Source organism: Bradyrhizobium sp. STM 3557, assembly GCF_045571465.1.
Lineage (GTDB): Bacteria > Pseudomonadota > Alphaproteobacteria > Rhizobiales > Xanthobacteraceae > Bradyrhizobium.
The window spans coordinates 171,816-227,891 of the sequence record NZ_CP120697.1 but is presented as its reverse complement, the minus strand read 5'-3'; the positions used below and the strand labels follow the sequence as shown (position 1 = coordinate 227,891).

Sequence of the window (56,076 nt, the reverse complement as noted above, 5' to 3'; positions counted from 1 at the left end):
CGCGCCCATATGGAGCGGCTTCTCGATCCATGAGCGGAGAAAGCGGACCTCGTCGTCAAGACGAAGAGGCTTTTTCGACGCACGCACGGACGATTGAAGTGGCATCTCACTACCGGACGGGACCGTGGTTGATCCACGGCGATGTCAGAAAAGAGTCACAAAGACGTATAGATCGCAAGCTGCACGGTCAAGCCGAACCGTAACGCGCGGCCAAGCCCAAAGGCTCCGCGGTTTGATCGTGCCGCCGGCAATTTTTTCGCCCGTCCGGCGCCAATGAGGCCATCGCTATCGCGCGCGATCCGCAAGTCCTGATCGCGGCTCAACTGGCGGCCTTGCCGAACAAATCCTTGACCTTGCTGAAGAAGCCTGCAGCTTCCGGCTGGGTCGCACCAGATGACAGCTTCTCGAACTCAGCCAGCAATTCCTGCTGCCTTTTCGTGAGGTTTTGCGGCGTCTCGACCACAACCTGGACGTACATGTCGCCAGTCTGGCGCGAGCGCAGCACTGGCATGCCCTTTGATGCGATGCGGAAGCGACGACCCGACTGCGTGCCGGCAGGGACTTTGACCTTGGTCTTGCCCTTGTCGATGGTCGGCACCTCGAACTCGCCGCCGAGCGCGGCCGTCACCATCGAGATCGGGACGCGGCAATGCAGATCGGCGCCATCGCGCTGGAAGATGTCGTGCGCCGATAGCGACAGGAAAATGTAGAGGTCGCCGGGCGGTCCGCCGCGAATGCCGGCCTCGCCCTCGCCGGCCAGCCTGATTCGCGTGCCGTCCTCGACGCCCTGCGGGATGTTGACCGACAGCGTGCGCTCGCGGGTGACACGTCCCGAGCCCGAGCAGGACGGGCAGGGGTCCTCGATCATCTGGCCGCGGCCCTGGCAGCCCGGACAGGTTCGCTCCAGGGTGAAGAAGCCTTGTGCCTGGCGGACGCGGCCGGCGCCGCCGCACATCGAGCAGGCCTTCGGCTTGGTGCCGGCCTTGGCGCCGGTGCCGGAGCAGGACTCGCAGGTGACCGAGACCGGAATCTCGATCTGCGCGGTCTTGCCGAGATAGGCCTCCTCCAGCGTGATCTCCATGTTGTAGCGCAGGTCGGCGCCGCGCTCGCGGCCCGAGCCGCGCCGCTGGCTCGCCATGCCAAACAGGTCTTCGAAGATGTCGGAGAAGGAGGAGGCAAAGCCGGCGCCGAAGCCGTGCGGGCCACCCATGCCGCCCTGCTCGAAAGCGGCGTGGCCGTAGCGGTCATAGGCCGCGCGCTTGTCGGCGTCGCGCAGCACCTCGTAGGCTTCGTTGATTTCCTTGAACTTCATTTCGCTGGACGCATCGCCCGGATTCTTATCCGGATGCCATTTCATTGCCAGCTTGCGGAACGCCGCCTTGAGCTTGCTCTCATCAGCGTCGCGGTCGACTTCCAGGGTCTCGTAATAGCAGCGCTTGGTGGACATCAGTCAAACCCGCCCGAACTTGTCTCTGCCCCGAAGGGCCGGCGCCAACAGGCAGCCTTCGGTCCAATGAAAATGACCCCCATCCAATGAGACGCGCTGCGCGCTCGCTGGCATGGGGGTCATGATCATAACCTCTGCGAATTAAGCAGATTTCTTCTTGTCGTCGTCGACCTCGGTAAATTCCGCGTCGACGACATCGTCCTTGGCCGCATCGCGAGCCGCGTCGCTCTCGGCCTGCTGCTTGTACATGGCCTCGCCGAGCTTCATCGAAGCCTGCGCCAGCGTGTTGCTCTTGGCCTTGATGGCCTCGGCATCATCGCCCTTCAGCGCTTCCTTCAGATCGCTGACGGCATCCTCGATGGCGCGACGCTCAGTGTCGGCGATCTTCGAGCCATGCTCGGCGAGTGCCTTCTCGGTGGAATGCACCAGGGCGTCGGCATGGTTCTTGGCGTCGACCGCCTCGCGGCGCTTCTTGTCGGCGGCGGCATTGGCCTCCGCGTCCTTGACCATCTTCTCGATGTCGGCTTCCGACAGACCGCCGGAGGCCTGGATGCGGATCTGCTGCTCCTTGCCGGTCGCCTTGTCCTTGGCCGAGACGTTGACGATGCCGTTGGCGTCGATATCGAAGGTCACCTCGATCTGCGGCATGCCGCGGGGGGCCGGCGGAATGCCCATCAGATCGAACTGGCCGAGCATCTTGTTGTCGGCCGCCATCTCGCGCTCACCCTGGAAGACCCGGATGGTGACCGCGTTCTGATTGTCTTCGGCGGTCGAGAACACCTGGCTCTTCTTGGTCGGGATCGTGGTGTTGCGGTCGATGATGCGGGTGAACACGCCACCCAGCGTCTCGATACCCAGCGACAGCGGGGTCACGTCGAGCAGCAGCACGTCCTTGACGTCGCCCTGCAGCACGCCGGCCTGAATTGCAGCACCGATCGCCACCACCTCATCGGGGTTGACGCCCTTATGCGGCTCCTTGCCGAAGAACTGCTTCACGACTTCCTGGATCTTCGGCATGCGGGTCATGCCGCCGACCAACACCACCTCGCCAACCTCGCCGGCGGTGAGGCCGGCATCCTTCAGCGCCTTGCGGCAGGGCTCGATGGTCTTCTCGACGAGATCGGCCACCAGCGCCTCGAACTTGGCGCGGGTCAGCTTCATCGTCAGATGTTTCGGACCGGACTGGTCCGCGGTGATGAAGGGAAGGTTGATCTCGGTCTGCGTCGTCGACGACAGCTCGATCTTGGCCTTCTCAGCCGCCTCTTTCAGGCGCTGCAGCGCGAGCTTGTCGTTGCGCAGGTTGATGCCCTGCTCCTTCTGGAACTCATCGGCCAGGTAGTTGACCAGCCGCATGTCGAAGTCTTCACCGCCGAGGAAGGTGTCGCCATTGGTCGACTTCACCTCGAACACGCCGTCGCCGATCTCCAGGATCGAGACGTCGAAGGTGCCGCCGCCGAGGTCGTACACCGCAATGGTGCCGGACTTCGACTTGTCGAGGCCATAGGCGAGCGCGGCCGCGGTCGGCTCGTTGATGATGCGCAGCACCTCGAGGCCCGCGATCTTGCCGGCGTCCTTGGTGGCCTGGCGCTGGGCGTCGTTGAAATAGGCGGGGACCGTGATGACCGCCTGATCGACCTTCTGGCCGAGATGAGCCTCAGCGGTCTCCTTCATCTTCTGCAGAATGAAGGCGGAGACCTGCGAGGGCGAATAGGTCTTGCCGTCGGCCTCGACCCAGGCGTCGCCGTTGCCGGCCTTGACGATCTTATAGGGGACGAGCTTCTTGTCCTTCTCGACCATCGGGTCGTCATAGCGGCGGCCGATCAGGCGCTTCACCGCAAAGAAGGTCCGCTCGGGGTTGGTCACGGCCTGGCGCTTGGCAGGCTGGCCTACGAGGCGCTCGCCATCATCGCTGAACGCGACGATCGAAGGCGTCGTGCGCATGCCCTCGGCATTCTCGATGACTTTCGACGTCTTGCCGTCCATTACGGCCACGCACGAATTCGTGGTGCCGAGATCGATCCCGATGACCTTTCCCATGGTCTCATATCCCTCTTTTTGCGGCAGGTTGGGAGGGGCCCTGACGGCGCCCCCATCCAAAACCCCCTCAGATCAAATGCTCGCGATATTGCGACGATGAGCCTCATATAGGAGGGGGGCACCGGCCCGCAAGGACCGGACCACTACCTCCGACATCGAAAACCCGCGCATTTTCAGGCTGTCGGACCAGCGTGGCCGGCGCACCGAACAAGCCCTTCGATCGGCCATTGGCCGAGCGCTGCGGCATCGATCGACGGTCCGGATTAAGGCCGTTTGAAGCTGGAACTTCAAATCGCGGGCACCGGCCTGTTGCTGGTCCGGCAAACCCGTTAAAAGCGTCCAACCGAACGGCAGCCCGGCTGTGGCGAAGAACAGCGTTTGGTAAATCAGGCAGGTTCTTCATGATGCTTTTCCGAATGCTCACCGCGGCTGTCCTTGTCTCCGCCATATTGCGGCCGGCCTGCGCCGCCGATGCGGTGTTTCCGCCCGGCGTCCGGGTCGGGCTGGCGCCGCTGGTGGGCTTAAGCGTCGCCAAGGCATTTCCCGGTTTCGAGACCGAGGACCACAGCGTCAAGGTGCTGCTGACCGAGCTGCCGGCCGCGGCCTATGGCGAGGTGAAGAACGCGTTCGCGGCCAACCCGGCCGGCACCGGCGGCATCAAGCCGGAGAGCATCGAGACATCGGCGGGGCTCGCTTATTACACGGTCGAGAACGGCAAGGACGGCGCAACACCGGTGCGGCGCTATTCCATGATCCTGTCGGGCAACACGTTCTCCGGCTACATCGCGGTGCAGATTCCCGAGACCGCCAGCAAGATTTACACCGACGATGCGGTCCGCCAAATGTTCGCCTCCGCCGCGATCCGCAAGGAGGTCCCTGTCGACGAGCAGCTCAGCCTGATGCCGTTCCAGCTGACCGAACGCAGCAACTTCAAGACCGTCCGCACGCTGGCGCCCGGCGCGGCGCTGATCCTTGCCGACGGCGACGAGACCAAGGGGTTCGAGGCCGCGCCTTTCATGGTCATCAGCATCATCGGCTCCGCCCCGCCTGAACCGGGTGATCGAGCGCGGTTTGCACAGCAGGCCGCCACCACGATCCCCGGCGTTCGGGACGCCAGGATCACGATGTCGGAGCCGATCCGGGTCGACGGCCTGCCGGCCTTTGAGACGCGGATCGATGCCACGAGCGGCAAGGATAATACCGCGGTGACGGTGGTGCAATGGCTGCGCTTTGGCGGCCCGAGCACGCTGCGCATCATCGGCAGCGCGCCGCGTGACCAATGGCCAGGTGCCTTTCCACGCTTCCGCGCCGTGCGCGATGGTATCCAGCCGCGCAGTTGATGCGCGCCGCGCAGATGCTGGGCACGCTGGCCACCGAAACGAGCTTTACGCCTGCCCGGCAAGCTGATTTGCTTTCGCCGTTGTCATCAACACGACGGGGGAAGCGCGATGTGGAATCGACGGCAGATTCTGGCAGGATTGGGCGCGGCGGGATTTGCGGCTGCGACCGGGCGCAGCACCTACGCAGCAGACGCGATCAAGCCGGGCGAGACGGCGGCGCTGCTCGTCATCGACGTGCAGAACTGTTTCCTCCCTGGTGGCAGCCTTGCCGTCAAAGATGGCGAGCAGGTGGTGCCGGTCATCAACAAGATCGCCAAGGCCTTCAGCAATGTCGTAATGACCCAGGATTGGCACACACCCGCGCATGTCTCCTTTGCGTCCACCCATTCCGGCAAGAAGCCATTCGAGGTGATCGATCTCGCTTACGGCAAGCAGGTGCTGTGGCCCGACCATTGCGTGCAGGGCACCGAGGGCGCGGCGCTGTCCAAGGACCTTTCGATCCCGCAAGCCGAGCTGATCATCCGCAAGGGCTTTCACAACGACGTCGATAGCTACTCGGCCTTCACCGAGGCCGACGGCAAGACCAGCACCGGCCTTGCCGCCTATCTGAAAGCGCGCGGGATCGATCGTGTCTTCGTTGCCGGATTGGCCACCGATTTCTGCGTGGCCTGGACCGCGCTCGACGCGCGCAAGGCCGGCTTCGAGACCTATGTCGTCGAGGACGCCTGCCGCGGCATCGACACCCAGGGCTCGCTGGCCAAGGCTTGGGCCGACATGGAAGCGGCGGGCGTCAAGCGGATCAAATCCGACGACATCGCGATTTAGAGTCTAAGCTGTCCGAAGCCTCTTGATCGGATCAAAACTGCATCCGCGGTCTCGGTTCACCTCTCCCCAGCGGGGAGAGGTCGGCGCGTAGCGCCGGGTGAGGGGGCGCTGCTCCCAAAAGGTGAACCGACGGGAGAGGTGTGCACCACCATTGCCGCACCCGATTCACCTATCGTGCCGAAAATGAGTTCATCCAATTGCACGAAAGCAAAGAGCCACGGAGTACGTCCCCGTGGCTCTCTTTTGATCGCTGCACGATGGCGGAAAGATCACGCGGCGCTGTCGGGCTCGTCATTGGCGGCCGCGGGTGCAGCCTTGGCGCCGCCCTTGGACACGCCGACCAGCGCCGGGCGCAGCACGCGCTCCCCGATCGTGTAGCCGGACTGCACCACCTGCACCACGGTGCCGGACGGCACCGAGGGATCCGGCACCTCGTACATCGCCTGCTGGAAGTTCGGATCGAACTTCTGGCCGCTGGGGTCGAACTTCTTGACGCCGTTCTTCTCCAGCGTCGCGTGCAGCGAGCGCTCGGTGAGTTCGACGCCCTCGATCAGCGCCTTGAGGCCGGGATCGGCCGCCGCGCGCGCTTCCGCCGGCACTGCATCGAGCGCCCGCTGCAGATTGTCGGCGATGTCGAGCACATCGCGCGCAAAGCCGGTAATGCCGTAGGTTCGCGCATCCGACACCTCGCGCGCGGTGCGCTTGCGCAGGTTCTCCATCTCCGCCAGCGTGCGCAGCATCTTGTCGCGCGCCTCAGCGGCTTCCTTGGCCAGTGCCTCGACTGAGCCGGTCTCGGGATCGTCCGGCATCACATAGGGCTTGGAGACGACGGGTTCACTGGCCTGCGCCGGGTTTGCCGGATCATTCTTCTGCAGGTCGGGATCGGTCATGGATAGACTTCTCGCAAAATTCGGCTGGAAGGGGAGGGGGTTCGTCGGCCGGGATATCGTGCTTTAGATGGCGAAAATCAAGCACGGCCTGCGATTTGCAGCCCGCCGCGGCGGATTCCGGCGCGCCTCTCAGCCACCCAAGATTCGGCTGACGATACGCGCGGCGTAATCCACGGTCGGGATCACCCGGGCATAGTTCAGCCGGGTCGGGCCGATCACGCCGAGCACGCCGACGATACGGCCAGCAGCGTCGGTATAGGGCGCCACGATGGTCGAGGAGCCCGACAGCGAGAACAGCTTGTTTTCCGAGCCGATGAAGATGCGCACGCCCTCTGCGCTCTCGGCGCGGCCCAAAAGATCGATCACGCCACGCTTGGTCTCGAGGTCGTCGAACAGCCGCCGCACGCGCTCGAGGTCATCCAGCGCGTGCAGATCCTCCAGGAGATTGGCGTGGCCACGCACGATGAGCTGCCGCTCCTCATTGTCGCCGCCCGACCAGCTCGCGATCCCCGCCGCGACCACCTTCTGAGTCAGCTGGTCGAGCTCGGCACGGTCCTGCGCCAGCGCGGTCTCGAGCTCAAGGCGGGCCTCGGCCAAGGTCCGCCCCCTGATCCGCGCATTGAGGAAATTGCCGGCCTCGATCAGGGCGGAGGTCGGAACCCCCGGCGGCAGCGTCAAAACCCGGTTCTCGACCTGCCCGTCCTCTCCGACCAGCACCACCAGCGCCCGCTCCGGTTCCAGGCGCACGAACTCGATATGCTTCAACCGCGAATTGGATTTGGCGGTCAGCACGACGGAGGCTGCACGAGTGAGGCCCGACAGCCGGGTCAGGGCCTCGTCCAGCGCCGCCTCGACCGATTGCGCGCGGCCGACCGAGGCGAGCTGGCCTTCGATCGACTGCCGCTCGGCTTCGGTGAGATCACCGACCTGCATCAGGGCATCGACGAAGAAGCGCAGGCCCAGTTCGGTCGGCAGTCGGCCGGCCGAGGTGTGCGGCGCATAGATGAGGCCAAGGTGCTCCAGATCGGCCATGACGTTGCGCACCGAGGCCGGCGACAAAGGAACCGCAATCAGCCGCGAAACGTTGCGCGAGCCCACCGGTTCGCCGGTGGCGAGATAGCTTTCGACGATCTGCCGGAAGATCTCGCGGGACCGCTCGTTGAGCTGCGCCAAACCGGCCGGCGGGGACATCAGATTGATCGGATCGTGGTGAGCCACCTGCACATTCCTCCCAGCTGACCATAATGTGTCGATGCGGCGGGCCGGTGGCAAGCCGCTTCGGACAGACGCATAAGCCCTTGCCGCTGCTCCCTCACCCTCCTACAAGGCGCCAACCCCGATTTTCGCCTTTGCCGGAGGATTCCCATGCGGCCAAGCCGCCGTGCTCCCGACGAACTGCGCGCCGTCAGCCTGGAACGCGGCGTCGTGAAATATGCCGAAGGTTCCTGCCTGGTGAAGTTCGGCGACACCCATGTGCTGGTCACCGCCACCTTGGAAGACCGGCTGCCGCCATGGCTGAAGGGGCAGGGCCGAGGCTGGGTGACGGCGGAATACGGCATGCTGCCGCGCGCGACGCTGGAGCGGACCCGCCGCGAGGCGTCGGCTGGCAAGCAGGGCGGCCGCACGGTCGAGATCCAGCGCCTGATCGGCCGCTCCCTGCGCGCCATCGTCGATCTCGAAGCGCTGGGCGAACGGCAGATCACGGTCGACTGCGACGTGCTGCAGGCCGATGGCGGAACCCGCACGGCCTCGATCACGGGCGCCTGGGTCGCGCTCGCCGACTGCATCAAATGGATGAAGGCGCGCAACATGATCAAGACCGAGGTCCTGCGCGACAACGTCGCCGCGATCTCCTGCGGCATCTATAACGGCACGCCGGTGCTCGATCTCGACTACGCCGAAGATTCGGAAGCGGATACCGACGCCAACTTTGTGATGACCGGCGACGGCCGCATCGTCGAGGTGCAGGGCACCGCCGAGAAGACGCCGTTCTCCGAGGCCGAATTGCTGTCGCTGATGGCGCTGGCGCGCAAGGGTGTGGCGCGCCTGGTCGACCTGCAGAAGATGGCGGTGGCGTAAGCACCATGCACCGCAAGCTCGAAGGCCGCATCGTCATCGCAACTCACAATCCCGGCAAGCTCGCCGAGATGCGCGAATTGCTGGCGCCCTACGGGGTCGAGGCGGTCTCGGCCGGAGAGCTCGGCCTCGGCGAGCCCGAGGAGACCGGCGACACCTTCGAGGCTAACGCCCGCATCAAGGCGATCGCTGCGGCACAGGCCGCACGGCTCCCCGCCTTCGCCGATGATTCCGGCATCGTCGTGGATGCGCTCGACGGCGCTCCGGGTATTTATTCCGCGCGCTGGGCCGGCGAGACCAAGGATTTCAATGCGGCGATGGCGCGCGTCGAGCGGCTGCTCGCCGAGCGCGGCGCCACCACACCGGACAAGCGGCGCGCGCATTTCGTCTCGGCGCTGTGTGTCGCCTGGCCCGACGGCGATCTCGAACAGGTGGAAGCGCGCGTCGACGGCACGCTGGTCTGGCCGCCGCGCGGCACCGCCGGCTTCGGCTATGATCCGATGTTCCTGCCCGACGGACATGCGCGCACATTCGGCGAAATGACGAGCATCGAGAAGCACGGGATGCCGCCGCTGGGGCTCGGCCTGTCGCATCGCGCACGCGCTTTCGTGAAGCTTGCGGAGATCTGCCTTGAGCGGCGCTGACGCGAACGCCTTCGCGGTCTATGTGCATTGGCCGTTCTGCCTGTCGAAATGTCCCTATTGCGACTTCAACAGCCATGTCCGGCATGCGGCGATCGACCAGGAGCGTTACGCACGCGCCTTCGCGCGCGAGATTGAAACGACCGCCGCGCGCACGGGTGCGCGCGAAGTCACCTCGATCTTCCTCGGCGGCGGCACGCCGTCATTGATGCAGCCGACCACCGTCGGCGCCATCCTGGATGCGATCGGCAAATACTGGCATGTCGCTGGTGATGTCGAAGTGACGCTGGAGGCGAATCCGACCAGCGTCGAAGCGACCCGCTTTGCCGGCTGTCGCGCCGCCGGCGTCAATCGCGTCTCGCTCGGCGTGCAGGCGCTCGACGACGCCTCGCTGAAAATGCTGGGCCGCCTGCACACGGCGCAGGAGGCGATGGACGCGGTCAAGATCGCACGGAGCGCGTTCGACCGCTATTCGTTCGACCTGATCTATGCCCGTCCCGATCAGACGCCGGCAATGTGGACCGATGAGCTGACGCGCGCAATCGGCGAAGCGGCCGAGCATCTGTCGCTCTATCAGCTCACCATCGAGGAAGGCACGCCGTTCTTCGGCCTGCACGCGGCGGGCAAATTGAAGACGCCGGATGAAGGCCTGGCGCGCACGCTCTATGACGTGACGCAGGAGGTCTGCGCCAAACACGGCCTGCCGGCCTATGAGATCTCCAACCACGCGCGTCCGGGTGCCGAATGCCGGCACAATCTGGTCTATTGGCGCGGGCAGGAATATGCCGGCATCGGACCCGGCGCGCATGGCCGGCTCGATATCGCTGGCCGACGGCACGCGACCGCGACTGATAAGCGCCCGGAGACCTGGCTGATGCGGGTCGAGGCCGGCGGCCACGGCATCACGAGCGACGACGAGCTCAATAGCGAGGAGCGCGCCGACGAATTCCTGCTGATGGGTCTCAGGCTTGCCGAGGGCATCGACCCCCGCCGCTACGCCGCGATCTCCGGCCGCACACTCGACCCTGATCGCATCGCGCTGCTGCGGGAGGAGGGCGCCATCATCGTCGATGAAGACGGCCGCCTGCGCGTCACGCAGGACGGTTTTCCGGTGCTCGACGCCGTCGTCGCCGACCTCGCCGCCTGAGTTTGCCTTTAGGTCGCGCTGAAGCTCTTTGGCGAGCCGGCCACCGCCTGGCCGCCGCCGGAGGCGACGCGCATCACCGCAAGGCCGCGCTCATTGGTGCCGTCGGGGCGAAACCGAAACAGCCCATCGATGCCGGCAAAGCCCGACGAATTGGTCAGCACGTCCGGCGCGAAGCGCTGCTGCCCCTGCGTGCGCGCCAGCGCGGCAACCAGAGCCACCGCGTCATAGGCGAGCGTCGCCGTCCGCACCGGCTCCGATCCGAAACGGGTGCGATAGCGCCCCGAGAAGGCGCGGAACCCGGATGGATCCGGCGCGGCATAGAGGCCGCCTTGCAGATTGGCGCTGGCATAGACCCGCGGATTGTCCCACAGGCCGGTGCCGAGCAGCTGGATGTTGCGCAGATTCGCGCCGGCTGCCGTCAGTGCATCTGCCGTCGCCACCACCGCGTCACCATCATCGGCCAGGAGCAGCGCATCGGCGCCGCCGAGCGCCTGCGCAACGGCGCGCGCCGGCGTGGCACGATCGGCACCATATTTCTCGAGCGCGACGATGCGGCCGCCTTTGCGGGTCACCGCGGTCTTGAACGCGCCCTCGACCACGGTGCCATACGCATTGTCGGGCAGCAGCGCCGCAAAGGAGCGCTTACCGACCCCGGCGGAATAGTCGACGATGCGGGTGACGTCGGACTCCGGCAGGAAGCTCAGGAGATAGACGCCGCGGCCGGCGACGCTGGAATCGGTCGAGAACGCGATCACCGAGATGTTGCGCGTGCGCGCGACCTGCGCCGTCGCCGGCACCGAACCTGCAAACAATGGCCCAAGAATGATTTCCGCGCCTTCGTCGCAGGCCTGTTGCGCGCCCTGCTGTGCGCCTTGCGGACTGCCGGCATCGTCCTTGATCAGGAGCTGGATGTTGGGATTCTGGAACTCCGCGAGCGCCATCTCAGCTGCGCTCTTCATCGATTGCGCGGCGAGCCCGGCATTGCCGGCGGCCGACAGCGGCAGGATCAGCCCGACCTTCACGTGGCCGCTGCCGGCCACCGCCGGCTCTTGCGGTGCGCCCGCCGGCTGTGAAAACTGGTTGAAACTCTGCTGTACGTTCGAGCACGCCGCAAGCAGCGGCGCGCCGAGCAGGAGCCCGAGCGCGGTTCTCCGGGCGACCCCTTCGGATGTCAGGCCGGGAGCGGACTCACCGGGAGGGGACTTACCGGAAGGGGACTTGGGATGACGCGAGCCCACCATGATGTCTCTTCGCTTGGCCGGATCGTGCCGAGCCGGGGGTCCTTCCGAGGAAGCCGGAGGGACGGCAGATTCACGCATATTGTCGACGAATAGTTAACCAAAACAAAAGGCTAAGGAACTCGAACACGCCACCGGCCGGTTCATTCCGTCCGACCACTCACCGTGAGCCAAACCACCCCCGGTGAAGGCTTATGGCGCTCGGGCAATCTACCTTTTAGATTGGCCCAATGCGCGCAAAGACAATCCCGACGAGCCCGGCCATCAACAGCAAAGACACCTCCCCCTCCAGCTATGCGGTGGCGGGGCAGCTTGTTGTGGCGCCAAAGGCGCGCCCCGGGCTCTATCTGGTAGCGACGCCGATCGGGAACCTTGGCGACATCACCTTAAGGGCGCTGGAGACCCTGGCTGGCGTGGACTTGATCGCCTGCGAGGATACCAGGATCACGCGCCGCCTGACCGAGCGCTATGCCATTGCCGCCGAGCTGACCCCTTATCACGAACACAACGCGGAAGCAGCCCGGCCGAAGATCCTGCAACGGCTGGCGGAGGGGGCGGCGATCGGCCTGGTTTCCGATGCCGGTACGCCGCTGATCTCCGATCCCGGCTACAAGCTGGTGCGCGAAGCCTGCGCCGCAGGTCACACCGTGACGGCGTTGCCGGGCCCGTCGTCGGTGCTGGCGGCACTCTCGGTGGCGGCGCTGCCGACGGACCGCTTTTTCTTCGAGGGTTTTTTGCCCGCCAAGCAGCAGGCACGCCGGCATCGGCTCACCGAGCTGGCCCGCATCGACGCGACGCTGGTGCTGTTCGAATCCGGCAGCCGCGTGCAGGACACGCTGGCCGACCTGGCCGCGATCATGGGCAGTCGCGAAGCTGCGATCTGCCGCGAGCTCACCAAGCTGCATGAGGAGATCAGCCGCGCGGCCGTGAGCGAGCTTGCAGAACGCGCCGACACTCTGGAGAAGCGCGGCGAGTTCGTGCTGGTGATCGGCCCGCCGCCGCGCGACGCCGATGTCATGACATCCGGCGACCTCGACGCGTTGCTCAAGGAGCAGTTGCAGATGCACAGCGTCAAGGACGCGGTGATGCATGCGGTCGAGCTATCAGGACGGCCGCGCCGCGAGGTCTACGCACGAGCGCTTGCGTTGGCCAAGGTGATCGAAGCGAGGGAGACCGATGGCCAAGATTGAGGTCGATCCCGAGCTCGCACCTGCGCGCAAGCCGGCGAAGGCAGCGGCCCCCGAGCGCCTCGCCGCGTTCCGGACCGGCCTCTCGGCCGAAGCCAAGGCGGCTGCGCTTCTGATGGCGAAAGGCTATCGCATTCTCGCCCGCCGCTTTCGCACCCCGCACGGCGAGATCGACATCATCGCGCGCAAAGGTGATCTGCTGGCTTTTGTCGAGGTCAAGGCGCGCGCCTCACTCGACGATGCAGCCTATGCCGTCACGCCGCGCCAGCAGCAGCGCATCATCGACGCCGCGCAGGGCTGGCTGATGGCACATCCCGAGCATGCCGAATTCGAGCTGCGTTTCGACGTCATTCTCGTTGCGCCCAAGAGCCTGCCGCGCCATCTGAAGGCGGCATTCGACGCCAGCACGTAAGAGACCTCACGTCAGAGAAGCGGAAACAGACCGATGACATTGAACGTCGCCGTCCAGATGGATCCCATCGCACGCATCAACATTCGCGGCGATTCCACCTTCGCGCTGCTGCTGGAAGCGCAGAAGCGGGGTCACAGCCTGTCCTACTACACGCCGGACAAGCTCTCGCTGCGCGGCGATGAGCTGGTCGCGCCGGTACAGCCTCTGAGCGTGCGCGATGAGGTCGGCGACCATTTCACCCTCGGCGAGCCCAAGCCGACACCGATCGAATCCTTCGACGTCGTGCTGCTGCGGCAGGACCCGCCCTTCGACCTCGCCTACATCACCTCGACCCATTTCCTCGAACGCATTCACCCCAAGACACTTGTGGTGAACGACCCGGCCAGCGTGCGCAACGCGCCGGAGAAGCTGTTCGTGATGAATTTTCCGCAGCTGATGCCGCCGACCCTGATCTCGCGCGACATGGACGAGATCAACGCCTTCCGCGACCGGCACGGCGCGGTCGTGATGAAACCATTGCACGGCCATGGCGGCGCCGCAGTATTCCGCGTGATGCCGCAGGATATGAACTTCGGCTCGCTTTACGACATGTTCTCGGTCACCTTCAAGGAGCCCTGGGTGATCCAGCGCTTCCTGCCGGAGGTGAAGCATGGCGACAAGCGCATCATCCTGGTCGATGGCGAGTTCGCCGGCGCGGTCAACCGCGTGCCAGCCGCGGATGATCTGCGCTCCAACATGGTGCGGGGCGGCGCCGCCAAGGCGACCGAGCTCAGCCCGCGTGAGCGCGAGATCTGCGACACGCTCGGGCCGGCGCTACGCGAGCGTGGCCTGCTGTTTGTCGGCATCGACGTGATCGATGGCAACCTCACCGAGATCAACGTGACCTCGCCGACCGGCATCCGCGCGATCTCGCGGCTCGGCGGCCCCGACATTGCCGCTCGCATCTGGGATGTGATTGAGACAAAGCGCAGCGGGGCCTGAGGGCTCCCGTAGGCCGTCAAGCGGCTTCGGCCGCGACCGATCGCGAGCCGGGTGCTTCTACTTCATGCCGTGCCGCGTCTTCCACTGCGCTTCCGACAGCGACAGCTTGTCGAAGCGCTTGCGGTATTCTTCGAGATCCTCCGCCGGGACCGGAGCGCAGCCGGGCCTGCCGCGCATGACCATCGACGTGGTTGCCCAGCTCAGCCGCGACCCCTTGCAGGCGACAAGCAGGTCATCGATCCGGTGGTCGTCCATCAGGGCCTCGATGACCTCGATGGCAACGTCTGCCAGCAGGGCGAGCGATGCGATCACGGCGGGGAAATCACCGGTCGCGACGTAGCGGTTGACCGCGGCATCGCCCAGCTTGCCGGTGCGGTTGAGCGCCGCGACCTCGGTCTTGATCTGCGAATAATCCCAGGTTGCGCGCAGAGCGGCGCCCGGCGAGCGGGTCGGCGTCGCCTGCAAGGTCGCCTTGGCGGCGAGCGGTGCGGACTTGATGAACTTCGCCCGCGCCGCATCGGATGCGGCGGCGACGAAGGCGCGCGACAGCTTGGCCGGGAGATCGGTCCGCTGGCCCAGCTTCTCGGCGAGCTCCTCGTCGCGCTCCGCGCTCTTGAACAGGCTACGATAGCCGTCCTCGGAGAAGCGAGCCGTGAGGTTCTGCACCAGCGCCATGCGCACCGCGGGAAAGCCGCGCGCGATCAAAAGATCGGTCAGCTTCTCTGTCACCTGCTTGCGGACGGCAATCGCGACCAGATGGGCCTGGCTTCCGGTCTTGATGATTTCGGCGAGATCGCGCTCCGTCAGCACCGCTGCCTTCGCCAGCATCGGCGCTGCGACGCGCACATCACCATGGACCGCAAGCTGACGCGCCGTCGCATAGGGCGCGCGCTCAACGCTGGCCAGAGCTGTGCTGAGCTCGGCGAGTTTGTCCGCGCCGACCTGGGCTGTCAGGCGGGCAAAAATGCTGTCGTAAAGATCGAGCTGCTCGGCAGCGTGCGGCCGCGGACCGGCCATGAACAGGCTCGTGGTCTTGCCGAGGATATCTGAGGCCAGCTCAGAGGCGTCGGTGGCATCTTGTACGGCCGGTTTCGCGGTCCGGGCTGCCGTAGGATTCGCCGCCATTGTTCCTTTCACCCTGCACTAGGGCAACCGCGACAGACACATCGTCTGTTGTCCGGCTGCGTGTTCTCGATCGGGCCGGAAGCATGCGGTGGGCCGCCTAAGGCATGGTTAAGAACCCTGCGCTCGCTTGCTTACAAGGTTACGAAAAGGATGACGCCATCGGGCGGCGCTGGCTCTGCGCGGCATCGTTGAACCAGCGGGACGCTCCGTTGCGCAGCGGCACGATGATCCTAGAACGACACACCGATCTTGCGGCCCACCTTCCACACCAGCCGACAACGCTTGCGCGTGTTGCCATGGACCAGTTCGAAGCGCGGCGGCAGCGTGACGGCGGACCCGATATCCAGGCAAGCGCCGCCGGGAGAGAAGTCGACCAGCGCGCAATCGATCATGGGGTCCTTGGGACCGACCACGATCTTGGCGGCATTCGACACGCGCCCGCTCGGCTTGACACGCGCAAAGCGGCGCGGATTGACGATCTTGTTCACGCTGATGACCTCGAGAGCGAATGTTGATGCCAAGTCAAACCTTCACATCGCGTGAAGACTGGCCTAGTCGCGTCGAGCATTTCCGGCAACCGGATTTGATTCCAGCAACCAGAGCGTGAGGTGCTCGGTTTGCTTCGGACAGGAGTTAACGGCCGGTTTCCGCTCGGAGCGAAACGTCGAGCTCATATCGGAGCGAACGAATTGTTCTTGTATTGTTCTTGCAGAAGATTTGGTCTTCCGCTACCTTTGCGTTTCGGGGGCAGGGCATGGTTCAGCGCGTTTCCACCGTTGCATTCGAAGGGATCGAGGCTCGCGCGGTCGACGTGCAAGTCCAGATTGTGCCTGGCCTGCCGGCGTTTGCGATCGTCGGCCTGCCCGACAACGCCGTCTCCGAAGCGCGCGAGCGCGTGCGCTCGGCGCTCATCGCCTCTGGCCTTGCGCTGCCGGCGCGGCGCATCATCGTCAATCTGGCGCCGGCCGACCTGCCCAAGGAAGGCAGCCATTACGATCTGCCGATCGCGCTCGGCCTGATGGCGGCGATCGGGGCGATCCCCCCGGATGCGCTGAGCGGCTTCACCGTGCTCGGCGAGCTCGGGCTCGACGGCTCGCTCGCGCCGGTCGCCGGCGTGCTGCCGGCCGCGATCGGTGCCAATGCGCGCGACGAAGGGCTCATCTGTCCCGCAGCCTGCGGCGCCGAGGCGGCCTGGGCCAGTCCGGACATTCAGATCATCGCGGCGAGCTCGCTGATCCAGATCGCCAATCACTTCAAGGGCACGCAGGTGCTGTCGCGGCCGCAGCCAAAGGTGCATGAGGCCGAAGCGAGCCGGCTCGACCTGCGCGACATCAAGGGCCAGGAGAGCGCCAAGCGTGCGCTCGAGATCGCGGCTGCCGGCGGACATCATCTCCTGATGATCGGCGCGCCCGGCGCCGGCAAGTCGATGCTGGCAGCACGGCTGCCTTCGATCCTGCCGCCATTGTCGCCATCCGAGCTCCTCGAAGTCTCGATGATCGCCTCCGTCGCCGGCGAGATCCAGGGCGGCGCGCTCACCTCACGGCGGCCGTTCCGCAGCCCGCATCATTCGGCCAGTATGGCGGCCCTCACCGGCGGCGGCTTGCGCGCCAAGCCAGGCGAGATCTCGCTTGCCCATCAGGGCGTGCTGTTCCTCGACGAGCTGCCGGAATTCGATCCGCGCGTGCTGGATTCGCTGCGCCAGCCGCTCGAGAATGGCGAGGTCTCGATCTCCCGCGCCAATCACCGCGTGACCTATCCGGCGCGCTTCATGCTGGTGGCGGCGATGAATCCGTGCCGCTGCGGCAACGCCTTCGAGCCCGGCTATTCCTGCAGGCGCAACCGGATCGAGCGCTGCACCGCAGACTACCAGATGCGCATCTCCGGCCCGCTGATGGATCGCATCGATTTGCGCATCGAGGTGCCGGCGGTGACCGCCGCCGATCTGATCCTGCCGCTACCGGCGGAGGGCTCTCGGGAGGTCGCTGCGCGCGTCGCGGCCGCGCGTGATATCCAGCTTGCGCGCTACGCCGCGGCCGGGCTGCCGCAGATCCGCACCAACGCCGAAGCACCGGCCTCGGTGCTCGACGAGATCGCCAAGCCGGATGCACAGGGCGAGAAGCTGCTGCGCGAGGCCGCCGAGACCATGCGGCTGTCGGCGCGGGGCTATCACCGCGTGCTGCGCGTCGCGCGCACGCTCGCGGACCTCGACCATGTCGAGAAGGTCGGCAGGCTGCACCTCGCGGAAGCTTTGTCCTATCGCACGTTGTCGGAAGAAGCCCGCACTCTCGCCTGAGCGACATCGAATCGGTCGCCGTCAATCAAGCGGTAACGACTTCTCTTTACCCTCCGACAACCATAAGGCCCATGCTTCCACGGCCACGCGTTGAGTGAGTTCTGTGTCATGTTGCGTTTCAAGGTCATGATCGCGGCCGTGCCGCTCATTGCCGTGGCGGCCATTGTTGCCCGGCTCGAAGCCTCGCCCGCAGCGCGGCCCTGCATTCCCCTCGGGGCCGGCAATGTCGAGATCGGCTCCGAGCCCTGGCATGCCGACCTCCATGTCGAATTCACCGATGATCCGAAGCTCGCGACGGTTCGCATCGGCCTCACTGATGATGCCGACGACGCAGACCTCGTGCTGGTCGATGACGGCACTGACGTCGACGACAAGGCCTGCAAGGCCTCTGCCACGCAGTCCGTCGCCATAACCGCCGGCCCTACGCGCCGCTCGGCCGTCATCTATCTCGCGCAGGATGGTCCGGCGGATTATCGCATCTTCGTGCGCTCGAGCCGCCTCACGGTCCGCGAGGCAGCGGCGCTGATCGCCGGCGCTCACGCGCATGACGAGCGTGTCGCTGAAGCGGCGCCGTAAGGCATTTAGCGTTTCGTTCACCCTGTTCGCATCCACCCATACGAACGCGCGAAGCTCTCAAACTCTCCGCAACGTCATCGCCCACATCTTACCGATCGTTGACTGCGACACTCGGACTTCGAGGAGATATCAGGTGATGGGACGGCTGTTTCGCATCAAGCTGCGCCTGCGCCGTTTCGCGCGCCGACACCAATTTCTGATCTCGGCGCTGCGCTCCTTCATGATCTTCTCCGCCGGCTTCGGCGGCGCTTACGGCTTCATCAAGGGCAGCCTGACCGAGAATTCCGGCTACAATCCTCATGCTTTCGCAATCGGCGCAAGCTTCCTGTTCGCGCTCGCCTGCGTCGCGCTAGCCACGCTGAGCATGCGCCTGCGCTTCATGCGCAAGAAGCTGCTCAAGATCGCGCTTCACAACGAGGTGCTCGCCGACCGCAATTGGGAGCTGCAGGAGGCGGAGGAGCGTGCCCGCAGCCTGTTCGAATCGCAGGGCGACCTGATCGTGATGCGGGATGGCGAAGGGCGCGTCACCTTCGTCAACGATGCCTATTGCCAGATGGCCGGCAAGGATCGCGACACGCTGCTCGGCAGCCGCTTTGCGTTCGACGTGACCGAGCAGGGCGACGCCGCGCTGGAGCCGAACGGCACGCGCGTACACGACCAGCGCATCGACAGCGCCATCGGACCGCGCTGGATCGCCTGGCGCGAGGCGCTGGTGCGCTCCGATGCCGGCCAGCCGGCCGTGCTGCAATGTGTCGGTCGCGACGTCACCGACCGCACCGAGACCGAGCGGGCGCTTAGCGAAGCGCGCGACCACGCCGATGCGGCGAGCCGCGCCAAGTCGCGCTTCCTGGCAATGGCGAGCCACGAGATCCGCACGCCGCTGAACGGCATCATCGGCATGAGCGGCCTCCTGCTCGACACGGCGCTGACGCCGGAGCAGACGACCTATGCCAAAGCAGTCAGGACCTCGGGCGAGGCGCTGATGGCGCTGATCGAGGAACTGCTCGATTATTCCAAGATCGAGGCCGGCAAGCTCGACCTCGAGGCGCGGCCGTTCGCGCTCACCCCGCTGATCGAGGACATCACCGAACTCCTGGCGCCGCGCGCGCAGGCCAAGCAGCTCGACATCGCGGCCTATGTCGACGATCGGCTACCGTCGCATGTCATTGGCGATGCAGCACGCCTGCGCCAGGTGCTGCTCAATCTCGCGGGCAACGCCATCAAGTTCACCATCACGGGGGGCGTCGCGCTGATCGTCGAGCCCGGCATCTGGCCGGGTGAGATCAGCTTTCTGGTCCGCGACACCGGCATCGGCATCGCGACGGATGCGCAGATGCGCATCTTCCGCGAGTTCGAGCAGGCCGACGACGGAATCGCCCGCAGCTTTGGCGGCACCGGCCTTGGCCTGTCGATCTCCGAGCGCATCGTGCGGCGGATGGGCGGGCGGATCACGCTTGAGAGCAGGCCTGGCGCCGGCTCGAGCTTCGAGGTCGCTGTGCCGCTGCCCGCAGCGGCAGAACAGGAGGGCCTGAAGAACTACATCGCGCCTGATCTGACCGGCCAATCGGTCATGCTCGTGGCCGCTCAGGGGATCGAAGCCGACCTGATCACGCGTCGCCTCCAAAGCTGGGGCGGGCAGACCTGTCTGGTGACCGAGACGGAAGTCGCTGCCGCGCTGCTGCCCGAGCGAAGCTGGCACGCCGTGCTGGTCGATGATGCCGTCGGTAGGGACGTTGCCGTCGGGGTCGCCGAGGCGGCGCGGCGCCACGCCTCGCGGCGCATCGTGCTCGTGACGCCGGCGACGCGGCACGACCTGCAACCTGGTTCACCCTTCACGGGCTATCTGGTCAAACCATTGCGTGCGGCCTCGCTCGCAGCCCGCCTCGCGCTGACGCTTGATGTCGCCGCGCCGGCGCTCGCCGATGACCCCGTCGCCGAGCCGATCGCCGCCGTGCCGGCTGTCGCGAACCAGGGCCTGTCGATCCTGGTCGCCGAGGACAACGAGATCAACGCGCTCTTGATGCGTTCCCTTTTGACCAAGCTCGGCCATCGCACCGTGATCGCCACCCATGGCGCGGCGGCGCTGGAATCCTGGCTGGCCGCACGGTCGGCAGGCGCGCCCTACGACCTCATCCTGATGGATCTGCAGATGCCGCAGCTCGACGGCATCGAAGCCGCCAAGCGCATCCGCGCCCATGAAGCCGCCGAGTCCGGCCGACATACGCCAATCCTTGCGCTCACGGCCAACACGCTGGTGGAGGATCGCTACGCCTGCTTCGAGGCGGGGATGGACGGCTTCCTGATCAAGCCGCTCGATCGCGACAAGCTCGACGAGGCGCTCACTGCGCTGGCGGCGGCGCGGCACGTGGCGGCGTGATGCGAGGAGCACGCCAGAACTAAGCGGAATACGAGATCTCACACAGAACGCAGCGCGCTCCCTCTCCCCGTCCTTTACGGGGTCGCGACGAGCTTCGCTCGCGCTGGGAGGGTTGGGGTGAGGGGCAGACGCCCGATCGTTGCGAATTAGTTAGACCTGTACCCCCTCACCCGGATGGCATCTGCCGATGCCATCCGACCTCTCCCCGCAAGCGGGGCGAGGTTGCAGCGAGCACGCCGCAATATCGAGAACTACACGCCCTGTGCCTAACCGAGCGCGCTTCTCTACAGCCGCCGCAGCGCCACGGTCTCGATGCCGTGATCGGCGCCTTTCTTGAGGATCAGGGTCGCACGCGGCCGGGTCGGCAGGATGTTGTCCTCGAGATTGGCGAGGTTGGTGCGCTCCCAGATCGCGGTAGCCGTGGCGATCGCTTCCTCGTCCGACAACAATGCGTAGCGATGGAAGTAGGAGCGGGGATCGTGGAACGCGGTGTCGCGCAGCGCCAGGAAGCGTTTCACATACCAGTTCCGCAGCACCGGCTCCTCGGCATCGATGTAGACGGAGAAATCAAAGAAGTCCGACACGACAGGCACCGCCTTGCCGTCGCGCGGCAGCGGACCGGTCTGCAGCACATTGACGCCCTCAACAATCAGGATGTCCGGCTGGTCGATCTCGGTCCATTCGTTCGGAACGATGTCGTAGGTCAGGTGCGAGTAGACCGGCGCGCGCACCGGATGGCGTCCGGCCTTGATGTCGGAGAGGAAGCCAAGCAGCCGCGGCAGGTCATAGCTTTCCGGAAAGCCTTTTTTCTGCATCAGGCCCTGCCGCTCCAGCACCGCTTTCGGATACAGGAAGCCGTCGGTGGTGATGAGATCGACCTTCGGCCGCGGCGACCAGCGTGCCAGCAGGGCCTGGAGCACGCGCGCGGTGGTCGATTTGCCGACGGCGACCGATCCGGCGACGCCGATAATGTAAGGCATCTTGCGGTCACGGATGCCGAGGAACTGGCGCTGCGAATAATAGAGCCGCTGCATCGCATCGACATAGATCGATAGCAGGCGCGACAGCGGCAGGTAGATGTCCTCCACCTCCTGCCGATCGAGGCGGTCATGCATCGAGCGCAGCTTGTCGAACTCGCCGGGCTCCAGCGTCATCGGCGTATCGTTGCGCAGCTCCGCCCATTGCTGACGGGTGAAGACGCGGTACGGATTATATTGTTGTTCGGTGGTGCGCATATCCATGACGCCGACCTCGCTTCCCCCCAAGCGGTTCCTAAAAAACCCGCTGCGCTACTCTTTCTTCCGTGACGCCTTTTCTTCCAGCCCGGACATCCCGGTTCGTTTGGCCAGGGCAGCCTCGACATCCTCGAGGCGAACGCCGCGCGACTTCAACAGCACCAGGAGATGAAACAACAGATCGGCGCTTTCGGCGATGAAATGGTCGCGATCATTCTCGATCGCCGCGATCACGGTTTCGACAGCCTCTTCGCCCATTTTTTTGGCACATTGCTGCGGACCCTTGTCGAGCAGCTTGCGCGTATAGGACGCCTCGCCCCCCGCCTCGGCGCGGGCATCGATGATCGCGGCGAGGTCATGGACCGTGAAGCGGGACATCTGAAGGTACTCGGTACTGGCGCCCGGAGATGCACGGGCGCGATGGTCCTATTTAGCAGTTTTGCGACGCGGAGTCGTCAGGGATCGAGCCGCATCGGCAGGCCGGCACGGACCATATGGTCCTTGGCCTGCCGGATGGTGAATTCGCCGAAGTGGAAGATCGAGGCAGCTAGCACGGCGGTCGCATGGCCCTGGCGGATACCGTCCACCAGATGATCCAGATTGCCGACGCCGCCGGAGGCGATCACCGGCACCGGGACGCTGTCGGCGACCGCGCGGGTCAGCGGGAGATCGAACCCCTGCTTGGTGCCGTCGCGGTCCATCGAGGTCAGCAGGATCTCACCGGCGCCGAGCGCGACCACCTCCTGGGCATATTCCAGCACGTCGATGCCGGTCGACTTGCGGCCGCCATGGGTGAAGATCTCCCAGCGTTCCGAGCCGCCGGGGCGGGCGACGCGCTTGGCGTCGATCGCGACCACGATGCACTGCTCGCCGAACTTCTCGGCAGCCTCCTTGACGAACTCGCGCCGCGCCACCGCAGCCGAGTTGATCGAGACCTTGTCCGCGCCCGAGCGCAGCAAGGTCCTGATGTCGTCGATGGTGCGGACGCCGCCGCCGACCGTCACCGGCATGAAGCAGGCCTCGGCCGTGCGGCGCACGACATCCAGCATGATGCCGCGGTTCTCGTGAGTCGCGGTGATGTCGAGGAAGCAGAGCTCGTCGGCGCCGGCGGCATCATAGGCGATTGCGGCCTCGACCGGGTCGCCGGCGTCGCGCAGATCGACGAAGTTGACGCCCTTGACCACACGGCCGTCCTTGACGTCGAGGCAGGGAATGACGCGGACCTTGAACATCGAACAGCCTCCTAAGCGGCGCGGGCGCGGCGGATCAACGCCAGCGCTTCCGAAGGGCTCAGCCGGCCGTCGTAGAGGGCGCGGCCGGCGATCGCGCCTTCGAGCTTCGCGGCGCGCGGGGTCAGCATCGCCTTGACATCCTCGATCGAGGCCAGCCCGCCGGAGGCGATCACCGGGATCGAGATCTGGTCGGCCAGCGCAATGGTCGCGTCGAGATTGAGGCCCTTGAGCAGGCCATCGCGGGCGATGTCGGTGAAAATGATGGCGGCGACGCCGGCATCCTCGAAGCGGCGTGCGATGTCGAGCGCCGTCACCTCCGAGACCTCGGCCCAGCCTTCGACCGCGACCTTGCCATCGCGCGCGTCCAGCCCGACTGCGACCCGGCCGGGAAACGCGCTCGCCGCCGCCTTCACCAGCTCCGGATCGCGCACCGCCGCGGTGCCGATGATGACGCGGGTGATGCCCTTGTTGAGCCATGCCTCCACCGTTTTGAGATCGCGGATGCCGCCGCCGAGTTGCACCGGCATCTTGACCTCTCGCAACATCGCCTCGACGGCATGCGCGTTCATGGGCTTGCCAGCGAAAGCGCCGTCGAGATCGACGACGTGCAGATATTCAAAACTCTGGTCGGCGAAGCTCCTGGCTTGCGCGGCGGGATCGAGATTGAACACGGTCGCACGCGCCATGTCGCCCTGCTCGAGCCGCACGCATTGGCCGTTCTTCAGGTCAACAGCGGGAAACAAAATCATCGAAGAGATCTTTCAACCAGCCGAGGCGGCTCCTCTACGTAACGAGAGGAGCACAGGCATCACGGCTTCCATTTCAGGAAATTCGAGATCAGGGCCAGCCCGAAGCGCTGGCTCTTTTCCGGATGGAATTGGGTGCCGATCGCGGTGTCCTTGGCAACGATCGCGGTGACCGGCCCGCCGTAATCGGCGCGCGCCAGCACGTCGTTCTCGTTCACCGCGTTGAGGTGATAGGAATGGACGAAATAGGCATGCCGGCCCTTCGGCCCGAGCGGCAGCCGCTCGAGCACCGGATGTTCCTGCGTGAGGTCGAGCGTGTTCCAGCCCATGTGCGGGATCTTCAGGCTCTCATCGCGCGGCGTGATCTTCTCGACGTCGCCCGCAATCCAGTTGAAGCCCTCGGTCGTGACATGCTCCTTGCCACGCGTCGCCATTAATTGCATGCCGACGCAGATGCCGAAGAAGGGCCGCGCCTTGTTGCGTACGGCTTCCGTCAGTGCCTCGAGCATGCCGTCGACCGCATCGACGCCGCGGCGACAATCGGCAAAGGCGCCAACACCCGGCAGCACGATGCGGTCGGCGCGATAGACCACATCCGGATCTGACGTCACGACGATCTTCTGCGGGTCTTCCATGCTGCGCGCGGCGCGCTCGAAGGCTTTCGCGGCCGAATGCAGATTCCCGGAGCCGTAATCGATGATCGCAACACTCATCGTCCACCTCCTGGTTCCGGGAACAAGCCAATGATGCTGTAATGCGGCATCGGCGGCGGATGGCCGCCATTGTCGCGGGTCGGCGGCGGCGCGCCGCGATCGACCGTATGATTGTCATAGGCGGGCGCGCCACGACGCGCGGCCCAGCGCTCGAAGAAGCGCCGCTCGGCGGCGTCACGATCGTCGCCGACCACGATGTCCAGCTGTTGCCAATTGCCGCGCGAAAAACTCCAGCGCTCGAGGCTGGAGGCCTCGAATCCGAGCAGGATCGCGAGCAGGACGTCGGCGACGAACACCGTGCCACGGCCGACGCCGATCCAAAGCAAGAGCGCATCCACAGCGGCGACGACAATGATCCAGCCGATCAGCGCCAGCCACAGCCGGTGCCAGGCGAGCCAGATCACGCCGAGCACGGCAGCCCAGAAGTGGAAGCCGTCACGCACGAAGATGAAGCGGTCCGTCGAGCGCAGATCGGCGCCCGCGGTGAGGGGTGCGTGAACAGTGTAGACCGGCATCGCAAACTCCGCCGTAAGAACTCAGCCGCCGAGCCGACCCTTGGTCGATGGCACCTCGCCTGCCGCGCGCGGATCGATTCCGACCGCCACACGCAGCGCGCGCGCCAGACCCTTGAAACAGGATTCGGCGATATGATGGCTGTTGTCGCCATACAGCGTCTCGACATGCAGCGTGATGCCGGCGTTCATCGCGAACGCGTTGAACCATTCGCGCACCAGTTCGGTGTCGAACGTGCCGATCTTACTGGTCGGGAACGCGCTTCTGAACACCAGCATCGGCCGGCCCGAGACGTCGATCACGACTCGCGTCAGCGTCTCGTCCATCGGCAGGTGGATCGAGGCATAGCGGGTGATGCCGGCCATGTCGCCGAGTGCCTGCTTTACCGCCTGGCCGAGCGCGATGCCGACATCCTCGGCGGTGTGGTGATCGTCGATATGGAGATCGCCGATCGCCTTGACCTTCATGTCGATGCGCGAATGCCGGGCCAGCAGATCCAGCATATGGTCGAGAAAGCCGATCCCGGTCGAGATTTCGGCCACGCCCGACCCGTCGAGGTTGACGGCAACCTCGATGTCGGTCTCCTTGGTCTTGCGCTTGATGGTCGCGCTGCGCATGAAGGTCCAGCTTTCCCTTGAAAACGCGGCCCTTTTAACAGGCCAGTGTCACCTTCGCTACTGCAGGATGGCAGGATAGGGCCTTGATCTCGGCCTATGGTGACCGGTTTTCAAGGCCACTTCGTTGGCAATCCCGGTCCAAAGCCGAAGATTGTATCCCCGACCGCCAGCGCCTAAATCAGCCCGGTCAAAGAGGATCTCAGAATGTACGCATCTCAGAGCGAGCCGGCGGTCTGGCACGGCACCACGATCCTGACGGTCCGCAAGGGCGGTAAGGTGGTGGTGGGCGGCGACGGCCAGGTCTCGATCGGCCAGACCGTCATCAAGTCCAACGCCAAGAAGGTGCGCAGGCTCGGCAAGGGCGAGGTGATCGGTGGTTTTGCCGGTGCCACGGCCGACGCCTTCACGCTGTTTGAGCGATTGGAAAGCAAGCTCGAGCAATATCCGGGGCAACTCACCCGGGCCGCCGTGGAGCTTGCCAAGGACTGGCGAACGGACCGTTACCTGCGGCGGCTCGAGGCGATGATGATCGTCGCCGACAAGGATGTTTCGCTGGTGCTGACCGGAACCGGCGACGTGCTGGAGCCGGAGGCCGGCGTGATGGCGATCGGTTCCGGCGGCAATTACGCCCTGGCCGCGGCGCGGGCGCTGGTCGACACCGACCAGGACGCCGAGACCATCGTGCGCCGCTCGCTCGACATCGCTGCCGAGATCTGCGTCTACACCAACCGCAACGTCACGATCGAAACTCTGGCGGCGGGTTGATCACGCCGTCCGAAGGCGTGACAGCAAGCCGACTTGCCCCGATCCCGATCCGGTCTTAGCTAGGCCCCCATGACAGACTTCTCCCCCCGTGAAATCGTCTCCGAACTCGATCGCTACATTGTCGGCCAGGCCGACGCCAAGCGCGCGGTCTCGATAGCCCTTCGCAATCGCTGGCGCCGGCTGCAGCTCGACGGCGGGCTGCGCGAGGAGGTGCTGCCCAAGAACATCCTGATGATCGGCCCGACCGGCGTCGGCAAGACCGAAATCGCCCGGCGGCTCGCCAAGCTCGCCGGCGCACCGTTCCTGAAGGTCGAGGCGACCAAATTCACGGAAGTGGGCTATGTCGGCCGCGACGTCGAGCAGATCATCCGCGACCTCGTCGAGGTGGCGATCGCGCAGGTGCGCGAACGCAAGCGCAAGGATGTCGCGGCCCGCGCACAGCTGGCGGCGGAGGAGCGCGTGCTCGACGCGCTGGTCGGCGCCAATGCCAGCGCGGCGACACGGGATTCGTTTCGCAAGAAGCTGCGGGCCGGCGAACTCAACGACAAGGAGATCGAGATCGAGACCCAGTCGTCCGGCAGCGGCTTTCCCATGTTCGAGATCCCGGGCATGCCGGGCGCCCAGATGGGCGCGATCTCGATCGGCGACATCTTCGGCAAGCTAGGCGGCCGTTCCAAGACCCGCCGGCTGACGGTGGAGGGCAGCCACGAGATCCTGGTCAACGAGGAATCCGACAAGCTGCTCGATGACGAGCAGCTTGTGCAGGAGGCGATCCACGCGGTCGAGAACAACGGCATTGTGTTCCTCGACGAGATCGACAAGATCTGCGTGCGCGAGAACCGGCAGGGCGGCGATGTCTCCCGCGAGGGCGTGCAGCGCGACCTCTTGCCGCTGATCGAGGGCACCACGGTCTCGACCAAGCACGGCACTGTGAAGACCGATCACGTCCTCTTCATCGCCTCCGGCGCGTTTCACATCGCCAAGCCCTCCGACCTGCTTCCCGAACTGCAGGGCCGCCTGCCCATCCGGGTCGAGCTGCAGGCGCTGTCGCGCGACGACATGCGCCGCATCCTGACCGAGCCCGAGGCGTCGCTGATCAAGCAATATGTGGCGCTGATGAAGACCGAGGGCGTCACGCTCGACATCACCGATGGTGCGATCGACGCGCTGGCCGATATCGCGGTCGCCGTCAATTCGACGGTCGAGAATATCGGCGCGCGGCGGCTGCAGACGGTGATGGAGCGCGTGCTGGACGACATTTCCTTCACCGCCTCCGACCGCAACGGCGAGACCATCCAGGTCGACGCCGCCTATGTGCAGCAGCACATCGGCGACCTCGCCAAGAACACCGATCTCAGCCGGTTTATCCTGTAGGTGTGATTTGTCGGCCTGCACAGGCGCGGCAGATTCGCTGTCGTCGCCGCGAACGCGGAGACCCATAACCACCAACGCCCGTTGCGAACGCAAGATAGCAGCTCCAGCCTTGTCTCAGCATCAGCATCGGTGGTTATGGCTCCCGGCTCGCGCTTCGCTTGGCCGGGACGACGTCCAGAATGACGTGACAGCGAGCGCCACATGACGCCGCCCTCTCTGCAGCGCCACTGGCGTGCGATGCTCTATGTCAACGCCGCCGTCATGCTCGGCGTCTTCGTCTACAAGCTCAACCTGCAGCCCTACGTCCCTTACATCCACCTCTTGGTCGACTATCATTTCGGCTTCATCAAGCGCGCGCTGATCGGCGCCATGGTCGCGCTGTTCACCGACAAGGTGCCGGTGTGGCTGGTCTTCGCGATCGGAGGCTGCGCTTGGCTGATCACTGCAGGCCTGTTCGTCCAGCTATTCCGCAAGACTTTTGGCTTCGATGACGAACACCTGCCGCTATTCGTGTTCACCGCGGGTTCGCCATTCTTCCTGAAGAACTTCATGTTCGCGCTCGGGCACTTCGACATCTATGGCTGCCTGTGCGCGATCATCCTGCTCTTGGTGCCGGCGCGTTCGCTTGCCATCGTGTGGCTTGCGACCGTCTTCTCGGCGCTGCTGATCCTGATCCACCACATCCATCTCTTGATGTATGTGCCAACCATCGCCGCGATCGTCGTGCTGCGCTACTATCTGACGCAGGGCGCAACCAAGCTCAATGTCGCCGTCGGCATAGGCGCTCTGCTCGGCCTCGGCGCGCTGTTTCTCGCCGCGCAATTCCTTGGCACGATGCCGATCCCGTATGACGAATTCGTGCGCTATCTGCAGAGTCGGATGGTCGACCCATCTCGCACCGCGCTGATCCAGTTCGCCTACATCTGGTATCAGCCGCTGACGAAGGAAGTGCAGGACACCTGGGCGCGGATGCCGTCGAACCTGGCGGGCGTGCCCGTCTATGCGCTGCTGCTCTGGCTGCATGCGCCGTTCTGGCGTTTCTTTGGCGGTACGCTCCGCGCACTCACCGATATCAGGCATCGGCGCATCGTCCTCGCCGCGATCGCCATCATCAGTCTCGGCTATCTCGTGATGTTCGCGATGGTGTTCGACTATTCGCGCTGGCTCTCGAGCTGGGTCACTTGCATGATCCTGCTGCTGCATGCGGTGAGGACCTTGCCGGCGACGAAAGGCGCGTCACCCATCCCCGTCGAAGATCGCAAGACGACGAGGCTCGGCTGGATCGTCACCGCGCTGCCGCGGGTCGGAATCATCAGGCCGTTCTAAGCAGGTCTAGCCCCGCGCGCGGCGGATCCGCACGTAGAGCGCGCCCGCACCGCCATGGCCGATATTGGCCTCCTCGAAGCCAACGACCAGCCCGCGAAACTCGGGCAGGCTCAGCCAATGCGGCACTTGCCGCCGCAGCACGCCGCGCTCGGAATCGCCTGCCGCCCCCTTGCCGGTGATGATCAGGACGAAGGTGTGGCCCTCGCTGTGTGCCCGCTGCAAGAACAGATGCAGCGCCTGGTGCGCGCGGCTCTGGGTCATGCCGTGCAGATCGAGCCGGGCATCGATCTCGCTTCTGCCGCGCGACAGCCGCGAGCGTTCGCGGCGTCCGAGTGGCACCAGCGGCGGCATCGCCGGTTTGACCGGCTTTGGAGCTTGAAGGGTTGAGACCGGACGTGACGTCACGGACGGCGGCGTGGGGGCGGGCTCGGCCGCCGACATCGGCGGATGCAGCTTCGGGATGCGCGGCTTCTTCTTCAGCGGCTTGACCTGCCTCGCCACCATCTGCCACAGCGCGCGATCATCCTCGCTCAAGGCCCGCTTGCGGCGGTGGCCTGGGACCTCGACGTCGTGCGATGCGGTGGGACGCTTCATCGGCTGTAGTTACGATGGCGCCGGCGATGACGGAGATTGGCGGTCTTGTCGTCGATCTTCGGCCGCGCCTCCGGCAGCGGCACGCCGGACGCGGCCGGTGCGTTCTGCACGACCGCAGCGGCGGTTGGGGCCGGCGCCGCATTGGCTGGAAAAGTGGATACAGGGGGGGCGCTGCCAATGGTGGACTTCTGTTGCTGGCTCTGATCCTGCGCCGTCTTCTTCGGCTCGACTTGCGGAAACAGCTTCGCAATCTTCGCCGATGGCCTTGCGTCCGGCAGCGGCAGCCTGTGGCCGCGCGCCACCGGATCAAGGCTTCTTGGCACCAGCATCACGAACTGGATGGGCTGCTTCAAACGCCCCGAAATCTTGCCGGCCTCCGCGCCGGCGCCGAAATACAGATCCGCCCGCGCCGGGCCTACGATCGCAGAGCCGGTGTCCTGCGCGATCATCAGCCGGTGAAACGGTGTGTTCGACTTCTCCGATTCGATCGGCAGCGTGCCGGTGATGAAGAATGGCGTGCCGTAGACATGCAGCGACTTGTCGACTGCGATCGAGCGGCCCGGCGTCAGCGGAATGCCCTGTGCGCCGATCGCCTCGTCCTTGTCAGAAAGCTGCACCACGCGGAAGAAGATGTAGGCGCGGTTCTGCCGGCGCACCTCGTCGGCCTCGTTCGGGTTCTGCTCCATCCAGTCCCGGATCCGCTGCATCGACATCTCCTCGCGCGGGACGATGCCGCGTTCGATCAGGATGCGGCCGACCGGCGTGTAGGGATAGCCGTTATAGGCGTCGTAATTGACACGAACGGTCGAGCCGTCGTCGAGCTGGATCCGCGCCGAGCCCTGGATCTGCATGAACAACAGATCGGTCTGGCTCTTCAGCCAGGCGATCTCCAGCCCGCGACCTTCGATCGCGCCGTCCTCGATCTGCGCGCGATCGTAGTAGGGCACCAGCTTGCGGCGGCCGATCTTGCGATACACCGGCCCCTTGTTCGGCAGGTTCGGCGCATCCTGCTTGAAGCCGCGCACGAACAGGTTGGACGGCCGGCGATAGACCGGCACGTTGTAGACTTCGTTCTGCGTGCGCGAGCCGTCGAGCACCGGCTCATAATAGCCGGTGACGAATCCGTCGGCATCGCCAAGCCGCGAGATCCGCACCGGCTGGAAATGCTCTTCGAAGAACACCTTGGCCTTGCCGGCATCGGGCAGGTCGAGCGCGCGCGCAGCGCGGCAGGGATCACGCAGGGAATCACCCAGCGCCTTCGGCTCGGGCTGGCCATCCGGTTTCGCCGCGATCGGCTTGCAGCTGGCGCGGAAGGTCCGGTAAGCGGCGAGGTGGTCGTCGTCGGTCCAGCCTGGGACATCGGCCCAGGCCAGCGGAAGATATTGGCTGTTCGGAATCTCAAGCGGCAATGGAAGGTCGGGGTAGGGCAGGTGCCGCTCCGAAGCCCAGGCCTGCCGCGCATGACGATTTCGCACGGCCTCTGCTGCAAACGGAATCAGCGAGAGTGCCACGACGCTCAGGCTGAGCGCGATGCCGACATATCCAAAGCGGCTTTGGAACGAGCCGCCGCGCTTCCAAAATTCGCGAGCCATAGCTGCACCGTCAAAGAACCATTCAATGCGAACTTTGGAAATAAGCGCTTTACGCATCGGGGCTGCGCGCCTGCTGTGTCCTCCGTCGCGCGCATTTGGTTCAGGATATAGCGATGGCTGTCCGAATGCGACTGGACAGACTTGCCGCTTATAAATCTTGCCGGCTAGAGCCTTTTCCGTTCCCATTGAATCGGAACGAGGCTCTAGCTTTCTGTTTTGACGCGTTTTCTTGACGCGAACGGGTGTCCACTTCGCTTGAAAACGCTCTAATGGCTGCCGGTGCCGACCAGCTTCCAGTTCGGGTCGCGTGACGCAGTGTCGCGCGCGAAGGTCCAGATGTCGGTGATGTCGGCAACCTTGTCCGGGTTGCCGTCGACGATGGTGCCCATCTTGTCGCGCGTCACCGAGATCATCTGCGAGACGAAGCGAACGGTGAGCTGTGCCGTGCGGTCGCGCAGCTCGGCGCCGACCAACTCGGCCTTGTCGATCGAGACAAACCGCGTCTCCGTCTTCTGTTCGTGCTTTTCGCGATCCTTAATGGCAGCGTCGAAGCTCTCATAGACCTCCGACGACAACAGCTCGCGCAGCGAGCGGCGATCGCCATTGGCGAAGGCGAGCACGATCATCTCATAGGCACTCCGCGCCCCCGAGATGAAGTGGCGCGGATCGAACGAGGAGTCCTGGGCCGCGATGGCGTCGAGACCACGCGCCAGGGCAGTGCCCGGCTCCGCCAGGTCCTTCCAGCGGTCGAGTGCCGGACCGGCATCGGCAACCACAGCCGACGTGCCGGGGTCGATCAGCTTGCCGGGAACCGTGATGACGTTGTTGCTGTCCGGCGCACCCTGCACGGCATTGCGGGCCGTACGATCGAACGGCGGCCGCTCGCTGCCCGTGCGCTGTCCGAGCACATTGCGCAGGCGCAGGAAGATGAACACCGCCAGCGCCAGGAATATGATAGTGTAGATGTCCACGTCGTTTTCGCTTTCTCGGCTTTATCTATGGCGCCGGCAACGGTCCCGGCAGTCGGGCATCCTGTCACAGGGAGCTGCTTGAGACACCAGCATCGATCGAAAGTGCCGATGTAGTCACGGAATTGAGCCCGGCCAATGGCGCATTGTGGCGCGCCAAGTGTAGCGCGTTTTCGGCACCAGGGGAAATCGTTCCGTGCCTGGAAATCGCGCATCTTCAATCATTTACCTCTCCCCGGCGGAGGTCGACGCGACCGGGCCCATGCTCGCCGCGGTGCAAAGTGGGACGCCTGCAGCCGTTAACTGTTCCGATACCATCCATCCTTGTGGAACGCGCTGCGGCTATGTTAGCCACTCGCCGCACAATCACCGGCCTTTCTGTGCCAGGAGAACACTTTCATGACCAACGGCAACGGCTCTCCTCCCGAGGGAGCTCCTCCCCAGTTGAACGTGCTGGCGCAATACACCAAGGACCTCTCGTTTGAGAACCCGAATGCGCCGCAATCGCTTGCCCCCCAGGGCCAGCAGCCGCAGATCAACATCCAGATCAACGTGGGCGCCAATAATCTCGGCGAGAACGACTACGAGGTGACCCTCTCGATCGAGGGCAAGGCGGAGAGCGGCGGCAAGGTGATGTTCAGCTTCGAGCTGATCTATGGCGGCGTGTTCCGGCTGCTCAACATTCCCCGGGAGAACCTCTCCCCGATGCTGCTGATCGAGTGCCCGCGCCTGTTGTTCCCGTTTGCCCGCGAAATCGTCGCGACTGCGGTGCGCGATGGCGGCTTCCCACCGCTGATGCTCGACCCGGTCGATTTCGTCGGGCTGTATCGGCAGAACATGGAGCGGCAGGCCGCCGCCGAAGCCGCTCAGGTCAAGCCGAGCTGAGTCAGACCGAACGAGACGCTACGGCCTTCTCAATAAGACGTGGCCCCGCAGGTCCGCATCAGGCGGACGGGGCCGCGATCTCCGGCAGGTATTCATTCCAGATCGGCTTGTCACCCAAGGTGGCGACAAAGGCCCGATGCGCCTCCCGTTCGGCGTCGGTGACACGGGGGGCCAGCGGAACCTCGCGCTGCCGGCGCGGCATATCGATCGATGCTCCAATCCGGATCTCCTGAACCTCCTGTGTCAGGATCAGCTGCGACTGCCGCGCGCCGACCAGGTCGACATAGACCTCAGCCAGCAGCTCGGCGTCGAGCAACGCGCCGTGCTTGGTGCGGTGGGAATTATCGATCGCGTAGCGCGAGCACAGATCGTCCAGCCGGTTCGACACGCCCGGATGCTTGCGCCGCGCCAGCAGCAGGGTGTCGACCAGACGCTCGCGCGGAATGGCCGCACGTTTGACCCGGTCGAGCTCGGCATTGATGAAGCTGATGTCGAACGATGCGTTGTGGATCACCAACGGCGCATCGCCGATGAAGGCCAGGAACTCTTCGACGATCTCGGCGAACAGCGGCTTGGTCGACAGGAACTCGCTCGACAGGCCGTGAACGGCGAACGCCTCGGCCGGCATGTCGCGCTCGGGATTGATGTAGACGTGGTAGGACTGGCCGGTCGGCATGCGATTGAAGATCTCGACACAGCCGATCTCGACCAGGCGATCGCCGCGCAGCGGATCAAGGCCGGTGGTTTCGGTATCGAGAACGATCTCACGCATCGTCAGTCAGCTCGCATTGCGCGGCGAATCAGCTCCGCCGCTGCGGCATCTTAATCACCTGCTCGAGGATGTCGCGGATGCGCACGCGCACGGGGTCGAGTCCGTGCGACGTATCCACTATGAAATCGGCGCGCCTGCGTTTTTCGGCATCCGGCATCTGCCGCGCCAGCAGCGCATCGAGCGCCTCCTCCGTCATGGTGCCGCGCGCCAGGATGCGCTGGCGCTGCAGCTCCGGCGACGTCGTCACCACGACCACGGCATCGACGCGCTTGTCGCCGCCAGTCTCGAACAGCAGGGGCACATCGACCACAGCGACCGGCGCGCCGGAACGCTCGGCCTCTTCGAGAAAGGCTTGTTGATGCGCGCGCAACATCGGATGGACGATCTGCTCCAGCCGCTTGATCTCGTCGGGATGGCCGACCACCTTGGCAGAGAGCCGGCTACGATCGACTTTGCCGCCAATTGTGGTGCCAGGGAAAGCGGCTTCGACCGCCGCGGCTGCCTCGCCTTCGTACACTTTATGCACGGTCGCATCGGCGTCGTAGACCGGCACGCCGGCTTCCGCGAATAATTTCGCGGTTGTCGATTTGCCCATCCCGATCGAGCCGGTCAGTCCAAGCACTCTCATGCGTGTTTCGTTCCCCGCGAGCCGGGCCTTGATACTTCTCTTCTATATGCGCAGCAGGCCCGCTTCCCTGAAGAAGGCGAGCACCGGTAGCAGCGGCAAGCCGAGAATCGTGAAGTGATCGCCATCGATGCGCTCGAACAGATGCACGCCGAGGCCTTCGAGCTGATAGACGCCGACGCTCGACATCACGGCGTCTCCGGCCTTGTCGAGATAAACAGCGATGTCGGCTTCGCTCAAGGCACGCATGGTCATCCAGGCGATCGCAACATGCGAGAACACGACCTCGCCGTCGCGCGCGACCACGACAGCCGAATGCAGCGCATGGGTGCGACCGGCGAGCGCCAGCAGCTGCTGCATTGCCTGGTCGCGACCATCGGGCTTGTTGAAGAGACGTTCGCCGATCGCCAAGGTCTGGTCGGCCCCGACGACATAATGGCCAGGCCTCGTGCCAGACGCCGCAAGCGCCTTGGCCTGCGCGAGATGCAGCGCGATCTCATAAGGCGCGATCAGACCAGCCTCCTGCTGAATCGCACGCTCGTCGATATCCGCCGGCATCGCTTCGCAGGGGAGGCCCGCATTGGCGAGCAGCATGCGCCGCGCGCGGCTTTGCGAGGCCAGGATCAAGGGTAGCTCGCCGCACCAGAGGCTCGTCACGTATCCTTACTCCGCGAACCTTTGCCGCTGCCGATCCGAATAGAGCTTCAAGATCGCAGCAGCCGTTTCCTCGATCGATCGGCGCGTGACGTCGAGCATCACCCAGTTGAACTTCGCACTCAGCTTGCGCGCATAGGCGACCTCGTCGGCGACCGACTGCTTGTCGATATAAGTATCGTTGCCGGTGTCGGCGCCCATGCTGAGCAGGCGGTTCTGCCGCACCTGGATCAGTCGCTCCGGCGTCGCGTGCAGGCTGACCACCAGCGGCTTCTTCAATATCTCGAGCTGATGGGGAATCGGAATGCCCGGGACCAACGGCACGTTCGCGGTGCGCACGCCGCGATTGGCGAGATAGATCGAGGTCGGAGTCTTCGACGTCCGCGACACCCCGACCAGAACGACGTCGGCGTCTTCCAGGCCCTCGACCAGTTGCCCGTCATCATGCAGCATCGTGTAGTTCAGCGCATCGATGCGCGCGAAATATTCCGCGTTGAGCACGTGCTGTGCGCCGACGCGCCCGGCCGTGGAGGCACCGAGATAGGCCTCGAACAGCTGCATGACCGGACCGATGATCGACAGGCTCGGGATGTTGATGTCCTTGCACTTGGCTTCGAGCCGGCTGACCAGGTCCTTCTCCAGCAGCGTGAACAGCACGATGCCCGGCGCCTCCTCGATCTCATCGAGCACGCGGTCCAGCTGCTTCTGGCTGCGCACGAGCGGATAGACATGCTCGACGGGTGTCACGTTGGTGTATTGCGCAGCGACGGCGCGCGCGACCGTGATCAGGGTCTCGCCGGTCGAGTCGGACACCAGATGCAGGTGAAAGTAATTTCCGGAGGTCGGCATCAAATCCTTAACGATCTGTGAATCCCTGTGAAGGATGGGAGGAAAAACCGGCGGCGTCCGGGGGCCTTTGGATAACCCCCCTCCTTCTACACATGCTCCCCGATCAGGATAAGTCCGGTCTTGATGTCGATGATATCGGGACGGGCTGAACTTGTCTCTGGATAAGCTCTTGATGATCTCTCGCAAGCCTATGACTCACGAACCGGAATCCAGAGCGGTCTCGGTCGCCAAATGGATGTTGAGGATTGTGAACAAGCTGGTGGTTGCTTGCGGACGGCATTGCATGAGTCCAATCCACCGCCACCTAAACTCAAACCCTAAGATTCTAAAATTATTTGGTTTGGAGGAGACCACCCGAGCGGATATGTCTCGACTTGCAAGCTTGAACGATCAGGCGTCGAGGATCACCCGTTCCCATGTATGAGTGGATCAAGGCCCTGCATGTCATCGCCGTCATCTCCTGGCTGGCCGGCATGCTCTATCTGCCCCGCTTGTTCGTCTATCACTGCGATGCAGAGATCGGCTCGAAGCAATCCGAGACCTTCAAGATCATGGAGCGGCGCCTGCTGAGGGCGATTATCAATCCGGCGATGATGGTGACCTGGCTTGCCGGGCTCTATCTGGTCTGGGCGGGCGGCTGGTACAAGTCAGGGTGGTTTCACGTCAAATTCCTGCTGGTTCTGATCCTCTCCGGCGTGCATGGATTTTTCACCCGCTGGATGAAGGATTTCGCTGCCGACCGCAACACGCGCAGTCAGAAATTCTATCGCCTTATCAATGAGGTACCTACGCTGCTGATGATCGGTATCGTCATCATGGTCATCGTCAAGCCATTCTGAGGCGGGCGGTTGCGATGGTCGGCCCGAAGGCGACCAATGGTGGGCAACTCGCACAGGAGAGTTCGCGAGCGCGAGCAAAACTGCATGCCGCTCGCGGCGTGATGGCTTGCGAAACGAGACCTGATTTTCTATAGTAGATGTATCCCACCCCACGCAGGCGGATGTGGTTGCGACCCGGTTCAACCGGCCGCCGCATCAGGTCTGGTGCCCAATCGGCGCCGCCTTGCTTAGACCTGCGGACCCTCATTTCCGTCCGCTTTTCTCAAAGCCACCTCGCATCCTTCCCAAGTCGTTCCACAGGACCACCCCAATGCGGGAAATCAAACTTCTAGACCTCAAGTCAAAAACGCCGGCGGAGCTCGTCTCCTTCGCGGAAGAGAATGGGGTCGAAAACGCCAGCACCATGCGCAAGCAGGAGCTGATGTTCGCCATCCTCAAGCAGCTCGCGATTGCGGAGACCGACATTATCGGCGAAGGCGTCGTCGAGGTGCTCTCCGACGGCTTCGGTTTTCTCCGCTCGCCCGACGCCAACTACCTCCCCGGGCCTGACGATATCTATGTCTCGCCCTCGCAGATCCGACGCTTCGGCTTGCGCACCGGTGACACGATCGAAGGCCACATCCGTAGCCCGAAGGAAGGCGAGCGCTATTTTGCGCTGCTCAAGGTCAACACGCTGAACTTCGAGGACCCCGAGAAGTCCAAGCACAAAGTCAACTTCGACAACCTCACGCCGCTGTTTCCGGACCAGCGTTTCCGGCTCGAGCTCGAGGACGCCACTCGCAAGGATCTGTCGTCGCGCGTCATTGATATCGTGGCGCCGATCGGAAAGGGTCAGCGCGCGCTGATCGTGGCGCCGCCGCGCACCGGCAAGACGGTGCTGATGCAGAACATCGCGCATTCCATCACCGCCAATCATCCAGAGTGCTACCTCATCGTTCTCCTGATTGACGAGCGCCCGGAGGAAGTCACCGACATGCAGCGGTCCGTGAAAGGCGAGGTCGTGTCCTCGACCTTCGACGAGCCGGCCGTGCGCCACGTCCAGGTCGCCGAGATGGTGATCGAGAAAGCAAAGCGCTTGGTCGAGCATGGCCGTGATGTCGTCATCCTGCTCGACTCGATCACGCGCCTGGGCCGCGCCTACAACACGGTGGTGCCGTCCTCCGGCAAGGTGCTGACCGGCGGTGTCGACGCCAACGCCCTGCAGCGGCCGAAACGTTTCTTCGGTGCCGCGCGCAACATCGAGGAAGGCGGTTCGCTGACTATCATCGCCACTGCGCTGGTCGATACCGGCAGCCGCATGGACGAAGTCATTTTCGAAGAGTTCAAGGGCACCGGCAACTCCGAGCTGATCCTCGACCGTAAGGTCGCCGACAAGCGAACCTTCCCGGCGATCGACATCGCCCGCTCCGGCACCCGCAAGGAGGAGCTCATCACGGACCCACAGAACCTGAAGAAGATGTATGTGCTGCGCCGTATCCTCAATCCGATGGGAACGATGGATGCGATCGACTTCCTGCTCGACAAGCTCCGCAACACCAAGAGCAATGCCGAGTTCTTCGAGTCGATGAACACCTGATCGATGAGACGATCAGCCGAGTTGCAAAGGGCGCTCTTTGGAGCGCCCTTTTTTGTTTCGGGCAGGTCGGTTTTCAGTGTGAGGCTATAGAGCACGATCGCCGGATCGTCTGTTAGCTCAGGGCCCTCACGGTTCGAGACGGCGCTTTCAGGCGCCTCCTCACCATGAGGGTTTGAGAGCCAACCGCGCAAAAGCTCCTCGTCCGGAGGAGGTGCGCAGCGCCGTCTCGGAGGATGGTCACGGAATGATCGTCGGCCGCACGCGTCGGGATCTGATGAGCTGATGCGAGCTCGCATAAAGCATGTTCGGCTAAATCCATTGTCTTTGCCGACGCGCGGGTCCACCTCAGGACCATGCATCCGCACGACCAGACCATCTACGCTCTCTCCTCCGGCCGGTTGCCGAGTGCGATCGCGATCGTCAGGTTGTCCGGCTCGCGGGCCGGAGCTGCGTTGGAGGCGTTGGCCGGCAAACTGCCGGCGCCCCGGTTGGCGACACGCGCCCTGCTCCGCGATGCCGGAGGTGAGCCGATCGATGATGCTGTCGTGCTGTGGTTTCCAGGGCCCGCGAGCGCGACTGGCGAGGACGTCGCGGAGCTGCACGTCCATGGCAGCCGCGCGGTGCTCGCCACGCTTCTTGCGGCGCTCTCGACTCTCTCCGATCTCCGCCCCGCCGAGCCCGGCGAGTTCACCCGCCGTGCTTTCGAGAACGGAAAGATTGATCTGACCGAGGCCGAGGGACTGGACGATCTGATCCATGCCGATACGGATCGCCAGCGCCGTCAGGCCCTGCGCCAATTGAGAGGTCTGCTGGGCGACAGAGCACGCGACTGGCGCCGCCAGATTATCGAGGCATCGGCGCTGATCGAGGCCGGCATCGACTTCGCCGATGAGGGAGACGTACCCGACGAGTTGATGGCGCCGGCGATCGACCGCATCAGGGTCCTGCTCCGCGACATCGAGGATGCGCTGGCTGTTCAAGGTCAGGGCGAACGTCTGCGTGATGGTCTGACAGTGGTGATCGCGGGTCCTCCGAACGTCGGGAAATCAACTCTGATGAACCAGTTGGCCCGACGCGAAGTCGCGATCGTCTCGCCCCACGCCGGGACCACACGCGACGTGATCGAGGTCCAGCTTGATCTCGACGGCTATCCGGTGACGATGATCGATACGGCGGGCATTAGGGACACCGATGATCCCGTGGAGCAGGAGGGTGTGCGACGTGCACGAGCGCGAGCGGCCGATGCCGATCTGGTACTCTGGCTGACCGACTGCGGATCGTTCGGAGCGGATCACGCTGGCGCTGTGCCGGTCTGGGTGGTCCGAAATAAGATTGATCTCGCAGGGCGTGAGGAGAGTCGAGAGAGCGCAAATCCGGTCTTCCGCATCTCTGCGAAGCAGGGACATGGGATCGCTGAGTTGATCGATGCGTTGGTCTCCTTCGCGCGGGACTTCTTTGGTACGAAGGAGGCCGGGCTGATCACGCGGGACCGGCAGCGGCAGCTGCTCGACGAAACTGCCGCGGCGCTCCGGCGCAGCATCGAATCCGTGAAGCTGGGAGAGGAGCTCGCTGCGGAAGAGCTGCGGGTCGCGGCGTTTGCGCTCGGCAAGCTGCTCGGGCGGGTCGATGTCGAGGATTTGCTCGACGTGATCTTTCGCGAGTTCTGTATTGGGAAGTAGCTGTCCGGAGCGGTCTGGAATTCTGCTCTTATGCTTAACATCTGGTTTCGGAGCTTAAGGGATCTTCAACCGTTTCACGTGAAACAGGGGCGGCACCGGACCGGAGCGTTTCACGTGAAACACGTCAGGCTCACGTGAGCGCTGGTGGCTGTTTCACGTGAAACGTCTTTCGGTGGTCACCGCCGCGCGTTAAAATCGGACCATGAGCGACAATTCAAAGTCATTCGACGTCATCGTCATTGGTGGCGGACATGCGGGCTGTGAGGCCGCCGCTGCGGCTGCTCGCATGGGCGCCAAGACTGCGTTGGTCACCCAACAGTTCGCGACCATCGGAGCGATGTCATGCAATCCCGCGATCGGGGGCCTTGGCAAGGGCCATCTGGTTCGCGAGGTCGACGCGTTGGACGGTCTGATGGGCCGCGTGGCGGACGCCGGCGGCATCCAATTCCGAATGCTGAACCGTCGCAAGGGTCCGGCCGTCCGTGGACCCCGCGCACAGGCCGATCGCAAGCTCTATGCAGCGGGGATGCAGACCGCGATCCGGCAGACTGCGAATCTTGAGGTGATCGAGGGCGAGGCGGACGAGCTGGTTGTCTCTGATGGCCGCGTCGTCGGCCTCAAGCTCGCCGATGGGCGTCTGTTCCGCTCAGGCGCGGTCGTCATCACCACCGGCACGTTCCTGCGTGGCCTGATCCACCTCGGCGAAAAGAACTGGCCGGCCGGCCGGGTCGGGGAGGCGCCAGCCCTGGGATTATCGAAGTCACTGGAAGCCGCCGGCTTCAAGCTTGGGCGTCTGAAGACCGGGACGCCACCGCGGCTTGACGGCACCACCATCGACTGGAGCGCGGTCGAGATGCAGCCCGGCGATGATCCACCGGAGCCGTTCTCGGTTTTGACGGATAAGATCACGACGCCCCAGATCCAGTGCGGCATCACCCGGACCACAGCCGCGACCCATGACGTGATCCGGGCCAATGTCCACCGCTCGCCGATGTACTCGGGGCAGATCAAGAGCACCGGCCCGCGTTACTGTCCGTCGGTCGAGGATAAGATTGTCCGGTTCGGCGATCGCGATGGCCACCAGATCTTCCTGGAGCCGGAAGGTCTCGACGACACGACCGTCTATCCCAACGGCATCTCGACGTCGCTGCCGGAGGAGGTCCAGCTCGCGCTGCTGCCGACCATTCCCGGCCTCGAGCGTGTCCGCATGATCCGCCCGGGCTATGCGATTGAGTACGATCATGTCGATCCGCGCGAGCTGGAGCCGACCCTCCAGACAAAGCGTCTGAAGGGCTTGTTTCTCGCCGGCCAGATCAATGGCACGACCGGCTACGAGGAGGCGGCGGCCCAAGGGTTGGTCGCCGGCCTCAATGCGGCGCTGGCCGCAGGCGGCACAGATCCAATCGTGTTCGATCGCGCCGACGGCTATCTCGGTGTGATGATCGACGACCTGGTGACGCGGGGGATCACCGAGCCCTATCGGATGTTCACCTCACGCGCCGAATATCGTCTGACGCTGCGTGCCGACAATGCCGATCAGCGCCTGACCGATAAGGGCATTGCGCTCGGCTGTGTCGGGGCAGTTCGGAGCCAACGTCATCGTACCAAGATGGATGCGCTCGCGGCCGCGAAGGCACTGGCCAAGTCGCTGACTCTGACGCCGAACGAAGCCGCCAAGCACGGGCTCGTTCTGAACAAGGACGGCCAGCGCCGCTCGGCTTTCGAGCTGCTGGCCTATACCGAGGTGGGGTGGTCTGAGGTCCGCGGGATCTGGCCCGAGCTCGGGGGAATCGATTCAGGCATTGCGGTCCATTTGGAGATCGATGCCAAGTATGATGTGTATCTGAAGCGGCAAAGCGCGGACGTTGATGCGTTCCGGCGCGATGAAGGCATGGTACTCGGCGATATCGACTATGCGGAGGTGCCCGGCCTTTCCAACGAGGCGCGAGCCAAGCTGATCGCGGCGAGGCCATGGACGATCGGGCAGGCAGGTCGCATCGACGGCATGACCCCGGCTGCACTCGGCATCCTGGCGGCCTATCTGCGCCGTGAGGCTCGCCGCAAGATCGCCAGGGCGTAAGGGACGTTCCACGTGAAACAGGTGAGCCGCTCCTCGGCCGCATCAGATCTCGCGACCGATAAGGCTGCGGCTCTGGCGCTCACGCCTGTTTCACGTGAAACGGCCGAGCGCCTGGACCGCTACGTCGCCCTACTGAGAGAGTGGCAGGCTAAGACCAATCTGGTCGCTCCATCGACATTGCCGCAACTCTGGACCCGACACGTCGCCGACTCGCTGCAGCTTCTTGCACTGAAGCCTGACGCAAGAATCTGGGTCGATCTCGGCAGCGGCGGCGGTTTTCCCGGCGTCGTGCTGGCGTGCGCGCTGGCCGAAACGCCAGGTGCTCAGGTTCATCTCGTCGAACGCATCGCAAAGAAAGCGGCCTTCCTCCGCGAGGCAATTCGCGTCACCGCTTCACCTGGCGTCGTGCATTTGTCTGAGATCGGGGATATTGTGGAGAAGTGGAGGGGGCGAGTCGATTGCGTGACTGCGCGCGCGCTGGCTCCATTACACCAACTCATTGGCTTCGTTGAACCTTTGGTTAACAAAGGTGCAACGGCGCTGCTGCTGAAGGGCCAAGATGTAGATGCGGAATTGACCGAATCTACCAAATATTGGAACATCATACACAAGATTCATCCCAGCCGAACGGGCGGACAAGGCTGGATCGTCGAGATCGACCGGATCGAGCGATGTTCATGAATTCCGCGGAACAGGCAACGACAACCGATGACCGTGATTGATCAGGTTTATCAAGAGGATAGAGCACCCCACGCGGATGGCCATCCGCGCATCCTGGCGCTGGCGAACCAGAAGGGCGGGGTCGGCAAGACCACGACCGCCATCAACCTCGGCACTGCGCTGGCTGCGATCGGCGAGCGCGTGCTGATCGTCGACCTCGATCCGCAGGGCAACGCGTCGACCGGGCTCGGCATCGATCGCCACAACCGCAACTGCTCGACCTATGATGTCCTGATCGGCGAGGCCGCCTTGCGCGATGCCGTGGTGCCGACCGCGGTGCCGCGTCTGCACATCGCGTCTTCAACCATGGACCTCTCGGGCCTCGAGCTCGAGCTCGGTTCGTCCGCTAACCGTGCCTTCCGTCTGCGCGACGCGATCGCCGGCCTCAACAACAATGTCTCGCCGGAAGGCGACTACACCTATGTGCTGGTCGACTGCCCGCCGTCGCTGAACTTGCTGACCGTCAACGCGATGGCTGCGTCGGATGCGATCCTGGTGCCGCTGCAGTGTGAGTTCTTCGCGCTCGAAGGTCTGTCGCAGCTGTTGCAGACCGTCGAGCAGGTGCGCTCGACGCTCAACCCGAACCTGTCGATCCACGGCATCGTGCTGACCATGTTCGACTCGCGCAACAATTTGTCGAACCAGGTCGTCGCCGACGTTCGGCAATTCATGGGATCGAAGGTCTACAATACGATGATCCCGCGCAACGTCCGCATCTCGGAGGCGCCATCCTACGGCAAGCCGGTACTGGTCTACGATCTGAAGTGCGTCGGCAGCGAAGCCTATCTCAAGCTCGCGACCGAGGTGATCCAGCGCGAGCGCGAGCTCAAGCCTCATTGATCACCCGCCAATCCGTATCATCCGCATGACGCGGTTTGGTCCGGGCAGGCGCCATCACATCAGCATCGAATCGCATCTCGGGTTCGCTTGGTTGCCTGCGTCCCCGACCTGCGAGAGGGACGAGGAGCGGCATTAGTGAATCCAAGGGAGAAGGCGATGGCCGATGAATCGCGCTCGCGACTGGGCCGCGGTCTTGCAAGTCTGATCGGTGATGTCGGGCGCGAGGCCGGTGCGCCGCCGGAGCGGCCGCGCACGCAGCGCAAGGTGCCGATCGAATTCCTCAAGCCCAATCCGCGCAATCCGCGCCGCACGTTCTCGGACGCCGAGCTCGGCGAACTCACGGATTCGATCAAGCAGCATGGCGTGATCCAGCCGATCGTGGTGCGACCGGTGAAGGGTGCGCAGGATCGCTTCGAGATCATTGCCGGCGAGCGGCGCTGGCGCGCGTCGCAGGCCGCCGGCCTGCACGAGGTGCCGATCGTCCCGGTCGATGTCAGCGACAGCGACGCGCTCGAGCTCGCCATCATCGAGAACGTCCAGCGCGAGGATCTCAACGCGATGGAAGAGGCGCAGGGCTATCACGCGCTCGCCAATGAATTTCAGCGCAGTCAGGAAGACATCGCCAAGATCGTCGGCAAAAGCCGTAGCCATGTCGCCAACATGATGCGGTTGACCAAGCTGCCGGCCGAGGTGCAGGGCTTCATCGCGACCGGCCAGCTGTCGGCCGGTCACGCGCGTGCGCTAATCAATCTGCCCGATCCGCTGGCGGCAGCGAAGCGCATCGTCAAGGAAGGCTTGAACGTCCGCCAGACCGAGGCGCTCGCGCATGACGAGGGCGTGCCGGAGCGCAAGCCGCAGAAGCCGCGCGCCGGCACTGCGCCGAAGGAGAAGAAGGACGCCGACACCATCGCGCTGGAAAAGCGGGTCAGCGACGCGCTCGGCCTCGACGTCACCATCAGCCATCGCGATCCCGGCGGCACGGTGCAGATCAGCTACCGCAATCTCGAACAGCTCGACGAGGTCACGCGCCGGCTGGAGAATGGTTAGATCGACATCTGTTAGTAGACCTACGGCGGAATCGGCAAGCTCGGTCCACCTCTCCCCAGCGGGGAGAGGTCGCGCCGGTAGGCGCGGGTGAGGGGGCGCTGCTTGCTCGCAAGACCGTAGCCCCTCACCCGATCGCTTCGCGATCGACCTCTCCCAATGGGAGAGGTGGACCGTCAGTGCCGCGAAAGCAATGATCGCGACCGAGATTCATACCCGCCGTCGTGCAGCCACCGCGATTGACAGCAATGTGCGCTGGGCGATCGCAGCCGCGAGCGTCGGCTGCTTGCGCATGTCGAGTGCTGCCGTGGCGAGCTGGTCGATGATCGGCAGCAGGCGCGCCGGCGAGAGGTTGCGCAGCGCCACCTCGGCCGCCGGCTTGCGCGAGAAATGCAGCCGCGGAAATCCGGCTTCCAGCACGGCCGAGATCGGCGTGCCTGATGCTACGGAGAGCGCCGATTTGTGTAGCCACGCAGCATGGCGCTGCGCGGCCGAGATGATGACGCCGGGATAGGTGCCGGCGATCATCGCCTTGCCGAACTCGGTCTCGACCAAATCCGGCTTGCCGCCGAAGGCGCCGTCGACGATCGGATCGAGCTTCATCTCGGAAGCATCGGCGACGACAGCCATGACATGATCGAGCGTCACCTCGCCCTGGCCATGTGCAAACAGCGTCAGCTTGCGCAATTCGTTGCGCGAGGCCTGGCGGTCGCCGCCGAGCAGCGACATCAGCGAGGCCCGTGCGTCCGGCGCGATGCGCAAGTTTGCGATCCGCAATTCGTCGTCAATCAGCTTGGCGAGATCGCGCTCGGTGTCGGGATAGCAGCCGATCGCAACCGCCGTGGCGGCGCGCTCGCAGGCCTTACGCAGCGGCGAGTCCGGGCGAATGTCGCCGGCCTCGATCACGATCCGGCAATCCCTGACGGACATGCCGGCCAGCGTCTCGACTCCCGCCGCGAAACTGCGCGAACCGGCGCGAACGCGGATGGCGCGTCGGCCGCCGAACAGCGGCACGGTCATCGCTTCGTCGACCAGCCGCGACGGCTCGGCTGCGAGCTCGTCACCATCGAGCTTGACCAGAGAGAAGGGATCGTCGGGATTGTCGATCGCCGATGCGATCAGCGCGTCGGCGCGCTCGCGCACCAGACCGGCATCGGGGCCGTAGAGCAGGACGATCGGCCGGGCAGGGTCCGGTCGGGCCAGGAAGCTGTCGATGTCTCGTCCGCGCAGTGCGACCATTGCGGTCTTCGCGTGACGGCTCAGATGCCGGCGGAGAAGTACGACGCCAGCCGGGTCTTGATGTTCTCGGCGATCTGCTCGGCGGCGCGATCCTCGGCGTCGCGGAATGCGCGCTGCCGCGCAAAGCGCTGATAAGAGCCGGGGATGTCATACGACGTCCGCGCGAACGTGGTCCCGGTCATCACCGACTTGTTGCTCGCAAGCTCGACCAGATTGTACTGCACGTCGATGCCGACATTCTCGCTGGTCGGCAGGCCGGTTCTGGGATCGATGATCAGCGACGAGCGGCTGGTCTGGAATTTCATCACCAGCTTGTAGACAGGGGCCGTGCCGGTGGCGGTGCCGTAGAGCTTGAAGGCGAGGGCATTGCGGATGTCGACGCCGATCCGGGCTTCGGGCGACGCATTGGGCTTGTCGACCGGAGGCAGGTCGACCGTCATCAGCTTCTCGCGCAGGCCCGGCGTGCCATCGGTGTGCTCGGCATACATCGGCTGGAAGCAACCGGCCGTGAGCGCAGCCAAGCCGGCCACGGCGATCAGCCGCGCGGCGATGCGAAAACGACCGGCAGAACTAGCCAACGACATTCACGATCCTCTTGGGAACCACGATCACCTTGCGGACGGTCCGACCATCCAGCGCCAGCTTTACCGCATCGAGGCCCAAAACGGCAGTCTCAATTTCCGGATTCTGCGCGTTGCTGGCGACTGTGACTTCTCCGCGCTTCTTGCCGTTCACCTGAACCACCAGCGTCACGCTGTCTTCGACCAGCAAATCGCGTTCGATTTGCGGCCAGCTCGCCTCCGAGATCAGGCCGGTGTGCCCGAGCACTTGCCAGCATTCCTCGGCCAGATGCGGCATCATCGGCGCGAACAGGTGCACCAGGATGGTCGCTGCTTCCTGGATCGCCCAGGCGAGGTCCGGTGCCGGCTTGGCCGGTCGCGACAGCACCTCGGCCAGCGCGTTGGCGAATTCCCGGATGTGGGCCAAGCAGACGTTGAAATGCAGCCGCTCGACACCGCTGGATACCTTGTCCAGCGCGCCATGGGCGGCCTTGCGCAGCGCCAGCGCATCGGCGCCGAACGAGCCGGGTCGGGAGGAGGGCGCCTGCTTGGCGATCTCAGAGGACTCGTTGATCAGCCGCCAGAGCCGCTGCACGAACCGCGAGGCGCCTTGCACCCGCTCGTCGCTCCAGATCACGTCGCGATCGGGCGGGGAGTCCGACAGCATGAACCAGCGTGCCACGTCGGCGCCGTAGCTCTCGATGATGTCGTCGGGGTCGACGGTGTTCTTCTTCGATTTTGACATCTTCTCGATCGGGCCGACCGTGATGTCCTCGCCGGTCGCGGCCAGCACGACGCGACGGCCATTGTCGCCCGTCTCGATCGTGACCTCCGCCGGGCTCACATAGGTGCCGTCGGCCTTCTGGTAGGTCTCGTGCACCACCATGCCCTGCGTGAACATGCCGGCGAACGGCTCGTCCATGGCGATATGCCCGGTCGCCTTCATCGCGCGGCTGAAGAAGCGGCTGTAGAGCAGATGCAGAATCGCGTGCTCGACACCGCCGATGTACTGGTCGACCGGCATCATCCGGTTGGCCACCGCGGGCGTGGTCGGCGCAGTCTCGTTCCAGGGATCGGTGAAGCGCGCGAAATACCAGGACGAGTCCACGAAGGTGTCCATCGTGTCGGTTTCGCGTTGCGCCTGGCCGCCGCATTTCGGGCAGGTGACGTGCTTCCAAGTGGGATGATGGTCGAGGGCGTTGCCCGGCCTGTCGAAGGTGGCGTCATCCGGCAGGGTCACCGGCAGGTCCTTGTCAGACACCGGCACTACATCGCATGTCGGGCAATGGATCACCGGGATCGGGCAGCCCCAATAGCGCTGGCGCGAAATGCCCCAGTCGCGCAGGCGGAAATTCACCTGGCGCTCGCCGACTGGCGCATTGCCGCGGCTCTCGTTCTCCAGGCGCTTGGCGACCTCCTCCTTGGCCTGATCGATCGTCATGCCGTCGAGGAAGCGCGAATTGATCATGCGGCCGTCGCCATCATAGGCGACGTCGGTGATGACGAAGCTCTTGGGGTCCTGGCCCTCGGGGCAGACCACCGGCGTGTTGCCGAGCGCATATTTGTTGACGAAGTCGAGGTCGCGCTGGTCGTGCGCCGGGCAGCCGAAGATAGCGCCGGTGCCGTATTCCATCAGCACGAAATTGGCGACATAGACCGGCAGCTTCCAGTTGGGATCGAATGGATGCAGGGCGCGGATGCCGGTGTCGAACCCCTGCTTCTCGGCCGTGTCGATGACCTCCTGCGCGGTGCCGATCCGTTTGATCTCCGCTATGAATTCCGCGAGCTTCGGGTTCTTGGCAGCAGCCGCCTGCGCCAGCGGATGATCGGCCGAGATCGCCATGAACTTGGCGCCGAACAGCGTATCGGGTCGCGTTGTAAAGATCTTCAGCTCGCTTTCGCCCGCGGGCGTGGTCGCGCCATCGAGAGCGAACCGGATCAGCAGCCCCTCGGAGCGCCCGATCCAGTTGCGCTGCATCAGCCGCACCTTGTCGGGCCAGCGGTCCAGCGTATCCAGCGCGTCGAGCAGCTCCTGCGAGTACTTCGTGATCTTGAAGACCCACTGGTTCATCTCGCGTTGCTCGATGACGGCCCCGGAACGCCAGCCGCGGCCCTCGATCACCTGCTCGTTGGCGAGCACGGTCATGTCGACCGGATCCCAGTTCACCTTGCGCTTCTCGCGCTCGACCAGCCCGGCCTTCATGAAGTCGAGAAACAATTTCTGCTGGTGTTTGTAGTATGACGGATCGCAGGTCGCGAATTCTCTGCTCCAGTCCAGCGACAGCCCGATCGAGCGGAGCTGCTTTTTCATCGCGGCGATGTTGTCGTAGGTCCAGGCCTTCGGCGCCACCTTGCGCTCGATGGCGGCGTTCTCCGCCGGCAGGCCGAACGCGTCCCAGCCCATCGGATGCAGCACGTTGAAGCCCTTGGCCCGCATGAAGCGGGCCAGTACGTCACCGAGCGTATAATTACGGACATGGCCGATATGGATGCGTCCCGACGGATAGGGAAACATCTCGAGTACGTAGTATTTCGGACGCGGATCGTCGTTTTTCGAGGCAAAGATCGCCTTCTCGTCCCACTGGCGCTGCCAGCGCGGCTCGGATTCACGGGCGTTGTAGCGTTCGGATGTCATAATCGCTTGTAATTTCCAGGGATTCGCGTCGTCTTTGGGAGCGCGGACTAGGCCACAAAAGCGGCGGCAAGGTCAATGGGCCGGGAGATGATGTTACCACCCTGCCATGCTGCTAAGCGACGGTAATCCGTAGGTTTTTTTGCAGTATTGCGTTGAACTGTAGGGGGCCGGATTGAGGCGCGGTTAAGACTTGGGTGGGACAGTATCGCATCTGACCCCTATGCCCACATCTGGGACTATCCAAGCCGTGTCCGCTGCGACGTTCGATGAGATCGATTTCGAGTACGCGACGTCTGTCGCGGAGAAGGCGATGCGTGCGATGGCGCAGCATCGTGTGCCGCCGACGCCCAACAATTTCCATCTCTGGTTCAAATACGCGCTTGGCACCGCTTCGGACCTGAAGCGTGCGGTCGACATCCTCGTCAGCAACAAGCGGAAGTTCGACAAGACGACCAACCAGGCGCTGTTCGATACCTATATCGGCTCGCAGGGCACCGATGCAGCGGTCGTTCACAAGGTGTCGCAGCAGCTCCACGGCGTGATGGACTCGGCGAAGCAGTATCTGACTGCGGCGATCGCCGACAACAGGACTCAGATGGAGGCGATCGATGGCGTCGCCGGCGATCGCGACAACGGCGTCGACCCGAAGCTCCTGATCGAGAACCTGGTCAGCGAGCTCGCCAGAGCCACCGAGCGCGCCGCCAAGCTGGAGGCGAGCTTCGCCGAGAAGTCGCGCGAGCTCGACACGATCAGAGACTCGCTCAACAAGTCCGAGCAGCGCGCCCGCACCGATACGCTGACCGGTCTGCCGAACCGTCGCGCCCTCGAGGAATTTTTCCGTCAGGTCCAGATCGCGGCGATGGAAAAGGACGAGCCGCTCAGCGTGCTGCTGATCGACGTTGATCATTTCAAGAAGTTCAACGACAATTACGGCCATGGCGTCGGCGACCAGGTGCTGCGGCTGGTGGCGAAGGCGGTGCGCGAGCGTGTCCGCGAGAACGATCTGCCGGCCCGCTATGGCGGCGAGGAGCTGATTGCGGTGCTGCCGCGTGCGGATCTCGAAACCTGCAACAGCGTCGCGGAACGGATCCGTCGCTCGATCGCAGAGTGCCAGTTCACCCGCCGCTCGACCGGCGAGATGCTGCCGCAGATCACGGTATCGATCGGCGTCGGCCAGTTCCAGTTCGGCGAGTCCATGGCCGATCTGATCGATCGCTGCGACCGCGCGCTCTATCTGGCCAAGAAGCTCGGCCGCAACCGTGTGGTCACCGAACTCGAGCTCGATCGCAAGCTCGCGGTCGGCTAATGCGGTCTAGCGAATGCTCTCCGCTGCTTCACCCGGGCAAGCGATCCACTCAAGATTCGATATGTGCAGCGACGGCTGTCTTGATGAAGCGTCAGTTCACGCGCGCAGCGGGCTCGCCGCTTTCGACCACTTCGATGATGCCATGGGCGACCACGTTGTTGCGGCCGCGATGCTTGGCGGCATAGAGCGCGGCATCCGCCGCCTCGATCAGGTCCGCCACCGCGAGCTGGGCGTTGGGCTCGGCACAGGCCATGCCGACGCTGACCGTCACATATTGATGGCTCGACGTCGCATGCGGCAAGGCGAGTAAGGCGACCTCTGCGCGCACCATTTCGCCGATCTCGATCGCGCGGTCGGCAGCTGTGTTCGGCAGCAGTAGACAGAACTCCTCGCCACCATAGCGTCCCGCAAATCCGGCGACCGACATCGCAATGCGCGAGAGTGTCGCACCCAGCCGCGAGAGGCAGGCATCGCCTTCCGGATGGCCGTAGGTGTCGTTGTAGAGCTTGAAATGATCGACGTCGATCATCAGCAGGGACAGCTTGGCGCCGGCCTGCTGCGCCTTCATCCATTCGAAATCGAGCCGGCTCTGGAAGCCGCGCCGGTTGGCGAGTCCGGAGAGCACGTCGACCGATGCCATCACGGTGAGGCGGTCGTTGGTCGCCACGAGCTCGCGCTCGCGCTGGCCGAGCTTCGCGGCCATTGCATTGAACGCCTTGGCGAGCGGCACGAACTCCGATGGCAGCCTGGTGCTCGCACGCGCCGACCAATCGCCGAACCCGAAGCGTTTCGCGGTGGCGGCCAGGATGTTGATCGGTTGGATGATGAGCTTTTCCGCGGCGATCAGCGCGCCCAGCAGCACGAACAGACAGACGAAGCCTGCCTGCAGATAGACGGTCCGGATCTCGCGGTCGATCGCGGCGGTGACTTGCGTTTCGTCGATGCTGACGATCAGCCGCGATCCGGTGTCGGCGATGCGGTTGAAGCTGATGGCGCGCCGCGCGCCGTCGGCGGCGACGAACGATATCGTGCCCTCGCTCTTGGTGGAACTCATGGCCGTTTCGGCGATCGCCGACAGCAGCGGCAGGCTGTCGAGCGAGCGGCCCACATAGCTCGCATGATCGGAGGCGGCGGCGAGCACGGTGCCGGTGCTGTCGACCAGCACAGCGGAAATGCCGGGACGGTTGTCAAGGTTGCTCATCACCTTGGACATCCATTCGAGATTGACGCTCGCCAGCACCACGGCGTCCGGCTCGCCGGTGATCGCCGAGACGGGATAGGCGGCGATCACGATCGGCGTCTGATCGCGCTTGGCGAGACGGAAGTCGGAGAATACGAAGCCGCGGGTGGCCTGCGCCTTGATGAAGTAGGGGCGATCGCTGAAGTCGAGCCCGATGAAACCATTCATGGTCGCGCACTGAATGCGCCCGTCGCGGCCCGCGATCATGACATTGCGGATCCATGGCAGGTTGAGCGGCAGGCTGGCTCGGAGCAGGTCGCAGCTGCGGCCGACGCCTGCTGCCGATGCCCGGATGTAGGCCGCCGATTTGAGCAGCGTCTCGACCGACATGATGACTTCGCGCTGCGTGTCGGCGCTATGCCTGGCGAGATTGGAAAATTCTTCGGAGGCCTGCGCGATCTGCTTCGCGCGCGCGGTCTCGAGCGAGCGCGCGCGTTCCAGCATCAAAGGTGCAACCAGGATCACCGCGAGCAAAGCGAGACGGGCGCGGATTCCCAGCAGCCTCCTCAGTCTCACTCTATTGCGGTTGAAGCGGATGCTTGGCATCTTCGGTCCCCTACCCCAGCCCGTGAGGGTACGGGGAAGGGTTCAAAAACCCTTTCTCGAAGTCGGTAAAAATGCACATAAACCCGTAAATTCGCGATGGCCGAAGCCGATGGCGCCTGACAAGCCCGCCAATTTAACCTCCCCTTCACTAAGCTCGTTCGCGGCGGTCGAGCAGGAGATCGCGCGCGCCTGCGCGGACGCGCGCCGCGAGCGGGCCGCGGTGACCCTGATCGCGGTCTCCAAGACCTTTGGTGCCGAGGCCATTGCGCCCGTCATCGCGGCCGGCCAACGCGTGTTCGGCGAGAACCGCGTCCAGGAAGCCAAGGCCAAATGGCCGGAGCTGATCGGGGCTCATCCCGACATCAAGCTGCACCTAATCGGGCCGCTGCAATCCAACAAGGCCAAGGAGGCGGTGGCGCTGTTCGACGCGATCCATTCTGTCGACCGGCCGAGCCTGTGCCAGGCGCTGGCCAAGGAGATCGCGGCGCAGAAGAAACATCCCTTGCTGTTCGTTCAGGTCAACACCGGCGAGGAGCCGCAGAAGGCCGGCATCGCGCCCGCCGACGCGGATGCTTTCATCGCAAGCTGCAGCGATCAATACGGGCTGACGATCTCGGGCTTGATGTGCATTCCACCCGTCAATGAGGCGCCCGGGCCGCATTTCGCGCTGACTGCCAAGATCGCCGCGCGCAACGGGCTGAAGCATCTGTCGATGGGCATGAGCGCGGACTTCGCCACCGCGATCCAGTTCGGCGCGACGCACATTCGGGTGGGCTCGGCGATCTTTGGCCATCGCTGAGTGGCGGCTGACTCTGACGAGGTCAGGTCGAGTCCGGCGGCCGGCTTAACGCATGTTGCGGCTCGCTCCGGACTAACCTCGCCCCGCTTGCGGGGAGAGGCATAGGCCGCCCCCCGGCGGCCGTCCTAAGAACGCCGAAGCGAAGCTTCGGCTATGTGTCATCGAAGATGACATACGGGTGAGGGGGTACAGGTCTAACAACTTGCACCGCTCGTGCGTCTGCCCCTCACCCCAACCCTCCCAGCGCGAGCGAAGCTCGTCGCGCCCCCGTAAAGAACGGGGAGAGGGAGCACACCGTTTTTTGCGCGATAGCGTAAGCCTCGATTCGGCTCATCCAGTCTCACGCAAACCGGACCGACACCCGTCCAAGCGCGCCGAAATCAGCATGCATCGTATCGCCCGCCTTGATCGGCAAGGGCGGGTGGCAGGTGCCGGTCGTCACCACCTGCCCGGCGCGCAACGTGATACCGAGCGTACGCAGCTCATTGGCGAGCCAGGCGAGCGCCAGGCGGGGATCGCCGAGCACGTTCTTGCCGTGGCCGACATATTGCTCGCCGCCAAGCGTGATCACCGGCTTCTCCTCGACGAGGTCGATTGCGCGCCAGTCGGCTGTCGTCGGCGCGCCGAGCACGAACAGATGCGCGCAGGCATTGTCGGCAATGAGTTGGGCCTCGCCGACCGCGGTGAAATCGGTAAAGCGCGAATCGGGAATCTCGATCGCCGGATGCAGCGTGCCGACAGCGGCGACAACCTCGTCCACATCAAAAGGCGTCTTGCGCGGCGGCAGATCGGTCTGCATGCGGAAGGCAAATTCGGGCTCGGCCACGCACATCCCGATGCCGGCCATCGACGCGATGCCGCCATCGGGGATCACGGTCTCGGCCAGGATGCGGCCGGCCATGGGACCTGCGACATTGATATGGCGCTGGCCGGCCTCGCTGGTGGCCGCGATCTTCCAGCCGAACAGGGCTGCGCCTGACTGCTTCTCCAGTTCGGCCTGGACGGCGTAGCCTTGCCCACGATCGTGCGGCCGTATCGACGACGGCAGGTTGGCGAGCTTGGTGCCGTGCCGCCATTGATCCCGAAGCGCGGCGGATGCGGCCGCAATCTGCTTGGCGTCGAGCATGGCCGTTCTCCCCGCTACCCCGGCTTCGCGCGTCCGGAAGTCCCATCGATTACTAAGAACTACTCGATGATGATCTTGGTCCGTGGCCCAAGCCGTTGCAACAGGTGCAGCATCGCAGATCGGGTCATGGCAACGCATCCGGCGGTCGGCGCGAATTGCGCGCGCGCCAGATGCAGGAACACGGCGCTGCCGCGGCCGGCAACGCGCGGCCGCGTGTTGTGGTCGATCTCGATGATGAAGTCATAGAGGTGATCATCGCGCTGAAGCCGGTCGCCATCTTGATCGGCCGCGATCCGGATCGGCTGATTGTAGTGCCGGTTGGCCGGATCCTCGCACCAGGCGTCGCGGGCGCCGATGCTGCGGACGGGCAAAAAGGTCCGCGGCCGGACGTGGCGGTCGGCGCGCCACCACAGCCGGCGCGGATGGAAGGTGCCGCGCGGGGTGCCGCCGTCGCCTTCGCGCTTGTTGGCCAGGATGCCGCCGCGGCCGAGCGCAACCGGAATCACATGGCCGTCCATTTCAAGCCAGCCACGCTGCCGATTCCCCGCGGCATGGTGAATCCGGATCGCTGCCAGCGGTCGATTCATCCTGTAAGAGGTTGTAATTACGTATTTTTTCACCAAACTCTCGCTGCCCGCCAAAAGCCTTAATGTCGGCAAATGGTCTGCCGCATTACAGGACATTCATCTGAATGCTCCTGGATTCTGGCGTAGACTGGTTTCGGCTGTAAGCTGATTTCGGCTTGTGAATCAGTAATGGACGCTTACTTCAAGACGAAATGAGGCTTATTAGCCTTGTTTGGCAGCGTTGACGGCGTCCCAAGGGATTTTGTCCCGACGCCAGCAAGAGGATTGTAGAATGGCCAATGCCCGCAAGATCCTGATCGTGGACGACGATACCGATCTGCGCGACACCTTGATGGAGCAGCTTTCGCTGCATGATGAGTTCGAGGCATCCGCGGTCGATACCGGCGCCAAGGGTGCCAGTGCTGCGAAGGCCAATTCGCCCGATCTGGTTCTGATGGATGTCGGGCTGCCCGACACCGACGGCCGCGAAGTGGTACGTAGTTTGCGCAAGGGCGGCTTCAAGGCGCCGATCATCATGCTGACGGGTCACGATACCGACTCCGACACCATCCTTGGTCTCGAGTCCGGCGCCAATGACTACGTGGCGAAGCCGTTCCGGTTCGCGGTGCTGCTTGCGCGCATCCGCGCCCAGCTGCGCCAGCACGAGGCCAGCGAGGATGCGGTGTTCTCGGTCGGGCCCTACAGTTTCCGTCCCGGGTCCAAGATGCTCACCGGCGCCAATGCGCGAAAGGTGCGGCTGACCGAGAAGGAGACGGCGATCCTGCGCTTCCTCTATCGCGCCGGCCAGCTCCCGGTCTCGCGCGAGACCCTGCTGCAGGAAGTCTGGGGCTATAACTCCGGCGTCACCACGCACACGCTGGAAACCCACATCTACCGCCTGCGGCAGAAGATCGAGAAGGACGCCGCCAACCCGGAAATCCTGGTGACGGAGGCCGGCGGCTACAAGCTGGTGCCTTGATGCATTTTCCGGGGGCGGCGATTCGCCGTATGATGGTTTGATGTCATCTCCGCCTCTCCCGGCTCGTCCATGTCGATCGAAGACGATATAGCGCTGCTGGAGCGCGTTCCCACGCTCCAGCTGCTGGGCAGCGAATCCTTGCGGATGCTGGCGATCGGCTCCGAGCAGCGCAACATCCAGGGCGGCGATGCCCTCTTCCGCGAAGGCGATGCCGCCGATTGCGGCTATGTGGTCCAGCGCGGCGCGTTGC

54 protein-coding genes (2 of these 54 running past the window's edge) are annotated in these 56,076 nt (G+C 64.4%); 26 read left to right on the top strand and 28 right to left on the bottom strand.

Annotated elements, in window-relative coordinates:
* From P6U24_RS01030 to dnaK, 3 genes are all read right to left on the bottom strand, one after another.
* Positions 1-105, bottom strand: the 5' portion of a protein-coding gene (locus tag P6U24_RS01030) for a class I SAM-dependent methyltransferase (protein ID WP_407157370.1). It extends 498 nt beyond the left edge of the window; the window shows 105 of its 603 coding nt (coding positions 1-105); the start codon lies at positions 103-105; its stop codon lies beyond the left edge, outside the window.
* Positions 106-319: 214 nt separating this feature from the next.
* A complete protein-coding gene (gene dnaJ, locus P6U24_RS01025; protein WP_407157369.1) occupies positions 320-1,447 on the bottom strand; it encodes a molecular chaperone DnaJ in 1,128 nt (375 codons plus the stop codon).
* Between the two features lie 141 nt (positions 1,448-1,588).
* Entirely contained in the window at positions 1,589-3,484 is a 1,896-nt protein-coding gene (gene dnaK, locus P6U24_RS01020) for a molecular chaperone DnaK (protein WP_407157368.1), read from the bottom strand.
* 401 nt (positions 3,485-3,885) lie between these two features.
* Here dnaK and P6U24_RS01015 point away from each other — a divergent pair, with 401 nt between their 5' ends.
* A complete protein-coding gene (locus P6U24_RS01015) occupies positions 3,886-4,824 on the top strand; it encodes a hypothetical protein (RefSeq protein ID WP_407157367.1) in 939 nt (312 codons plus the stop codon).
* 108 nt (positions 4,825-4,932) lie between these two features.
* A complete protein-coding gene (gene pncA, locus P6U24_RS01010; RefSeq protein WP_407157366.1) occupies positions 4,933-5,649 on the top strand; it encodes a bifunctional nicotinamidase/pyrazinamidase in 717 nt (238 codons plus the stop codon).
* A gap of 269 nt (positions 5,650-5,918) precedes the next feature.
* Here the strand turns inward: pncA and grpE are convergent, their stop codons facing one another.
* Both grpE and hrcA read right to left on the bottom strand, forming a co-directional pair.
* Positions 5,919-6,539: a nucleotide exchange factor GrpE gene (gene grpE, locus P6U24_RS01005; RefSeq protein ID WP_407157365.1), complete on the bottom strand. Its 621-nt coding sequence runs from the start codon at positions 6,537-6,539 to the stop codon at positions 5,919-5,921.
* A 129-nt stretch (positions 6,540-6,668) separates the two neighbouring features.
* Complete coding sequence (hrcA, locus tag P6U24_RS01000; RefSeq protein WP_407157364.1) at positions 6,669-7,757, bottom strand: heat-inducible transcriptional repressor HrcA; 1,089 nt, start codon at positions 7,755-7,757, stop codon at positions 6,669-6,671.
* A gap of 147 nt (positions 7,758-7,904) precedes the next feature.
* Here hrcA and rph point away from each other — a divergent pair, with 147 nt between their 5' ends.
* From rph to hemW, 3 genes are read left to right on the top strand one after another with little or no spacing between them, the layout of a single operon-like run.
* Positions 7,905-8,618 carry a ribonuclease PH gene (gene rph, locus P6U24_RS00995; RefSeq protein WP_407157363.1) on the top strand — a complete coding sequence of 238 codons (714 nt, stop codon included), beginning with the start codon at positions 7,905-7,907 and terminating at the stop codon, positions 8,616-8,618.
* Positions 8,619-8,623: 5 nt separating this feature from the next.
* Positions 8,624-9,259 carry an RdgB/HAM1 family non-canonical purine NTP pyrophosphatase gene (gene rdgB, locus P6U24_RS00990; RefSeq protein ID WP_407157362.1) on the top strand — a complete coding sequence of 212 codons (636 nt, stop codon included), beginning with the start codon at positions 8,624-8,626 and terminating at the stop codon, positions 9,257-9,259.
* Positions 9,246-10,403 carry a radical SAM family heme chaperone HemW gene (hemW, locus tag P6U24_RS00985; RefSeq protein ID WP_407157361.1) on the top strand — a complete coding sequence of 386 codons (1,158 nt, stop codon included), beginning with the start codon at positions 9,246-9,248 and terminating at the stop codon, positions 10,401-10,403. The genes rdgB and hemW overlap by 14 nt, the downstream gene beginning before the upstream one ends.
* Before the next feature lie 8 nt (positions 10,404-10,411).
* Here hemW and P6U24_RS00980 read toward each other — a convergent pair whose 3' ends face one another.
* A complete protein-coding gene (locus P6U24_RS00980) occupies positions 10,412-11,644 on the bottom strand; it encodes a penicillin-binding protein activator (RefSeq protein WP_407157360.1) in 1,233 nt (410 codons plus the stop codon).
* Between the two features lie 227 nt (positions 11,645-11,871).
* On the opposite strand from P6U24_RS00980, the gene rsmI reads away from it, so the two are divergent.
* The 3 genes from rsmI to gshB are packed head-to-tail and all read left to right on the top strand — an operon-like array spanning position 11,872 to position 14,221.
* Complete coding sequence (gene rsmI, locus P6U24_RS00975; RefSeq protein WP_407157359.1) at positions 11,872-12,831, top strand: 16S rRNA (cytidine(1402)-2'-O)-methyltransferase; 960 nt, start codon at positions 11,872-11,874, stop codon at positions 12,829-12,831.
* Entirely contained in the window at positions 12,818-13,240 is a 423-nt protein-coding gene (locus P6U24_RS00970; protein WP_407157358.1) for a YraN family protein, read from the top strand. The genes rsmI and P6U24_RS00970 overlap by 14 nt, the downstream gene beginning before the upstream one ends.
* 33 nt (positions 13,241-13,273) lie before the next feature.
* Positions 13,274-14,221, top strand: a complete 948-nt coding sequence (gene gshB / locus P6U24_RS00965) for a glutathione synthase (protein WP_407157357.1) — start codon at positions 13,274-13,276, stop codon at positions 14,219-14,221.
* Between the two features lie 57 nt (positions 14,222-14,278).
* Here gshB and P6U24_RS00960 read toward each other — a convergent pair whose 3' ends face one another.
* Positions 14,279-15,346, bottom strand: a complete 1,068-nt coding sequence (locus tag P6U24_RS00960) for a DUF2336 domain-containing protein (protein WP_407157356.1) — start codon at positions 15,344-15,346, stop codon at positions 14,279-14,281.
* A 230-nt stretch (positions 15,347-15,576) separates the two neighbouring features.
* Positions 15,577-15,825, bottom strand: a complete 249-nt coding sequence (locus tag P6U24_RS00955) for a PilZ domain-containing protein (RefSeq protein WP_407160727.1) — start codon at positions 15,823-15,825, stop codon at positions 15,577-15,579.
* Between the two features lie 275 nt (positions 15,826-16,100).
* Between P6U24_RS00955 and P6U24_RS00950 the strand changes: the two genes are divergently transcribed.
* The 3 genes from P6U24_RS00950 to P6U24_RS00940 all read left to right on the top strand — a co-directional run bounded on the left by P6U24_RS00950 (position 16,101) and on the right by P6U24_RS00940 (position 20,592).
* Complete coding sequence (locus P6U24_RS00950; protein WP_407157355.1) at positions 16,101-17,639, top strand: YifB family Mg chelatase-like AAA ATPase; 1,539 nt, start codon at positions 16,101-16,103, stop codon at positions 17,637-17,639.
* Positions 17,640-17,747: 108 nt separating this feature from the next.
* On the top strand, positions 17,748-18,215 hold the full coding sequence (locus P6U24_RS00945) for a hypothetical protein (protein ID WP_407157354.1): 468 nt from the start codon (positions 17,748-17,750) through the stop codon (positions 18,213-18,215).
* A gap of 136 nt (positions 18,216-18,351) precedes the next feature.
* Positions 18,352-20,592 (top strand): ATP-binding protein, encoded by a 2,241-nt coding sequence (locus tag P6U24_RS00940; protein WP_407157353.1) that lies wholly within the window; start codon positions 18,352-18,354, stop codon positions 20,590-20,592.
* A gap of 284 nt (positions 20,593-20,876) precedes the next feature.
* Here P6U24_RS00940 and coaA read toward each other — a convergent pair whose 3' ends face one another.
* The 7 genes from coaA to hisB form a co-directional block, all read right to left on the bottom strand.
* A complete protein-coding gene (gene coaA / locus P6U24_RS00935; RefSeq protein WP_407157352.1) occupies positions 20,877-21,833 on the bottom strand; it encodes a type I pantothenate kinase in 957 nt (318 codons plus the stop codon).
* A gap of 48 nt (positions 21,834-21,881) precedes the next feature.
* The gene (locus tag P6U24_RS00930) at positions 21,882-22,205 is read right to left on the bottom strand and encodes a phosphoribosyl-ATP diphosphatase (RefSeq protein ID WP_407157351.1); all 324 of its coding nucleotides are present in this window, start codon (positions 22,203-22,205) and stop codon (positions 21,882-21,884) included.
* 77 nt (positions 22,206-22,282) lie between these two features.
* Positions 22,283-23,059, bottom strand: a complete 777-nt coding sequence (gene hisF / locus P6U24_RS00925) for an imidazole glycerol phosphate synthase subunit HisF (protein WP_407157350.1) — start codon at positions 23,057-23,059, stop codon at positions 22,283-22,285.
* 11 nt (positions 23,060-23,070) lie between these two features.
* Positions 23,071-23,808: a 1-(5-phosphoribosyl)-5-[(5-phosphoribosylamino)methylideneamino]imidazole-4-carboxamide isomerase gene (gene hisA / locus P6U24_RS00920; protein ID WP_407157349.1), complete on the bottom strand. Its 738-nt coding sequence runs from the start codon at positions 23,806-23,808 to the stop codon at positions 23,071-23,073.
* Positions 23,809-23,867: 59 nt separating this feature from the next.
* Positions 23,868-24,518, bottom strand: a complete 651-nt coding sequence (gene hisH, locus P6U24_RS00915) for an imidazole glycerol phosphate synthase subunit HisH (protein ID WP_407157348.1) — start codon at positions 24,516-24,518, stop codon at positions 23,868-23,870.
* Positions 24,515-25,033, bottom strand: a complete 519-nt coding sequence (locus P6U24_RS00910) for a DUF2628 domain-containing protein (RefSeq protein WP_407157347.1) — start codon at positions 25,031-25,033, stop codon at positions 24,515-24,517. Before P6U24_RS00910 ends, hisH begins: the two co-directional genes overlap by 4 nt.
* 21 nt (positions 25,034-25,054) lie before the next feature.
* Entirely contained in the window at positions 25,055-25,648 is a 594-nt protein-coding gene (gene hisB / locus P6U24_RS00905) for an imidazoleglycerol-phosphate dehydratase HisB (protein WP_407157346.1), read from the bottom strand.
* Between the two features lie 204 nt (positions 25,649-25,852).
* Between hisB and hslV the strand changes: the two genes are divergently transcribed.
* From hslV to P6U24_RS00890, 3 genes are all read left to right on the top strand, one after another.
* Positions 25,853-26,413, top strand: a complete 561-nt coding sequence (hslV, locus tag P6U24_RS00900; protein WP_407157345.1) for an ATP-dependent protease subunit HslV — start codon at positions 25,853-25,855, stop codon at positions 26,411-26,413.
* A 69-nt stretch (positions 26,414-26,482) separates the two neighbouring features.
* On the top strand, positions 26,483-27,787 hold the full coding sequence (gene hslU / locus P6U24_RS00895; protein WP_407157344.1) for an ATP-dependent protease ATPase subunit HslU: 1,305 nt from the start codon (positions 26,483-26,485) through the stop codon (positions 27,785-27,787).
* A gap of 201 nt (positions 27,788-27,988) precedes the next feature.
* Complete coding sequence (locus P6U24_RS00890) at positions 27,989-29,113, top strand: hypothetical protein (RefSeq protein WP_407157343.1); 1,125 nt, start codon at positions 27,989-27,991, stop codon at positions 29,111-29,113.
* Positions 29,114-29,119: 6 nt separating this feature from the next.
* On the opposite strand, the gene P6U24_RS00885 is transcribed toward P6U24_RS00890, so the two are convergent.
* The 3 genes from P6U24_RS00885 to P6U24_RS00875 all read right to left on the bottom strand — a co-directional run bounded on the left by P6U24_RS00885 (position 29,120) and on the right by P6U24_RS00875 (position 32,270).
* Positions 29,120-29,707 (bottom strand): Smr/MutS family protein, encoded by a 588-nt coding sequence (locus P6U24_RS00885; protein ID WP_407157342.1) that lies wholly within the window; start codon positions 29,705-29,707, stop codon positions 29,120-29,122.
* Positions 29,704-31,299, bottom strand: a complete 1,596-nt coding sequence (locus tag P6U24_RS00880; protein ID WP_407157341.1) for a murein transglycosylase A — start codon at positions 31,297-31,299, stop codon at positions 29,704-29,706. The genes P6U24_RS00885 and P6U24_RS00880 overlap by 4 nt, the downstream gene beginning before the upstream one ends.
* Before the next feature lie 266 nt (positions 31,300-31,565).
* Complete coding sequence (locus P6U24_RS00875) at positions 31,566-32,270, bottom strand: Tim44/TimA family putative adaptor protein (protein ID WP_407157340.1); 705 nt, start codon at positions 32,268-32,270, stop codon at positions 31,566-31,568.
* Positions 32,271-32,666: 396 nt separating this feature from the next.
* Here P6U24_RS00875 and secB point away from each other — a divergent pair, with 396 nt between their 5' ends.
* A complete protein-coding gene (gene secB, locus P6U24_RS00870) occupies positions 32,667-33,152 on the top strand; it encodes a protein-export chaperone SecB (protein WP_407157339.1) in 486 nt (161 codons plus the stop codon).
* Between the two features lie 58 nt (positions 33,153-33,210).
* Here the strand turns inward: secB and dnaQ are convergent, their stop codons facing one another.
* The 4 genes from dnaQ to P6U24_RS00850 all read right to left on the bottom strand — a co-directional run bounded on the left by dnaQ (position 33,211) and on the right by P6U24_RS00850 (position 36,052).
* The gene (gene dnaQ / locus P6U24_RS00865; RefSeq protein ID WP_407157338.1) at positions 33,211-33,924 is read right to left on the bottom strand and encodes a DNA polymerase III subunit epsilon; all 714 of its coding nucleotides are present in this window, start codon (positions 33,922-33,924) and stop codon (positions 33,211-33,213) included.
* 28 nt (positions 33,925-33,952) lie between these two features.
* Positions 33,953-34,552, bottom strand: coding sequence for a dephospho-CoA kinase (gene coaE, locus P6U24_RS00860; protein ID WP_407157337.1), 600 nt, complete (start codon positions 34,550-34,552; stop codon positions 33,953-33,955).
* 42 nt (positions 34,553-34,594) lie between these two features.
* Positions 34,595-35,143, bottom strand: coding sequence for a Maf family protein (locus P6U24_RS00855; protein WP_407160726.1), 549 nt, complete (start codon positions 35,141-35,143; stop codon positions 34,595-34,597).
* Positions 35,144-35,212: 69 nt separating this feature from the next.
* The gene (locus P6U24_RS00850; protein ID WP_407157336.1) at positions 35,213-36,052 is read right to left on the bottom strand and encodes a pyruvate, water dikinase regulatory protein; all 840 of its coding nucleotides are present in this window, start codon (positions 36,050-36,052) and stop codon (positions 35,213-35,215) included.
* A gap of 416 nt (positions 36,053-36,468) precedes the next feature.
* Here P6U24_RS00850 and hemJ point away from each other — a divergent pair, with 416 nt between their 5' ends.
* From hemJ to P6U24_RS00815, 7 genes are all read left to right on the top strand, one after another.
* Positions 36,469-36,891: a protoporphyrinogen oxidase HemJ gene (hemJ, locus tag P6U24_RS00845; RefSeq protein ID WP_407157335.1), complete on the top strand. Its 423-nt coding sequence runs from the start codon at positions 36,469-36,471 to the stop codon at positions 36,889-36,891.
* A 310-nt stretch (positions 36,892-37,201) separates the two neighbouring features.
* Positions 37,202-38,467, top strand: coding sequence for a transcription termination factor Rho (gene rho / locus P6U24_RS00840; RefSeq protein ID WP_407157334.1), 1,266 nt, complete (start codon positions 37,202-37,204; stop codon positions 38,465-38,467).
* A 353-nt stretch (positions 38,468-38,820) separates the two neighbouring features.
* Positions 38,821-40,146: a tRNA uridine-5-carboxymethylaminomethyl(34) synthesis GTPase MnmE gene (gene mnmE / locus P6U24_RS00835; RefSeq protein ID WP_407157333.1), complete on the top strand. Its 1,326-nt coding sequence runs from the start codon at positions 38,821-38,823 to the stop codon at positions 40,144-40,146.
* Between the two features lie 202 nt (positions 40,147-40,348).
* Complete coding sequence (mnmG, locus tag P6U24_RS00830) at positions 40,349-42,226, top strand: tRNA uridine-5-carboxymethylaminomethyl(34) synthesis enzyme MnmG (RefSeq protein WP_407157332.1); 1,878 nt, start codon at positions 40,349-40,351, stop codon at positions 42,224-42,226.
* A 12-nt stretch (positions 42,227-42,238) separates the two neighbouring features.
* Positions 42,239-42,907, top strand: a complete 669-nt coding sequence (gene rsmG / locus P6U24_RS00825) for a 16S rRNA (guanine(527)-N(7))-methyltransferase RsmG (protein WP_407157331.1) — start codon at positions 42,239-42,241, stop codon at positions 42,905-42,907.
* A gap of 27 nt (positions 42,908-42,934) precedes the next feature.
* Positions 42,935-43,786, top strand: coding sequence for a ParA family protein (locus P6U24_RS00820; RefSeq protein WP_407157330.1), 852 nt, complete (start codon positions 42,935-42,937; stop codon positions 43,784-43,786).
* Positions 43,787-43,942: 156 nt separating this feature from the next.
* Positions 43,943-44,833, top strand: a complete 891-nt coding sequence (locus tag P6U24_RS00815) for a ParB/RepB/Spo0J family partition protein (protein ID WP_407157329.1) — start codon at positions 43,943-43,945, stop codon at positions 44,831-44,833.
* Positions 44,834-45,040: 207 nt separating this feature from the next.
* Here P6U24_RS00815 and holA read toward each other — a convergent pair whose 3' ends face one another.
* The 3 genes from holA to leuS are packed head-to-tail and all read right to left on the bottom strand — an operon-like array spanning position 45,041 to position 49,264.
* Positions 45,041-46,069, bottom strand: a complete 1,029-nt coding sequence (gene holA, locus P6U24_RS00810) for a DNA polymerase III subunit delta (protein WP_407157328.1) — start codon at positions 46,067-46,069, stop codon at positions 45,041-45,043.
* Between the two features lie 20 nt (positions 46,070-46,089).
* Positions 46,090-46,653 carry an LPS assembly lipoprotein LptE gene (gene lptE, locus P6U24_RS00805; protein ID WP_407157327.1) on the bottom strand — a complete coding sequence of 188 codons (564 nt, stop codon included), beginning with the start codon at positions 46,651-46,653 and terminating at the stop codon, positions 46,090-46,092.
* Positions 46,640-49,264, bottom strand: a complete 2,625-nt coding sequence (gene leuS, locus P6U24_RS00800; protein ID WP_407157326.1) for a leucine--tRNA ligase — start codon at positions 49,262-49,264, stop codon at positions 46,640-46,642. The genes lptE and leuS overlap by 14 nt, the downstream gene beginning before the upstream one ends.
* A 319-nt stretch (positions 49,265-49,583) precedes the next feature.
* Here leuS and P6U24_RS00795 point away from each other — a divergent pair, with 319 nt between their 5' ends.
* Entirely contained in the window at positions 49,584-50,570 is a 987-nt protein-coding gene (locus P6U24_RS00795) for a GGDEF domain-containing protein (RefSeq protein ID WP_407160725.1), read from the top strand.
* A 91-nt stretch (positions 50,571-50,661) separates the two neighbouring features.
* On the opposite strand, the gene P6U24_RS00790 is transcribed toward P6U24_RS00795, so the two are convergent.
* Positions 50,662-52,356: a diguanylate cyclase domain-containing protein gene (locus tag P6U24_RS00790; RefSeq protein WP_407157325.1), complete on the bottom strand. Its 1,695-nt coding sequence runs from the start codon at positions 52,354-52,356 to the stop codon at positions 50,662-50,664.
* A gap of 109 nt (positions 52,357-52,465) precedes the next feature.
* Between P6U24_RS00790 and P6U24_RS00785 the strand changes: the two genes are divergently transcribed.
* Positions 52,466-53,155 carry a YggS family pyridoxal phosphate-dependent enzyme gene (locus P6U24_RS00785; protein WP_407157324.1) on the top strand — a complete coding sequence of 230 codons (690 nt, stop codon included), beginning with the start codon at positions 52,466-52,468 and terminating at the stop codon, positions 53,153-53,155.
* Between the two features lie 340 nt (positions 53,156-53,495).
* Here the strand turns inward: P6U24_RS00785 and P6U24_RS00780 are convergent, their stop codons facing one another.
* Together P6U24_RS00780 and P6U24_RS00775 are read right to left on the bottom strand one after the other, a co-directional pair.
* On the bottom strand, positions 53,496-54,281 hold the full coding sequence (locus P6U24_RS00780; protein ID WP_407157323.1) for a 2-keto-4-pentenoate hydratase: 786 nt from the start codon (positions 54,279-54,281) through the stop codon (positions 53,496-53,498).
* Between the two features lie 59 nt (positions 54,282-54,340).
* Positions 54,341-54,868, bottom strand: coding sequence for a L,D-transpeptidase (locus tag P6U24_RS00775; RefSeq protein ID WP_407157322.1), 528 nt, complete (start codon positions 54,866-54,868; stop codon positions 54,341-54,343).
* Between the two features lie 271 nt (positions 54,869-55,139).
* On the opposite strand from P6U24_RS00775, the gene P6U24_RS00770 reads away from it, so the two are divergent.
* Positions 55,140-55,826, top strand: a complete 687-nt coding sequence (locus P6U24_RS00770; protein WP_407157321.1) for a response regulator transcription factor — start codon at positions 55,140-55,142, stop codon at positions 55,824-55,826.
* A gap of 69 nt (positions 55,827-55,895) precedes the next feature.
* On the top strand, positions 55,896-56,076 hold the start of the coding sequence (locus P6U24_RS00765) for a cyclic nucleotide-binding domain-containing protein (protein WP_407157320.1). Its footprint extends 263 nt past the window's final position; 181 of the gene's 444 nt are visible here — the first part of the coding sequence; it begins with the start codon at positions 55,896-55,898; its stop codon lies off the right edge, out of view.

Bases quoted from the DNA above. Each gene is read 5' to 3' on its own strand.
- P6U24_RS00775 (WP_407157322.1), bottom strand. From the start codon at position 54,868: ATGAATCGACCGCTGGCAGCGATCCGGATTCACCATGCCGCGGGGAAT.
- gshB (WP_407157357.1), top strand. From the start codon at position 13,274: ATGACATTGAACGTCGCCGTCCAGATGGATCCCATCGCACGCATCAAC.
- P6U24_RS00910 (WP_407157347.1), bottom strand. From the start codon at position 25,033: ATGCCGGTCTACACTGTTCACGCACCCCTCACCGCGGGCGCCGATCTG.
- rdgB (WP_407157362.1), top strand. From the start codon at position 8,624: ATGCACCGCAAGCTCGAAGGCCGCATCGTCATCGCAACTCACAATCCC.
- lptE (WP_407157327.1), bottom strand. From the start codon at position 46,653: ATGTCGTTGGCTAGTTCTGCCGGTCGTTTTCGCATCGCCGCGCGGCTG.
- rph (WP_407157363.1), top strand. From the start codon at position 7,905: ATGCGGCCAAGCCGCCGTGCTCCCGACGAACTGCGCGCCGTCAGCCTG.
- P6U24_RS00960 (WP_407157356.1), bottom strand. From the start codon at position 15,346: ATGGCGGCGAATCCTACGGCAGCCCGGACCGCGAAACCGGCCGTACAA.
- P6U24_RS00970 (WP_407157358.1), top strand. From the start codon at position 12,818: ATGGCCAAGATTGAGGTCGATCCCGAGCTCGCACCTGCGCGCAAGCCG.
- pncA (WP_407157366.1), top strand. From the start codon at position 4,933: ATGTGGAATCGACGGCAGATTCTGGCAGGATTGGGCGCGGCGGGATTT.
- rho (WP_407157334.1), top strand. From the start codon at position 37,202: ATGCGGGAAATCAAACTTCTAGACCTCAAGTCAAAAACGCCGGCGGAG.
- P6U24_RS00820 (WP_407157330.1), top strand. From the start codon at position 42,935: ATGACCGTGATTGATCAGGTTTATCAAGAGGATAGAGCACCCCACGCG.
- P6U24_RS00795 (WP_407160725.1), top strand. From the start codon at position 49,584: ATGGCGCAGCATCGTGTGCCGCCGACGCCCAACAATTTCCATCTCTGG.
- hslU (WP_407157344.1), top strand. From the start codon at position 26,483: ATGACAGACTTCTCCCCCCGTGAAATCGTCTCCGAACTCGATCGCTAC.
- grpE (WP_407157365.1), bottom strand. From the start codon at position 6,539: ATGACCGATCCCGACCTGCAGAAGAATGATCCGGCAAACCCGGCGCAG.
- holA (WP_407157328.1), bottom strand. From the start codon at position 46,069: ATGGTCGCACTGCGCGGACGAGACATCGACAGCTTCCTGGCCCGACCG.
- mnmG (WP_407157332.1), top strand. From the start codon at position 40,349: ATGAGCGACAATTCAAAGTCATTCGACGTCATCGTCATTGGTGGCGGA.
- secB (WP_407157339.1), top strand. From the start codon at position 32,667: ATGACCAACGGCAACGGCTCTCCTCCCGAGGGAGCTCCTCCCCAGTTG.
- dnaQ (WP_407157338.1), bottom strand. From the start codon at position 33,924: ATGCGTGAGATCGTTCTCGATACCGAAACCACCGGCCTTGATCCGCTG.
- P6U24_RS00980 (WP_407157360.1), bottom strand. From the start codon at position 11,644: ATGGTGGGCTCGCGTCATCCCAAGTCCCCTTCCGGTAAGTCCCCTCCC.
- P6U24_RS00940 (WP_407157353.1), top strand. From the start codon at position 18,352: ATGGGACGGCTGTTTCGCATCAAGCTGCGCCTGCGCCGTTTCGCGCGC.
- hisA (WP_407157349.1), bottom strand. From the start codon at position 23,808: ATGATTTTGTTTCCCGCTGTTGACCTGAAGAACGGCCAATGCGTGCGG.
- P6U24_RS00850 (WP_407157336.1), bottom strand. From the start codon at position 36,052: ATGCCGACCTCCGGAAATTACTTTCACCTGCATCTGGTGTCCGACTCG.
- hemJ (WP_407157335.1), top strand. From the start codon at position 36,469: ATGTATGAGTGGATCAAGGCCCTGCATGTCATCGCCGTCATCTCCTGG.
- P6U24_RS00880 (WP_407157341.1), bottom strand. From the start codon at position 31,299: ATGGCTCGCGAATTTTGGAAGCGCGGCGGCTCGTTCCAAAGCCGCTTT.
- P6U24_RS00885 (WP_407157342.1), bottom strand. From the start codon at position 29,707: ATGAAGCGTCCCACCGCATCGCACGACGTCGAGGTCCCAGGCCACCGC.
- dnaJ (WP_407157369.1), bottom strand. From the start codon at position 1,447: ATGTCCACCAAGCGCTGCTATTACGAGACCCTGGAAGTCGACCGCGAC.
- hslV (WP_407157345.1), top strand. From the start codon at position 25,853: ATGTACGCATCTCAGAGCGAGCCGGCGGTCTGGCACGGCACCACGATC.
- hisH (WP_407157348.1), bottom strand. From the start codon at position 24,518: ATGAGTGTTGCGATCATCGATTACGGCTCCGGGAATCTGCATTCGGCC.
- rsmI (WP_407157359.1), top strand. From the start codon at position 11,872: ATGCGCGCAAAGACAATCCCGACGAGCCCGGCCATCAACAGCAAAGAC.
- dnaK (WP_407157368.1), bottom strand. From the start codon at position 3,484: ATGGGAAAGGTCATCGGGATCGATCTCGGCACCACGAATTCGTGCGTG.
- leuS (WP_407157326.1), bottom strand. From the start codon at position 49,264: ATGACATCCGAACGCTACAACGCCCGTGAATCCGAGCCGCGCTGGCAG.
- P6U24_RS01015 (WP_407157367.1), top strand. From the start codon at position 3,886: ATGATGCTTTTCCGAATGCTCACCGCGGCTGTCCTTGTCTCCGCCATA.
- coaE (WP_407157337.1), bottom strand. From the start codon at position 34,552: ATGAGAGTGCTTGGACTGACCGGCTCGATCGGGATGGGCAAATCGACA.
- P6U24_RS00785 (WP_407157324.1), top strand. From the start codon at position 52,466: ATGGCGCCTGACAAGCCCGCCAATTTAACCTCCCCTTCACTAAGCTCG.
- coaA (WP_407157352.1), bottom strand. From the start codon at position 21,833: ATGGATATGCGCACCACCGAACAACAATATAATCCGTACCGCGTCTTC.
- P6U24_RS00790 (WP_407157325.1), bottom strand. From the start codon at position 52,356: ATGCCAAGCATCCGCTTCAACCGCAATAGAGTGAGACTGAGGAGGCTG.
- P6U24_RS00930 (WP_407157351.1), bottom strand. From the start codon at position 22,205: ATGTCCCGCTTCACGGTCCATGACCTCGCCGCGATCATCGATGCCCGC.
- P6U24_RS00950 (WP_407157355.1), top strand. From the start codon at position 16,101: ATGGTTCAGCGCGTTTCCACCGTTGCATTCGAAGGGATCGAGGCTCGC.
- P6U24_RS00890 (WP_407157343.1), top strand. From the start codon at position 27,989: ATGACGCCGCCCTCTCTGCAGCGCCACTGGCGTGCGATGCTCTATGTC.
- P6U24_RS00780 (WP_407157323.1), bottom strand. From the start codon at position 54,281: ATGCTCGACGCCAAGCAGATTGCGGCCGCATCCGCCGCGCTTCGGGAT.
- P6U24_RS00770 (WP_407157321.1), top strand. From the start codon at position 55,140: ATGGCCAATGCCCGCAAGATCCTGATCGTGGACGACGATACCGATCTG.
- P6U24_RS00815 (WP_407157329.1), top strand. From the start codon at position 43,943: ATGGCCGATGAATCGCGCTCGCGACTGGGCCGCGGTCTTGCAAGTCTG.
- P6U24_RS00855 (WP_407160726.1), bottom strand. From the start codon at position 35,143: ATGCTGCTCGCCAATGCGGGCCTCCCCTGCGAAGCGATGCCGGCGGAT.
- mnmE (WP_407157333.1), top strand. From the start codon at position 38,821: ATGCATCCGCACGACCAGACCATCTACGCTCTCTCCTCCGGCCGGTTG.
- P6U24_RS00945 (WP_407157354.1), top strand. From the start codon at position 17,748: ATGTTGCGTTTCAAGGTCATGATCGCGGCCGTGCCGCTCATTGCCGTG.
- hisB (WP_407157346.1), bottom strand. From the start codon at position 25,648: ATGCGCAGCGCGACCATCAAGCGCAAGACCAAGGAGACCGACATCGAG.
- hisF (WP_407157350.1), bottom strand. From the start codon at position 23,059: ATGTTCAAGGTCCGCGTCATTCCCTGCCTCGACGTCAAGGACGGCCGT.